General features: G+C 37.8%; 29 protein-coding genes and 2 tRNA genes. 18 read left to right on the top strand and 13 right to left on the bottom strand.

Annotated elements, in window-relative coordinates; translation table 11 throughout:
* A partial coding sequence (locus AC4MRQ_RS07265; protein WP_491196996.1) for a twin-arginine translocation signal domain-containing protein occupies positions 1–443 on the bottom strand: 443 nt, incomplete at its 3' end.
* Between the two features lie 413 nt (positions 444–856).
* Between AC4MRQ_RS07265 and AC4MRQ_RS07260 the strand changes: the two genes are divergently transcribed.
* The 4 genes from AC4MRQ_RS07260 to AC4MRQ_RS07245 all read left to right on the top strand — a co-directional run bounded on the left by AC4MRQ_RS07260 (position 857) and on the right by AC4MRQ_RS07245 (position 10,937).
* The gene (locus tag AC4MRQ_RS07260) at positions 857–2,203 is read left to right on the top strand and encodes a GH1 family beta-glucosidase (protein ID WP_491196995.1); all 1,347 of its coding nucleotides are present in this window, start codon (positions 857–859) and stop codon (positions 2,201–2,203) included.
* A gap of 340 nt (positions 2,204–2,543) precedes the next feature.
* Positions 2,544–4,499, top strand: a complete 1,956-nt coding sequence (locus tag AC4MRQ_RS07255; RefSeq protein WP_491196994.1) for a DUF4091 domain-containing protein — start codon at positions 2,544–2,546, stop codon at positions 4,497–4,499.
* Positions 4,496–6,484, top strand: coding sequence for a glycoside hydrolase domain-containing protein (locus AC4MRQ_RS07250; protein WP_491196993.1), 1,989 nt, complete (start codon positions 4,496–4,498; stop codon positions 6,482–6,484). Before AC4MRQ_RS07255 ends, AC4MRQ_RS07250 begins: the two co-directional genes overlap by 4 nt.
* Before the next feature lie 397 nt (positions 6,485–6,881).
* Positions 6,882–10,937: a hybrid sensor histidine kinase/response regulator transcription factor gene (locus AC4MRQ_RS07245; RefSeq protein ID WP_491196992.1), complete on the top strand. Its 4,056-nt coding sequence runs from the start codon at positions 6,882–6,884 to the stop codon at positions 10,935–10,937.
* A gap of 217 nt (positions 10,938–11,154) precedes the next feature.
* Here the strand turns inward: AC4MRQ_RS07245 and AC4MRQ_RS07240 are convergent, their stop codons facing one another.
* Positions 11,155–17,193: a LamG-like jellyroll fold domain-containing protein gene (locus AC4MRQ_RS07240; protein WP_491196991.1), complete on the bottom strand. Its 6,039-nt coding sequence runs from the start codon at positions 17,191–17,193 to the stop codon at positions 11,155–11,157.
* A gap of 293 nt (positions 17,194–17,486) precedes the next feature.
* Between AC4MRQ_RS07240 and AC4MRQ_RS07235 the strand changes: the two genes are divergently transcribed.
* From AC4MRQ_RS07235 to AC4MRQ_RS07215, 5 genes are all read left to right on the top strand, one after another.
* Entirely contained in the window at positions 17,487–19,148 is a 1,662-nt protein-coding gene (locus AC4MRQ_RS07235; protein WP_491196990.1) for a tetratricopeptide repeat protein, read from the top strand.
* Positions 19,149–19,667: 519 nt separating this feature from the next.
* Positions 19,668–21,176, top strand: coding sequence for a GEVED domain-containing protein (locus tag AC4MRQ_RS07230; RefSeq protein ID WP_491196989.1), 1,509 nt, complete (start codon positions 19,668–19,670; stop codon positions 21,174–21,176).
* Positions 21,177–21,201: 25 nt separating this feature from the next.
* Positions 21,202–24,222 (top strand): SusC/RagA family TonB-linked outer membrane protein, encoded by a 3,021-nt coding sequence (locus AC4MRQ_RS07225; protein ID WP_491196988.1) that lies wholly within the window; start codon positions 21,202–21,204, stop codon positions 24,220–24,222.
* Between the two features lie 4 nt (positions 24,223–24,226).
* Positions 24,227–25,699, top strand: a complete 1,473-nt coding sequence (locus tag AC4MRQ_RS07220) for a RagB/SusD family nutrient uptake outer membrane protein (RefSeq protein ID WP_491196987.1) — start codon at positions 24,227–24,229, stop codon at positions 25,697–25,699.
* Between the two features lie 167 nt (positions 25,700–25,866).
* Complete coding sequence (locus AC4MRQ_RS07215) at positions 25,867–27,384, top strand: family 20 glycosylhydrolase (RefSeq protein ID WP_491196986.1); 1,518 nt, start codon at positions 25,867–25,869, stop codon at positions 27,382–27,384.
* Between the two features lie 379 nt (positions 27,385–27,763).
* Here AC4MRQ_RS07215 and AC4MRQ_RS07210 read toward each other — a convergent pair whose 3' ends face one another.
* On the bottom strand, positions 27,764–29,188 hold the full coding sequence (locus AC4MRQ_RS07210; protein ID WP_491196985.1) for a DUF1254 domain-containing protein: 1,425 nt from the start codon (positions 29,186–29,188) through the stop codon (positions 27,764–27,766).
* A 237-nt stretch (positions 29,189–29,425) separates the two neighbouring features.
* On the opposite strand from AC4MRQ_RS07210, the gene AC4MRQ_RS07205 reads away from it, so the two are divergent.
* Positions 29,426–30,400, top strand: a complete 975-nt coding sequence (locus tag AC4MRQ_RS07205; RefSeq protein WP_491196984.1) for a helix-turn-helix transcriptional regulator — start codon at positions 29,426–29,428, stop codon at positions 30,398–30,400.
* 154 nt (positions 30,401–30,554) lie between these two features.
* Here AC4MRQ_RS07205 and AC4MRQ_RS07200 read toward each other — a convergent pair whose 3' ends face one another.
* Positions 30,555–32,030, bottom strand: coding sequence for an arylsulfatase (locus AC4MRQ_RS07200; RefSeq protein WP_491196983.1), 1,476 nt, complete (start codon positions 32,028–32,030; stop codon positions 30,555–30,557).
* A gap of 143 nt (positions 32,031–32,173) precedes the next feature.
* Here AC4MRQ_RS07200 and AC4MRQ_RS07195 point away from each other — a divergent pair, with 143 nt between their 5' ends.
* Positions 32,174–33,124 carry a helix-turn-helix domain-containing protein gene (locus tag AC4MRQ_RS07195; RefSeq protein ID WP_491196982.1) on the top strand — a complete coding sequence of 317 codons (951 nt, stop codon included), beginning with the start codon at positions 32,174–32,176 and terminating at the stop codon, positions 33,122–33,124.
* A 332-nt stretch (positions 33,125–33,456) separates the two neighbouring features.
* Here the strand turns inward: AC4MRQ_RS07195 and AC4MRQ_RS07190 are convergent, their stop codons facing one another.
* The 4 genes from AC4MRQ_RS07190 to AC4MRQ_RS07175 all read right to left on the bottom strand — a co-directional run bounded on the left by AC4MRQ_RS07190 (position 33,457) and on the right by AC4MRQ_RS07175 (position 37,943).
* A complete protein-coding gene (locus AC4MRQ_RS07190) occupies positions 33,457–34,263 on the bottom strand; it encodes a hypothetical protein (RefSeq protein WP_491196981.1) in 807 nt (268 codons plus the stop codon).
* A gap of 108 nt (positions 34,264–34,371) precedes the next feature.
* Positions 34,372–35,010 carry a DUF2490 domain-containing protein gene (locus tag AC4MRQ_RS07185; RefSeq protein ID WP_491196980.1) on the bottom strand — a complete coding sequence of 213 codons (639 nt, stop codon included), beginning with the start codon at positions 35,008–35,010 and terminating at the stop codon, positions 34,372–34,374.
* Between the two features lie 282 nt (positions 35,011–35,292).
* Positions 35,293–36,834: an arylsulfatase gene (locus tag AC4MRQ_RS07180; RefSeq protein ID WP_491196979.1), complete on the bottom strand. Its 1,542-nt coding sequence runs from the start codon at positions 36,832–36,834 to the stop codon at positions 35,293–35,295.
* Positions 36,835–36,959: 125 nt separating this feature from the next.
* Positions 36,960–37,943, bottom strand: coding sequence for a helix-turn-helix transcriptional regulator (locus AC4MRQ_RS07175; protein ID WP_491196978.1), 984 nt, complete (start codon positions 37,941–37,943; stop codon positions 36,960–36,962).
* A 238-nt stretch (positions 37,944–38,181) separates the two neighbouring features.
* Between AC4MRQ_RS07175 and AC4MRQ_RS07170 the strand changes: the two genes are divergently transcribed.
* Genes AC4MRQ_RS07170 through AC4MRQ_RS07145 form a run of 6 tightly spaced genes read left to right on the top strand, consistent with a single transcriptional unit; the run spans position 38,182 to position 44,438 of the window.
* The gene (locus AC4MRQ_RS07170) at positions 38,182–39,141 is read left to right on the top strand and encodes an AAA family ATPase (protein ID WP_491196977.1); all 960 of its coding nucleotides are present in this window, start codon (positions 38,182–38,184) and stop codon (positions 39,139–39,141) included.
* A gap of 9 nt (positions 39,142–39,150) precedes the next feature.
* Complete coding sequence (locus AC4MRQ_RS07165) at positions 39,151–40,074, top strand: DUF58 domain-containing protein (protein WP_491196976.1); 924 nt, start codon at positions 39,151–39,153, stop codon at positions 40,072–40,074.
* On the top strand, positions 40,074–40,541 hold the full coding sequence (locus AC4MRQ_RS07160) for a DUF4381 domain-containing protein (RefSeq protein ID WP_491196975.1): 468 nt from the start codon (positions 40,074–40,076) through the stop codon (positions 40,539–40,541). The genes AC4MRQ_RS07165 and AC4MRQ_RS07160 overlap by 1 nt, the downstream gene beginning before the upstream one ends.
* Positions 40,534–41,523 carry a VWA domain-containing protein gene (locus AC4MRQ_RS07155; RefSeq protein WP_491196974.1) on the top strand — a complete coding sequence of 330 codons (990 nt, stop codon included), beginning with the start codon at positions 40,534–40,536 and terminating at the stop codon, positions 41,521–41,523. The genes AC4MRQ_RS07160 and AC4MRQ_RS07155 overlap by 8 nt, the downstream gene beginning before the upstream one ends.
* A gap of 1 nt (position 41,524) precedes the next feature.
* A complete protein-coding gene (locus AC4MRQ_RS07150; RefSeq protein WP_491196973.1) occupies positions 41,525–43,141 on the top strand; it encodes a vWA domain-containing protein in 1,617 nt (538 codons plus the stop codon).
* Positions 43,134–44,438, top strand: coding sequence for a BatD family protein (locus tag AC4MRQ_RS07145; protein ID WP_491196972.1), 1,305 nt, complete (start codon positions 43,134–43,136; stop codon positions 44,436–44,438). The genes AC4MRQ_RS07150 and AC4MRQ_RS07145 overlap by 8 nt, the downstream gene beginning before the upstream one ends.
* Before the next feature lie 118 nt (positions 44,439–44,556).
* On the opposite strand, the gene AC4MRQ_RS07140 is transcribed toward AC4MRQ_RS07145, so the two are convergent.
* The 5 genes from AC4MRQ_RS07140 to AC4MRQ_RS07120 all read right to left on the bottom strand — a co-directional run bounded on the left by AC4MRQ_RS07140 (position 44,557) and on the right by AC4MRQ_RS07120 (position 49,114).
* Positions 44,557–44,647: transfer RNA gene (locus AC4MRQ_RS07140), tRNA-Ser, on the bottom strand.
* A gap of 84 nt (positions 44,648–44,731) precedes the next feature.
* Positions 44,732–44,804 (bottom strand) — tRNA-Trp (locus tag AC4MRQ_RS07135).
* A 983-nt stretch (positions 44,805–45,787) separates the two neighbouring features.
* Positions 45,788–47,122, bottom strand: coding sequence for a sensor histidine kinase (locus AC4MRQ_RS07130; RefSeq protein ID WP_491196971.1), 1,335 nt, complete (start codon positions 47,120–47,122; stop codon positions 45,788–45,790).
* Entirely contained in the window at positions 47,112–48,479 is a 1,368-nt protein-coding gene (locus tag AC4MRQ_RS07125; protein WP_491196970.1) for a sigma-54-dependent transcriptional regulator, read from the bottom strand. Before AC4MRQ_RS07125 ends, AC4MRQ_RS07130 begins: the two co-directional genes overlap by 11 nt.
* 260 nt (positions 48,480–48,739) lie before the next feature.
* Entirely contained in the window at positions 48,740–49,114 is a 375-nt protein-coding gene (locus AC4MRQ_RS07120) for an endonuclease domain-containing protein (protein ID WP_491196969.1), read from the bottom strand.
* Positions 49,115–49,443: 329 nt separating this feature from the next.
* Here AC4MRQ_RS07120 and AC4MRQ_RS07115 point away from each other — a divergent pair.
* The coding region (locus AC4MRQ_RS07115) for an efflux RND transporter periplasmic adaptor subunit (protein WP_491196968.1) at positions 49,444–50,604 on the top strand (1,161 nt) is incomplete at its 3' end.

The raw sequence follows: 50,604 nt of genomic DNA, 5'->3' as shown, positions 1-50,604 counted from the left end.
CACGAAGGATTATCGCAGTGCTGGCATGGCTTAGGCATATAATAAGTTGAGCCGTTTACCTTATCATCCATTTGAAGCACATTGATATGATGCTGCTCAGGTTTTAACTGATGGGCGTCCTGACAGGCGGTCATGCACTTGCGGGCATTTTTACATTTGCCCAAATCGACTACCATTACAAATTTGCGATTGGGCATACCTTGCCGTCCTTTACTTAGTAAATAGGACTCATCTTCTGCTTTTGATATAGCTTTTAGGCGACTTTTATCTACTTCAACCAATTCGTTATTATGATTGAGTAGTTTAACCTTTTCACCTGAACTTTCTTCTTTAGAGGAGCAGGATGATAAAAGTGCTGCTGACGATACAGCACCAGCCCCTACAGCGCCGAGTTTTTGTAGAAAATCTCTTCTTGATTTGCTTTTGGATTTTTCAGAGCTCATTAAATTACTGACTTTAAAGGTTTCTAGTAACGAGAAAATCAAATTTAGGTAATTGAGTATCTATTTCCTACATATGATAAATGGGATAAAAATATCTTTAAATACAGAAATAAAGTATTATAAGTGTAAGCGATTTATCTGTAAATATTTACAAAAATTAACATCGTTAAAGATTTTTTTAATTTAGAAACATTCAATATAAAAATCTGATAATTGATTGGTTATGAATAGTGTAAGAGAGAAGCAGAGTGCGAGGTGCTGGATGCAGCTATGATAGAGTTATGGGATGAATACCGAGGTCGTATATAATATCATTTGCATTATTGCGGCGTGTATTGTAACAAGTTCTTAATAACTGATACTCTTAACGAAAGCTTAACTTATATGCTCAAATCATCTTCTACTTTTGCGGCATGTTGAAACGCGAAGAATTTGGGAATGATTTTCAATGGGGAGTAACCATCAGTGCCTTTCAAAATGAAGGGTGGGCAGATGCTGATGGCAAAGGACAATCAATCTGGGACACATTTACAAATGCATCATCCAAAGTTAATAATGGCGATAAAATAGGCAATGCCGCTAACTTCTATCAACAATATGAGGATGATATTTTATTAGCCAAACAAATCGGATTGGATGTATTTCGTTTCTCAATTAGTTGGACACGTATCCTTCCCAATGGAGTTGGAGATATTAATCCGGAAGGTATATATTTCTATAACCGTGTGATTGACTGCTGTCTTGCTCATCAAATGAAACCTTACATCACGCTTTATCATTGGGATTTGCCTCAGGCCTTAGAGGATCTGGGCGGTTGGACAAATCGGAAGGTCGTTGATTGGTTTCTTAACTATATCAAGATTTGTGTAGAATATTTTGGCGACCGCATAAAACATTGGGTTGTAATGAATGAACCTATGACCTTTACCGGACTTGGTTATTTTATGGGCTACCATGCTCCGGAAAGCAAAGGCGTCATTAATTTTCTGAAGGCTGCACATCATGTTGTAATCTGTATGGCACAAGGTGGACAAACAATACGAAACATGATACCCGATGCACAAATAGGTGTGGCCTTGTCTTGTTCATATGTCAAGCCGGTTAATCGCTTGCCTAAAAATGTACGTGCGGCTAAGCGAATGGAGGCATTGCTAAATCGGTTCTTTATTGAACCACTGTTAGGTATGGGCTATCCAACCGATGTTATGCCGGCCTTAAAGCTGATCAATATGATCTTCAAAAAAGGTGATGAAGAACTAATGGCATTTGATTTTGATTTTATAGGCTTACAATATTATTTCCGTGTGGTGGCCAAGCATAGTTTAAATCCTCCTGTTTTATATGCTGACGAGGTACCACCAACACAACGAAAAGCCAGGTTGAATACCATGAATCTGGATGTTTATCCAAAAGGTATAAGCAAACTACTGCAGTTTTACGCCGCCTATCCAAAGATAAAATCAATCATAATCACCGAAAGTGGTGTTTGTTATCCCGACTTCCTTGTTAAGGACCATGTTTATGATGCCAGACGTTTAAAGTACCATCAAAAGATGCTTCGGCAAATTAAAAAAGCACTTCAGCAAGGACTTCCTATCAAAGGTTATTTTGTTTGGACGCTGGTAGATAATTTTGAATGGAAAGAAGGGTTTGAACCTCGTTTTGGATTGGTGCACGTTGATTTTAAAACACAACGACGTACAATCAAACACTCGGGCAAATGGTTTCAAAATTTTTTAAACTCAAAGATTAAAAGTTAATTACCAAAAGCGAAAATACCTACCATCCTTTCCGAAAACGCAACCTGTAAAACACCCGATAAAGTAGTTCTTTTGTTATAGAATGAAAATTATAACATATGAAACTATCATGCTTGAGTATTAAACACACAATCTGAAGATTAAATGCGCAGCATTAACTAAAAGCTGCAAATAAGTCTTGTGTCCCGGCCTGCCGGCTGGCAGGTTGATACTTATGTCTTGATACTAATTTTAAGTACATGAAACGACCATGCAAATTCAATCAATTAATTTGCACACAGGGCAATGATTGAATTTATTTGGGAGTTCCATCTGACCATTGAAAAATAAATTTAAACAGATGAAAAGAACTACAATAAAAATAGCAACTGTATTAATCACTGCTATATTATTAATCAATTGCAAGCATAAAGGCATTCATGAATTATCCATGGATGATGAAACTTTCGATCAGATAAAACACATACCCGAATGGTTAAAGCTGAATGTTGAAGAAACCTTGCCCTCTGAAGAATTAAGCGTATGGATACCTACAAATTCATTTAAAACCTCCTCTTTAGTGAGAGTGCCACGGTTTCCACGTAAATACACAGAAGAAGAATTTAAGGCAAACAAAGCATTAAAAAACTTTGAGATTGTTGGTATTGAAACAACGCGTATTTTAAAAACAGAAGCAGTACAAAACGAACAAGTATCAGGCCAGATAGCAGTAGCAGCAAAAACAGAGCTGACAAACCTGAACGTTAAAGTAAGTCCGCTTAGTTCTGCCAACGATAACACAATTGATACCGGCAATATCCAGGTTCGCTATGTCAAGTATGTACCCGTACAACGAGCTCGTAGTGAATATGTATGGTCTCCTAAGATGGAGGAAGTTATTGGAGAGGCAGTATCAGGAACGCAATCACCTAATGTAGTAGCCGATCCATTGATAGAAACTAACAATATTGGAGTTCCGGCTTTTAGAGCGCAGCCGGTTTGGTTTACTATTCGTATACCAAAAACGGCTAAACCTGATCTGTACAGAGGAGAGGTTACCGTTTCCTGCGATCAGTTTGCGGAAAAGACATATGCATTAGAGGTGCAAGTGCATGGTGTAGCTATACCATCTCCACATGATTATAAGTTTCACCTTGATTTATGGATGAACCCAAGTGCCATTTCATCCTACTATAAGTTTGAACCATGGTCTGATGCCCATTGGAGTATGATTGCTACTTATCTTAAAGATTACGCATCACGCGGAGGAAAAAATATTGCAACAACCATAACCCATGAACCTTGGCATAAACCCTGGATTAACAATTCCACACGCTCACAGATTGAGTACGGTTACGAAAGCATGGTCAAATGGTCTAAAGACATAAATGGCGAATGGCAGTTTGATTACTCCATTTTCGACAAATACGTCGATCTGGCCACAGAATATGGAATCAAAGGAGCTATTAACGCATTCTCCATGACGCCATTTCATACCAGTCAAAAAATCCATTATCTTGATGAAAAAGCCAATACTCAAAAAGTGATGGAATTGGAGATAGAAGATGAGATGTATAAAGAAGTGTGGAGTGCGTTTCTTTTGAACTTTAAAAAGCATCTGAAAGAAAAAGGTTACTTTGAAAGAACCTATTTAGGCTTTGACGAAAAACCGGATGAGGTTTTAAAATCGTTACAAGACCTGATTAAGAATGTAACACCTGAATTTTCAGAAAGAATTGTAATTGCAGGACATCCCGAAGCAGGCGTTTATGCCGATAACCTTTCAATCTCGTACATGTTTTTCCCGGGACAGCTTTTAGAGGAAAGAGCAGTTGTACCCGTTCTTCCAACCATTGAAGAAAGAAATAAGAATGAGCAGCTAACCACCTTTTATTTATGCGCTGAGCCAAGTCATCCGAATACATTAACCTATTCACCTGCCATTGAAGGACAAATGATAGCCTGGCTCGCCTTAAAGTACAATGCCGATGGTTACTTGCGTTGGGCCTATAATAACTGGCCGGAAGCACCCTTTAAGAATCCGGTTTTTATTCATAGCCAGGGAGACGATTATTACGTGTACCCGGGAGAAGATGGCCCAATATCTTCTATCAGATGGGAATTGCTAAAAGAAGGTATTGAAGACTACGAACTATACCGTGTAATTGAAGATAAAGGAGAAGTAGAACAGGAAATATTGGATAAGGCGGTTCAGATAGCTACCCGAAGTCAGGATGGCAGGTATAAACCGGCACAAGATATGCACGAAGCAAGAAATTTGATTTTAAGAGAGCAAATTAAACAATCAAAGAGATGAAAAGATTAACTACAAATTACCTACTATATTTTATGTTCGTGTGCAGTATTGGTTTGCCACTAAAAGCTCAACAATTACAGGGATCATTCGAGAGTAAATTCAAACGATACCAAAAAGCAGAACAATTTCAGGGTACCGAAACCAATGAATGGGATGCAACGGCTTGGAAAGGAGAGCGTATCAGCAAACAAATTGTTCTTTGGAGCAATACTGATCTGAATAATTTGGATTACCGGGTAAACGATCTGGAAAGTGACAACGGGACAATACCGGCCTCTGCAATAAAACTAATGTTTGGGAATTACGTGAAAGGAGACCCCGAAGCAAGAAGCTGCTCAGAATATCCCTCTCATCCAACTTATGTGGAGATCATAGATGCATTGTCAAATGATCAAGTAACCACATTGTCATCTGCCGACCCCATTAAACTTTGGGTGACTATTGATATACCTGAAGCAACAGAACCCGGAATATACAATGGGGTAATATCCGTAAACAGCGGTAGCGAAACAATAGAATTTTCAATAACTATCAAAGTGGTGGATTACACCTTACCAACAGCAGCAAATTGGAACTTTCATTTAGATTTATGGCAGTTTCCGGTAAATACCTTAAATCGCCACAATGACGCTAATTGGAGTAATAGAATCACTGTATGGTCTGACGAGCATTTTGATCTGATAGAACCGGCCTACAGACTGTTATCAAATGTGGGGCAAAAAGCGATCACAGCCTATATAAAAGACGGTGCCTTAGGAGCAGAATCAATGGTAAAGTGGATAAAAAAGGCAGATGGAACCTGGGAATATGACTTTGCAGTGTTTGATAAATATGTTACAAAAATGATGTCGTGGGGAATAACCAAGCAAATAAGTTGTTTTTCACCCGTTGGATGGAATGAAAGCCAAATACCTTATTGGAATGAAGCCACCAATCGAACGTCAACCTTAAATGCACCTTTAAGTACAAGCACATACCGAACCAGGTGGGATCATTTTCTCACAGCATTTAAAATACATCTGGATGAGAAAGGGTGGTTCGATAAAACAGTGCTGTATCTGGATGAGGTTTCAGAAGAAAAATTAAATAACGTGATATCTGTTGTTCATGGCAATGATCCCGACTGGAAATTAGGTATCGCATACTCTCATGGTTTAAGCGATGAATCTAAATCTCATTTTTACGATCTGTCAGGAATTCTTGAAGATGCCTCCAATCAAGGTATTACAGAGGAAAAAATATCAACCTTTTATACCAGTTGCACACAGAAAATACCAAACAACTATGTTACCCCCGAAAATAATACGGCAGAGATGACATGGATGTGTTGGCATGCATTGAGTCAAGGGTACGATGGCTATTTAAGATGGGCCTATGACTATTGGATTTTATCAGACCCGTTTGATGCACGTAATGGAGCACATACAGCAGGCGACTTTTCAATGATCTACCGAAGCTCAAATACAAAGCCAATCAACTTTCTGACTAGTCTGAGATTGGAAATGCTTCGTGAAGGCATACAAGATTACGAGAAAGTTAAAATTCTAAAAGATATTTTAGCAGGTTCTTTAAATTCTGAAGATCAGGCAAAACTCCAATTGTTAGAGAACGTAATCAGTAAGTTTAACAAAACAAGCGGAATAAATGCTGAAGCTTTAGTAAGAGAGGCACAAAGTGTACTTAAAGAGATTACAGGCGGTGCTGCGGATACAAGTATATCCGGCGATATTAGTGAAGGAAATTTAAAAGTATATCCCAATCCGGTAACAGGAAATACAATTACAATAGAACTACCGGAAATATACAACAAAAGTGTAAATGTAAAGTTAATATGCTCAAATGGACGTATAGTGCGAGAAGTTGATTTTCCATCATTTTTCCACTCCGGCGAAATGTCCTATCCCGGTAATATGTCAAAAGGACTATATTTTGTGAGTGTATCCACAGATGACATTAAACTGGTAAGAAAAGTTGTTATGTTGTAAAAGAAGGTATTAGTACAAAATAAGTCACAACTCTGCTATTATTTTAATGGCGGAGTTTACGCTTTTATATAGAAAGATTATATCTTAATTTAGAGATTGTAGATAGAATGGCAAATGCCTTAAGAAATACATTTGTTCCGGGTTGCGCAACCGACATCACCAATGTAGCTTGGGACCCACTTTTCTTTAATTTTGAAAAGACAGAAAGCTGTTTGAGCAAAGCGAGTTCTTTCTGTCTCAAAATAAAGAAAATAGTGGGTAAGCGAGTGGTGCAGTAGGCGGGCTTCTTTGTTTACTTTCTTCGGCTGTAGGAAGAAAGTAAAAGCCTTGCGGCTTGAGCAAAAAAGATGTTTCAATTTGAGAAAGTTGCATTTACCTAATTATAGAAAAAATTAGAATGACACAGCTTAAGTATCTTGTTTTATATATACTTCTTATTCACGTTATAAGTGCCCGGGCACAAAATAACACTACATTCGAACACCTTAATGTAAGCAACGGACTATCTAACGGAAGAGTCACGAGCGTTGTTCAGGATGCAACCGGATTTATCTGGATAGGAACCAAAAACGGGCTTAACAGGTACGATGGAAACCAATTCAAAATATATCATCAAAGAAACAGCAATATCAGTTCCAACGATATATGGGAATTACTGATAGATAGTCAATCGAGAATGTGGATTACAACCAGTGGAGGAGGAGTAAACCTTTACAATAACTTGCTGAATACCTTTATCTCCTATAAGAACAGTGATAAACAACAAAACGTAATCAGTTCCAATGAAGTACACACCGTTTATGAAGATAAAAAAGGAACCATCTGGATAGGAACAGACAAAGGTCTGGACAAGTACAACGAGAAAGAAGATAAGTTTACAGCCGTTTTAGCCAATTTTAGAGGTAATCACTCCGAAACATTAAGTATTTGGAGTATTTACGAAGATGAGGAAGGAATGCTATGGTTAGGAACGTATGGTCATGGTTTGTTAAAATATGATCCCGAAAAAGATAAGGCAGAAGTAATTAAATGCAAGAAACAAAACCTCCAACAATATTCGTTGGATTACATAAATGATGTAGCCTATTACGAAGATGATAAATTGTTAATCGGAACCAACGACCAAGGCTTATTATTACTGGATACAACATCCAAAATAATTACCCGGCTTTTTGAAAACACTCCCTATAAAGATGTTTTGGTCATCCGTACCATTTGGGACAACAACAAAGGAAATATTTGGATAGGAACCGATGGACAAGGTATATTCAACATTGAAAAACAAGATGAACAGGTAAAAATTAAGCAGCTACTTCACGACAAACAAATCCCGTCTTCATTATCAAGTAATACGGTAAATACTTTTTTTGAAGATAACCAATCTAACTTATGGATTGGAACCGCCTGGAAAGGACTTAATATACTTACTTCAACCGGCAACGAAATAACAAGCTATTACAGTAGTCCGCAAACCAGAAATGCATCGCCCGTACTGGCCGTTTTCGGAGAAGAAGATCACTTGTGGTTAGGAACCGACGGAGCCGGATTGAGTAAAGTAAAATTGGATAAAACAAGTATAAAACAATTTGGTAAAAAGTCACTGGGAGGAGAATATATCCAATGTATAAAACCGTCTCTTAATGGAGCTTATTGGTTGGCGACATTCGCCAACGGATTAGTGCTATTTGAACCATATGCAGGCATAAGAAAACACTTTAAGCGAGAACCCGGCAATGCAAACTCCTTAGCCTTTAATGATGTAAGGGATATAGTTGAACTACCGAATGGAAACCTGTGGATTGCCACATGGGGCGGAGGACTTTGCTATCTTGATATAACAAGCGGAAAATTCACAACATTCCGTTCAGAAGACGGAGTTGAGAACACCATTAGCAGTGATAACGTATTAGCCATAGAACCTGCCGGAGACGACCGTTTATGGATAGCCACATACGGAGGAGGCTTAAACCTGTTCGATCCGCAAAAGCAAACCTTTCAAAAAATAGTGGCAAAAGGTGATGATAATGTCCGGGTAAGCAATTATATCTATAGCCTCCAGAAGGGATTAAACGACAAACTTTGGATAGGCACAAAAGAAGGATTAAACTGCCTTGATATCCCAAGCATGCAATTCTCAAGTTACGATGTGGGCAATACACTAAACTCAAACACGGTGGTATCATTGCTTCAGGACGATACCGGATACCTGTGGATGGGAACTAAAGCAGGTATATTTCGCTTCGATATTACAACTAAACAAGTTGAAGCCCTAAATGATATAGATGACGGATTCCATATAAATGCAGCTTATAAAGACAAGAAAGGATTCTTATACTTCGGTGGAGATGAAAGAGTAGTATCATTTGATCCCGGAAAATTTAAAGCAGAAAAAAACACGTCCAAAGTAAGGCTGACAGACTTTAAACTATTTAATAAAAGTGTGGCCATCGGTGATGATAAAATCTTAAAACAACCCATTAACCTCGAAAACAAAATTACCTTAAAGCATAACCAATCAGTCCTTACCTTTGAGTATGCCGTAATGAACTATCCTTTTGCCAATAAAGAGCGCTTTGCCGTTAAAATGGAAGGATTTGAAGAAGAATGGCGAAATGTTGCCACATTGCGTACAGCTACCTATACCAATCTGTCTCCGGGCGATTATACCTTTAAAGTAAGATACCAACTACCCAACGGCGAATGGAACAATCAAAACATGGCAAGCATTGACCTCACGGTATTACCCCCTCTTTGGCAAACTTGGTGGGCCTATATAATTTACCTGATCATTATTACATTAATACTATACATCTATCGCAGGTATACCTATAAGTGGCTGCATATGAAAAATGCGCTGAAAATAGAAAAAATGCAAAGAGAGCAGGAAGATCGTTTGCATCGGATGAAAACTCGTTTTTTTACAAATATATCGCACGAAATAAGAACACCGTTAACCCTGATAGCCGGGCCGCTTAATAAACTACTGCAGCAGGAAAAAGCCGATCTGTCAGAACAAAAACAACTAACCATTATTAAAGGCAACACCAACCGTTTAATGAACCTGGTGAATGAACTGCTTAATTTCCGCAAGCTCGAGGATGGACATGTTAAACTTAAAGTCTGCAAAGGAAACATTGTAAGCTTTGTTAATGAAATATACCTCAGTTATACACAACACGCTCTTAACAAGGGCATAAGATATACATTTCATAAATCGGCAGACGATATACAGGTGTGGTACGATAAAATCCAACTGGAAAAAGCAATATTCAACCTCTTGTCCAATGCCTTTAAATTTACGCAGCAGGAAGACAGTATTACTGTAACAGTGGAGCAACAAAACAATAATGTTATAATAAAAGTAAGCGATACAGGTATTGGGATAGCTTCGGAAAAGTTGCCGCAGATTTTTGAACGCTTTTATCAGAATGATGATGATGGACAGCAGGAGAAAGGTTTTGGAATTGGCTTATCAATAGCAAAAGATATTATAGAGTTGCACGAAGGGCAAATAGAAGTACAAAGTGAATTGCAAAAAGGAAGCAGTTTTACCATAAACCTGCCATTAGGTAAAAACCATCTAAAAAATGCAATAGTCGACGAACAATTAAATGAAGAAAATATTGAAAACTATATTGATGAAGAGTCCGGAGATGAAAATAAAATAACACAGGATAAAGAGTTTAAAGGATCTACCATACTCATAGTCGAAGACAACGATCATATACGTTCATACCTTCACAGCATATTATCCGGCACCTACGTTGTATTTGAAGCATCCAACGGAAAAGAAGGAATGGAAAAATGCATTGAATTGGTACCCGACTTAGTCATAAGCGATATAATGATGCCCGTTATGGATGGCATAAGCATGTGCAGGAAACTAAAATCAGATATACGTATTAGTCATATACCGGTTATTCTTTTAACAGCCCGAACAATGACTGCTAATAAGATTGAAGGGTACGAAACCGGTGCAGATGAATACCTTACCAAACCATTTAATGAGCAAATACTAAAAGTCAGGATAAGGAATTTACTGGAGAACCGTCGTATTCTGTCAGAACGCTACATCAAAGAAGGCATTATCAATCCTAAAGAAGTCACCCTTAATTCACCCGATGAAGAATTTTTAACCAAACTGGTGAATATTGTAGAAGAGCACATTGAAGACGCAGAATTTAATATAGATCAGCTCTCCAAAAGTATTGCAATGAGCCATTCCAATGTATATAAAAAAGTAAAAGCCCTAACAGGAATGACGGTAGTTGGTTTTATAAAAGACTTTAGAATGAAAAGAGCAGCCCAACTGTTTAAAGAAAGTAAACTACCCATTGTTGATGTTTGTTTCAAAGTAGGCTATACTAACCGACGCCACTTTAGCCAGGAATTCAAAAAGAAATACGGAGTTAATCCGTCCGACTACATTAAAGAACATGGTAATCACGGTTAAGATGCATTGTGTTGTAATAGCGTTTACTAATCAAAATGCGCCTTTAATTCGTTTCACTTCTAAAGCCACTTTGATTATGTAACGGCATTTACCATTGTAGTTTTTAGAATGACGATTATGACGCATTTTAAAATACAATTGGTATAATACCTATTGAATAAAAACAAGGGCCTCAATCTCTTGAAGCCCTTGCTAATAAAATTATTACAGGTTTTGATTAATCCTGTTTAAGAACTTTTAAAATTTTTGAATTACTTCCCTCGGAAAGTTTTACCAGATAAACTCCCGGTTCCAAATGCAATATAGATACACGTTCTGATTTATATTCTTTAATTAGTTTAACCGGTTGTCCGGAAACATTATAAATTTCGAGCTGACACTGATTATTTGATAACCCTTTAATTTCAAACCAATCTTGAGTTGGGTTAGGGTATAGGTATACATCACCAAAAATATAATCACTTAAAGTTGTAGCAAGAATTACATTCACAGTTCTGGTCACTTGTGTTGCTGTATTTCCATAAGCATCTGTAGCATTGTAATAAATGGTATAGTTGCCTAACTCATCTACAAATTCTGAACTATCAATAGTTAACTGAGAGCCATCATCTGTAGTTGCTCCTAACTCAACATATCCGGAACCTAGCTGAATCTCTTGTGGATTATCACCGGTTAAAGAAATCACAGGAGCAGTGGTATCCACAACATTAACAGTCCTGGTAATTTGTGCAGCAGTATTTCCATAAGCATCAGTGGCATTATAAGTAATGGTGTAACTACCAACAGCGTCTACAAATGAACTAGCATCAATGACTATATCACTACCGTCATCAGCAATTGCGCCTAATTCAGTATATCCGTCTCCCAGTTCTATAACCTGAGGATTATCTCCGGTTAAAGAAATCACAGGAGCTGTTGTATCCACAACATTAACAGTCCTGGTTACCTGTGTTGCTGTATTACCATAATCATCAGTGGCATTATATGTAATAACATAACTACCTACGACATCTACAAAATCACTAGCATCAATGACTATATCACTACCGTCATCAGCAATTGCACCTAATTCAGTATATCCGTCTCCCAGTTCGATAACCTGAGGATTATCTCCTGTTAAAGAAATCACTGGAGCTGTAGTATCCACTACATTCACAGTTCTGGTTACCTGTGTTGCTGTATTACCATAATCATCAGTGGCATTATATGTAATGGTATAACTACCAACTGCATCTACAAAATCACTAGCATCAATGATTATATCACTACCATCATCAGTGCTTGCACCTAATTCAGTATATCCGTCTCCCAGTTCGATAACTTGAGGATTATTTCCTGTTAAAGTAATCACGGGAGCTATTATATCAACTACATTTACTGTTCTGATTACTTCTACGGCGTTATTTCCGGAAACTCCAACTGCATTATAAGTGATATCGTAACTTCCAATGGCATCTACAAATGCACTTGCATCTATAATTACATCTGAACCATCATTTACCATAGCTCCTAATTCAGTATACCCGTCGCCCTGCACGATATTTTGGGGATTATCTCCTATTAAAGTGATTACAGGCGTACCACAATTATCTAAAATATCCTGAACGCTATCCCAATCGGTAGGGTTTGTGCCTGAAAACGACAGCGTTGTGCTTCCGTTACCATTATGTACATAATTATACAACCCACATAAACCGGTTGTATTAGCCTGGTTCATTATTTGCAATGTATTGGTTACATTTTGTAATCCAAATAAATCGATACTTAGTAATTGTGTATTATTTCTAATGGTTGAAGCATCATCTGTGCTTGTAAGTGCAGTTACATTTTGCAAGGCACTAATATCTGTGAGGTTTTCATTAAAACTAATACCTAATTTACCGATGGAAGTTAACGATTCCAGGAAAGAATTATCTAAGGTAGTTATCCCACTATTACCGTAAAGATTAAGTGATTCTAAGGAAGTAATATTTAACTTTGCAAATCCTTCTAAACTAGTGATATTATCACAATTTGTAATGTTCAGTCGATCTAAACCGGTAAGTTCACCAAAGTCCTGAAGGTTGTTTAATGAAGTTAAATCGGTTATAGACAAGTATACAATACCGGTTAACTGTTGAAGGAAACCTAAGCTTGTCAGGCCGTGTAACTTATTAAACTCAACATTATTGCCAACACTTGTTAATAATGGAGTAGAAACGGCATCTAATACTGTACAATTGTCAATACTCAAATTACCTGTTATACTGCTTAATTCAGGCCAATTAATAGTTGTTAAAGCTTCACAACTACTTATCGACACATTACCTCCACTCGTTTCCAATTCCGGCATATAAACGGTAGTGACACCCGGCATGTCGGCCATAGTAAGATTCCCTGTATTTTTTAACATAGGGAATGTTAAATCAGTGAATCCGGAACCCATATTATTCATTTGAAAGTTTCCGGTTATTTCAGTTAATACCGGAACAGATAATGTATTTAATCCTGAATTAAATGTAATGGTAACATTGCCTGAAATGGTTTGTAGTTGACTATAAGCAATAGTACTTACTGTAGCATTACCGGTAATAGTAATGTTTTGAATAGAAGTAATTTGATCGAAGCTTGAAATTTCAGTTAAGGCATCTAAATTATCGATTTCCATATTTCCACCTATACTAACGATATTTGCAAATGCTGCAATAGAGGTTATATTAGGCATGTCTGTTAGGGTTAAATTACCTCCAACTGTTGTTAAATTAGAGAAGCCCGTTAAATCATCCGAAATATTTCCTTCTAAATGAAGATTACCGGAAATAATATGTACGTTAGAGAACCCGGATAAATCAGTAATTGTTCCGGTAATTGTTACATCTCCTTCAATAATTCCGCAAGTTCCTAAGCTTGCAGTAAAGTTATCTACTTCTGTTTGCGTAGTTAGCATAACGTCACCTGCTACAACGCAATCACAACTACCGGAAACATTGTTGGAAGAAGCATCAATCCAGTTACCGGTACTTCCGGTTAATTCAAAATTAATCAGGGTTCCGTTAAAGTTATTTCCGGAACCATCCGTTAAGGTTGTTAAACCACGGTTATCAGCCTCTGCAATACCTACATTAAAATTATAGCTAGCCAATAAATTATTTTGCGACATGTCTGCAGTACATCCATTTAACTGACTAACTTCATATTCAGTCAATGTTTTAGTCCAAATGCGCAATTCATCTAACTCTCCATCAAAATTTCCTCCTGTATCGCCACTAGGACTATCTACTGCTGCATACCCTATTTGAATATCTGCCGTTGTGGTAGCTGCAGCAGCGGTTCCAACCCATCCCGTTGATCTTGCCAGAACTCCGTCAATATAACACCTGGCGTTTCCATTGTCTAAAGTAACTGCTACATGATGCCAATCTCCATCGTCTACCTTAGTTTCCGGACTTAACAAACGCGTAATATAATTCGAAGCATCCGCATAGTAATAGAATTCTATTCTGCCACCGTCCAAGTTAATACGCCATCCATTGTTTCCGTCGGGCGTAAATTTATTGATGACTCCTCCTAATCCATCTGTGGTTTTAATCCAAAAATCCACAGAAAAATTCAAATTATTTTGTGATGCATTGTGCGGAATGCTTACCATATCATCAGAACCATCAAAATCAAGGCCTGTTCCCGGAGGAATTCCTTCTCCTTGTATGGTAAAAGTATAGGTTGATTCATCACAATCATCGCTATCAATAATTACCGTTGCTGTTTTTGTACCACCTGATGTTGGTGTAAATGCTATTGTTAGTGCAGCAGATTCTGTTGCCGGAATTGGATTATTATTTGGATTCTGAGTAATTTCAAAATCATCTGTATCGCCGGTAAGTATAATGCCACTTACATTTAAAGTAGCGGAACCTTCTGTATTACGAACAAAGAAATTCATTTCGGTAGTGCTTCCGACGTTAACGCTCCCTGCATCTGTATTATCATCAGATTCAGGAGAGGTATCGCCATTTAGAATATCATTGCCGTCTCCTTGTACGTTGATTTCAGGAATAGCAACAGTGCAAGTTCCGGAAATGCCATTTGCTGAAGCATCTATCCAGTTTGATGTACTACCTGTTAACTCAAAGTTCAGTAGAGTACCATCTAAATTGTTAGAAGACGCATCATCGGCAGTTGTTTTACCTGAATTATTAACGTCAACTTTTCCTTCATTTAAATTATAATAAGCAACTAATCCGGATTCATTTCCAGATAATTCACAGCTTTGCTGTGCCGTAATTTCCTCTGAACATAAGGTACGACTCCAAAAACGAATATCATCAAGCTCTCCTGAGAAATAGGTGTTTGTGTAACTGGAATATCCAATAAATGCATTTTCTGAATTGGTGGGGGCATTGGGAGTTGTTTGAAATGTACCACTCCTGTCTAAAGCACCGTCTATGTAAAATATATAAGCATCATTTCCAAAAACTATAGAAAAATAATGCCAGTTCCCATCGTTTAATCCCGAAGTAGTAGAATTCATGGTAGAAGCAATATTCGAACCTTGATAATACAATTGTAACCTTCCGGTAGTAGATAATTGTACTGAAAAACCATTATTGTTAGTAGCATCGAACTTACTAATAATGGGGTTTTCATTTGATGTTGAAGAAGATTTAAAATAGCCTTCAACGGTAAACGTATTTGTATTGAATGCACTGTTATGATTAATGCTAATGTGGTCGTCTGTTCCATCTAAGCTAATTCCTGTTGCCGGTATATAACCGGTTCCTTCTATGGCAAACGAAAACGTAGCATCATCACAATCATCATTTAAAATACTTACAGTAGCACTCTTTGTTCCTATAGTAGATGGGCTAAACAGAATGCGTAAAGTCTCTGAAGCTCCTTCATCTACTGTAGTTGGAGATTCTATAATTGAAAAGTCGGATGATCCTTCTATCGATATATTAGAAATACTTAAGGTAACATTACCCGGATTACCAATTATATAATCTACAGGTTCTGCCTGCCCTAATATAACATCTCCCCAGGAGGTGTTATTATCTGAACTTACTGTTTCATCTCCGTTACTAATGGTATTATCATTTGATATTAGTTCAATTACAGCCTCTTCATAAGTGCTACAAGTTCCGGTAACGCCATTAGCAGTAGCATCTATCCAATTTGAAGTTGTACCTGTTAGATTAAAGTTGTTTAAAGTTCCTTGTGGAGGAATACCGGATGTAATAGTGTGATTTGGATCTAATATACTATACATTGGGAAGTTATTTCCATTTACCTCTCCGCTGTTAAAATTATAATAAGCTATCAAATCATCTTCACTTCCTGTTAATTGGCAGCTGTATTGGTCTGAAATTCTACAAGATGACAATGCGGTATCCCAAACGCGAAATTCATCTATAGCGCCTGCATAATATCCAGTACCTCCTGAGACACTTCCCATGGTCAGGTTATTACTGCTTTCCACAATAGCTTCCGAGAGTGTTAAACTGTTCTCTTCTATACCGTCAATATATATTCTATAATGGGCGCCATTGTAAATTATTGCAACATGCTGCCACTTATCGTTTACTATGGGTGAGGTTGACAGGTAATTAATTCCACCTGAAGTGAAAAAGGCAAAGTTTAATTGCGACATCATATCTATACTTAAACTATACCCTGCACTGCCACTTTTATTATCCAGTATATAATGTTCCTTGGTGCCTGAAATATCCGGTTTTATCCAAAACTCTATTGTAAAATCTTCATTCAGGCTATAATTACCATTGTTAAAAGTGATATTGTCGTTCTCACCATCAAAATGAAGCCCTGTAGCACCTTCAAAGGCAGTCCCTTGTATTGCAAAAGTAAAAGTACCGTTAGTAGCATCATCACTAACTATAGTAACAACAGCATTTTTAGTACCGGTGGTTTGAGGAGCAAATGCTATAAAAATTACCTCGTTACCTCCGGGAGCAATTAATGTAGGTGGTGTATCTTCAATTCTAAAATCACTAGCATTGGTGCCCGTAATTGTGATACTCGAAATATTTAAATTATTAACAAAATCTGTATTTTCAATTGTAAATGGATTAGAAGACGAAGCACCGGTAGCAGTATCAAAAAAAAGTGTACCGTCTAGCTCAGATACATTTGTTTGCCCATTGGTGAACGGACTTCCCATGGGGTCTATTCCGGTTACTTGAATTTGACCGGCTAAAACATTTTCCGGTATCAAAATAATACCGCATAGTAATACCAAAAATTGGAGTACTGTTTTTTTCATCTGATTAGAATTGATTTTTAAAAGGCTATTAAAACTCTCAAAGAACTTAATCTCCTCGTGGGTGTTAGTCTGGATAATTAAACTCTCGTTCGCTTCATATCATAGATTTGAAGACTTTAATAATTTAACGGCAATGGTACGAAATGGATTTAAATAGCGTTGTATTTATATGGTTACAAAAAGTTTCATCCCTTTATTTTTAAAGGATAAAGCGAGTCTTGCTTGAAAAGCAGGCATGGATTGTTTTAACCATTATGTAGTTATATTTGTAGAAAGCTTTTTAATCATCCTATATGAGAATCGTTTTTATTATTGTTTTTTGTTGTTATGTATTTCTTGTTTTCACACAAATTCAACAGGACTCTTTGACTATTGAGCTGAGAGCTAAAATTGCGGCTACTCAAAACGATTCTTTAAAAATTCAATATCTAATCGAACTAACAAATCATGTGCAAGATTATGATATAGATCAAGGAAGAAAGTTAATGCATCAGGCTATGCAACTTATAGATAGTATTAACCCATCTTCGGGATACTTCTTAAAAAAGAAAGCACAGGTAGTGGATCGCTTAGGAAAGTACGAAGCTAAGCAAACGAATTATGAAAAATCTCTTGATCTGCGATTACAAGCTTTAAAAATCAGGGAAGATTTAATGGACTCTGTAGAGATAGCCAAAAGCTATCATAATATAGCAATGCTGTTTAGATATCTAAAAGAGTATGAAAAATCCAAATCATATTTTTTCAAATCCCTTGCAATTCAACTAATAAAACCGGATAGCACACAGTTGGCACGAACTTATAATATGCTGGGAGTAAGTTATTATTACAATCAACAAAATGACTCCGCCTTGTATTATTATAACCTTTCTAAAAGTCATTATTCTGCTCCTGAAGAAAAAGCAAAACCGAATGGAAATATAGCTTCCTTATATTATACGACGGGTAATCATGAAAAAGCAATTGACATCTATAATGAAAATGTTCAAATTTTTAAGGCTACAAAAAATTATAATTTCCTTTTTAATATGCTAATGCATCTTGCTAAAATACATTCAGATTTAGGGAAACATGAGCAAGCTATAGTTTATATAAATGAGACATTAGATTATGCAGAAAAATATGGAAACACTTCTAATCTGCCATTAATCTATCAGCTGCGAAGTCATATTTTTGAAAAAAAAGGAGCTTATAAAGAGGCATTAAGCTATTATAAAACGCATAAACATTATTACGACTCTATTTTTAATGTTGAAAATGCCAGAAAAATCACTGCTTTAGAATTAAATTATCAATTTCAAAAGGAAATACAGGCCGATAGCCTTCAGTTTGTGAATGAAAAAAGGGAATTGCAACTAAAAGCAGAAGTGAAACAAGCCAGGAATAAGCTATACATATCGTTATTATTATTTGTGGCTGTTATTGGTATTACGCTTTTGGTAATTGTAAACAATAGAAGAAAGCTGCACCGTGAACGCTTTAAAAAGGAGCAATTTGAAAAGGAATTATTAGATGAGCAATTAAAACATACGACGTATCAGGCAAAGCAGTTAATAGCCGATAATAAAATGCGATTGCAGTTTAAGCAAGAATTCTTGTCTAAACTAAAAAAAGTAAAGCAACATACAGGTGATGTTGATCCTTCAGATTTTCAGTCGCTTATTGCAGATCTTGCATCGCAAATACAAACGGAAAGTAAATTTGATTCTATTGGAGATAATATAGAACAATTAGACAAAGAGTTTGATGAAAAACTAAGAGTGCTATATCCTGATCTTACCAAATCTGAAAGAGAAATCTGCGCACTAATGCGTATGAATTTAAGCCTTAAAGAAATTATGGTGATTCGCAATGTTACCATGGGTTCCATTAAAGCATCGCGTCATCGTATTAGAAAGAAAATGGGACTGAAACGTGAACAGGAACTGGAACAGGCTATTATAGAATTGGTATAATCGTGTACCTATTCTTTTTGGTAAATGATTTATTATTGATAAAACCTGGCTTTAAATTATAATCCGAAGAATTAAAATATTATACAGGGAAATAACCTCAAAGAGTTAATACTTATTTCATATCAAAGGGGGTTTATAATAATTATGGTTTTACGATTTATGGAGTATAATCCGTTATAAAGCCTTCCCAAGAAAAACCAGAGATTGAGAAGGCTCTCGTGTTAGCTTCCTAAGAAGTAAACGGAAGCTTTAAATGAGAAGTACCAACAGGAGAGGAGGCTGAAATTTCTCTAATACAATTCCCTTCATATTAAAAAGCAAGAAGCGAATAAACCAAAACAACCGTCGAAAAAACTGACCTGCTAAAATTTAATTAAGCGTAACACTATAAAACACAGTATTTTTATAAAATAATTGCTGTTTACGAAAACACCTACCTCTATTGACGAATTTCACTACTCCCTACAGCCCCCATGCCACTTACCTTTATCTTAAAATTTGTGAATAAAATTTAAAATCATGATGAAAGGTAAAACTAATCTATGGATTGTGCTTTTGATATTGTTCGGAACAATATTATCATCCTGTGAAGACAAGGAGGATAATATTACTCTAGAAGAATTTACATTAAGCAATCAATCATTACAACTGGGGGTAGGAGAAATCCGGCCAATTACAGCAAGTGTTATGCCAGATAACACTACTAATCCTAATTTAAATTGGGTATCAAATGATGAAACAATTGCAATAATTCAATATTCAGACAATGGTCTGGTAGCAGGAGTTAAAGGAATTGCATTAGGAAATACGAGCCTAACTGCTACATCAGTTGATGGAGGGAAACAACAAAGCATTAATGTTAGCGTAATTACAAGAGTAGAGAAAATTGAACTGGAAGAAGTAGAATTGGCTGATCCTTCGGAAACATCTTACCGGGTAATTTTCACTCCCGCCGATGCAACCATTCAAACCGTAACCTGGACATCTGCCGATGAAAGTGTAGCAACAGTGGTTGATGGACTTATTAAGGCTGTTGCTCCCGGGGTAACTTTGATAACCGCCACAAGTGATGAAGGAGAAAAAACTGCTAGTGTGGAGATTGTAGTAAGTGGTGATCCTCCAATTTTAGGACTTCAGTACTGTACCGTTACGGGATCAGGAGACTATCATGCAGATGAAGTGATCACAAGTGGGGCAGATGCAGATATTAATTATACCGGTTCATTACCGGCAGGCAACTACGAGTTATATGGTGCAGAAAGTATTATTGTACAGCCCGGAGGTACATTTGATATTACCGTAACTCAATCGAATAATTGGTCGCGTTCGGTTGTTTGGATTGATTGGAATGGAGATAAAGATTTTAGCGATGATAATGAGAGGGTAGCCATTTTAGGCTTGGGAGATCAGTTAAATGATAGTCCGTTAAGCGCAACTATTAACGTGCCGGAAGATGCTAAGCCGGGATTAACACGAGTGAGAATTTTAACCGGAGATGCATGGACAACAGGTGTAGATGCTGATCCTTGTGGTGAAATTGCACACTGCAGCGTAATAGATTTTATTATAGAGTTGGGAGGAGTAGCCTATTGTAGCGTATCAGGAACCGGAGATTATACCACAGCAACCGTGGTAACAACAGGAGGCGATAGTAATATTGATTATACTGGAGGATTGCCTGCCGGTAATTATGAGCACATTAAAAGCGAAACTTTAACCGTTACTAAAGGAAATAGTTTTAATTTGAGTATAACACAATCCAACAACTGGTCTCGTACCTTGGTGTGGATTGACTGGAACATGGACGGTAATTTTGACGACACAGAAAAAGTGCAGGAATTTGGAGCGTTTGAGCAATTGAATGATCCACCGTTTGAAGCAAACATAACAGTTCCGGCAACGGCTGTTATTGGTGAAACACGTATGCGAATACTAACGGGTGACTCATGGACTACAACATCATCGTTAACACCATGTGGTGAAGTAAGCAACAGTTGCACCAAAGATTTTAACGTAGTGATTCAATAAATCAAGGAAATTAATTCAATAAGATATGAGACATTATTTCAAAATATTATTCTTATTACTATTTCTCGGAACTAACTTATCGGCCTTTGCACAGCAAATGGTCACAGGAATAGTAAAATCAGCCACAGATGGTGAAACGTTGCCGGGCGTTTCAGTATTAATTAAAGGAACCACAACAGGTACAGTAACCGACTATGAAGGAAAATTCTCTATAAATGCATCACCGGATGCAACCCTGGTAGTTAGTTTTGTAGGTTTCGAAACACAGGAAGTAGCTATTGGCGGGCGTACCACTGTAAACATTGAACTACAGGAAGATATAGTAACTCTAAACGATGTAGTAGTTGTAGGTTACGGAACGCAAAAGAAAAGTGACATCACCGGTTCTGTAGCATCCGTACAGGTAGCTGACCTGGAGGAACTGCCTGTTGCCAGGGCCGATCAGGCTCTGCAAGGTAGGGTAGCAGGGGTACATATTGTAAACAACGATGCCTCGCCTAATGCAGATGTATCCATCCGTATTCGTGGTGTCAGTTCCATCAATGGAGGAAGCAACCCGTTAGTAATTATCGATGGAGTACAAGGAGCCTCAATCAGTGATGTTCATCCCAACGATATACAGTCGATGGAAGTACTTAAAGATGCCTCGGCAACAGCTATCTATGGTTCAAGAGGAGCCAGTGGAGTAATCCTGATCACCACTAAAAAAGGAGCGAATAAAAAGCCGCAGGTGACCTTTAACTCTTATGTATCCATTAGCAACCTTCGTAAAAAAATGGATTTCATGAATGCGCACCAATACGCTCAATTGGTAAACGAAAACAGAATGGCGCGTGATCTGCCAACCATATTTACCGACGAGGAGATAGCCGGCTTTAAGCAAAACAGAGGAACCGACTGGCAGGATGAAATCTTCAGAACAGGTATTTCGCACAACGAACATTTAACCATTAGCGGAGCAGGCGAAAATGTTAAATATAGTATTGCAGGAGATTTTCTTGATACCAAAGGGATAATCATTAATTCTTCGTTCAGGAAATACTCAATACGACCTAATATATCGGTTGATTTGAGTGATAAAGTAAGAGTTAGCCTCAATTCCTTCTTTTCACTGTCTGAAGATAACCCAACAGTATTAAATTCCAGAGACAGTCAGGGAAGTCCTGTTTATGCAGCATTGGTTTTTGCACCAACCAGACCTGTTTTTATGGAAGATGGAACTTATTCGCAACCCGGTGGAGGATATGGCCCAAATACCGAATATAATCCGGTAGCACTAGCTAACGAACCTATTATAGATGATTTTTATCACAGCATCATAATTAACCCAAGTTTTGAATGGGATATTGTGGATGGATTAAATCTCAATGTGAGTGGATCATACCAGTTATTTGATAACGAAAATAACTATTACTACAACGAAAAAGTGGTTAATGGAGATGAAACAGACCGTGAAGCCTCCATAAGCAATAGTAAGTGGTCAAGGTTCCAGAATACCAATATTTTAACCTACGAAAAATTGTTGAATGAGAAACACAGGTTAAAATTAACCGGAGTGTATGAACAACAGGTATCAAAATTCAACAGCAGTTATGCCAGTGCTCGCGGATTTATTACCAACTCAGTAACCTACAACGATCTTAGCCTGGGAAGCATGCCAGGAACACCTTACTCGTGGCGTTCAGAAGAATCCATGGAGTCGTTTATGGGAAGATTAAATTATGCATTTAACGATACCTATTCATTAACATTAACAGGACGTTCAGATGCAGCATCTGTATTTGCCGAAAACAATAAACGAGCATTCTTCCCGTCAGTAGGTCTGGCCTGGAATATTTCACAAGAAGATTTTGTACAGAGTATAGATAAAATTGATAACCTGAAATTAAGAATGAGTTACGGTTCGGTGGGTAATGCAGCAATTAGCCCATATCAGTCACTATCGCAATTGGTAACAGGTTCTTATTTTTCATTTGACGGTGATAACCTAACCAATGGAGTAAGCCTGTCAACTCAGGCTCCAAATCCCGATTTAAAATGGGAAACAACAAAAACCTTAAATGTGGGTGTTGATTTAATGATGTTTAGAAACCGACTTTCTGTAACAGCTGATTATTACAAAAAGAACACAGAAGACTTGTTGTTAGAGAGAGCACTTTATCACGCAACAGGATTTCAAACACAGTTAGTTAATGCCGGAGAGGTATTAAATGAGGGATTTGAGTTCGCAATATCAGGAACACCAATTAAGACAATTAATTTCTCGTGGAATTCTGATTTTACATTCTCTAGAAATAAAAATGAGGTGTTGGCATTAAATGAAGGAGAGACCGAAATGCGCCTGGGAGGTGCAGGTTTACCGGGATTCTCAGATGCTATATGGCTGGAAGTAGGACAATCCATTGGTTTGATCAGGGGACTGGAATATGACGGAGTTTGGAAAAGTGATGAAGAGATTTTGGCTGCAGTGTATGACGTAACACCGGGATCGCCCAAATATGTAGATCAGAATAATGACGGAGTTATTAATGATGATGATATAGTTAACATTGCCAATGCCCTTCCTGACTTTACTTTTGGGTGGAATAATACATTTGCCTATAAAAATCTGAGCCTTAATGTATTTGTTTTAGGTTCGCAAGGAAATGATATTTATAATATAGGCCGTTCGCAAATGGAATCAATCGATGGTTTAAGTACAGCTTTACTCAATACATGGACTCCTGATAACGAGAATACAGATATACCCGGACATGATCCGTTGGGAACATTCAGAAATTCGAGTCGTTGGGTAGAAGATGGTTCATATATAAGAATTAAGAACATTACTTTAGGGTATGATCTTTCCAAAAAGCTGACGGAAAAACTGCGTATTGGGTCGGCACGTGTTTATGTAACAGGAACCAACTTATTTACCTTCACCAATTATTCAGGGTTTGACCCGGAAGGAAATAACTCTTATGGATCAGACACCTTTGCCGGGGTTGATATGGCTTCTTATCCGTCTCAAAAGACATACACAATTGGTTTAGACATTAAATTTTAAGAAAATGAGAAAAATGACATATTATATAAAACCGGCTGTTGTCCTTGTTTTACTATTAGGTTTTCTTTTAGGAGGATGTTCACAAGTTGAATTGGATGAAAACCCGCCTTCTTTGCTTAATCCGGACAACTTTTTTAAGACCCAAAGCGAGTTTGAAGTAGCCTTGGCGGGCGCGTTCAGGCCACTATACGCTAATTGGGAAGGATTTGATTATGCCTATCCTTTGATTATGACATCAGGGGCTGAAGATGTGCGTTCTGATGCAGGGATTTTTATGGATTTAAACAGACTTTCTGCCAATGGGAACGATCAATCCATTATTGCTGTTTGGAAAAATTTTTACCAAACCATATCAAATGCTAATGCCATTATTGGTAACCTGAAAAATGCAGAAGAAATATCTGAAGAAAAGCTCAATGAAATTGAAGGGCAGGCAAAGTTCATTCGGGCACTATCTTATTTTTATTTGGTTCGATGGTTTGGAGAAGTACAGATAACCACCTTCGAAAACCAAAAAGATGCTGAGAACATCAGGCAATCAAGTGTTGAAGAAGTATATGCCGACATTATCAGCAACCTTAAAGATGCAGAGGAAAAGCTTCCCGTAAGTTTTGAAGAAAAAGGAAGGCCTACACAAGGTGCCGCTAAAGCATTGTTGGCAAAGGTATACCTGACAATGGCAGGATGGCCTCTTGAAAAAACGGAAAACTATGCTTTGGCTAAAGAAAAAGCCGGAGAAGTAATGGGTATGTATAATCTGGAAGCTGATTTTGCCGATTTATGGAAAGCAGATAATAAGCTTACCAACTCAGAATTCATCTTTGCCTTTTATGGTTCAATCATGGATGGAGGCGTTTCAGCAAGTCATTTACATACAGCTTCTCGTCATTGGGGCAATGGCGAAGGCGGTTGGGGCGATTTCTTTAGCGAGGATCGTTTTTACAACATCTTTCCGGACGGGCCACGTAAAGAGGCGTCATTCACGGCCGTATTTGCCGATGGAACAACATGGGAAGAAGCAGGTGTTCAACCGCACATTGCTAAGTATAGAGATGCAGGAGAAACAGTTGCAGGAGGATTAGCAGGAGAAGGTTTCAATGTTATTTTGCGTTATGCAGATGTTTTGCTCATGTATGCTGAGGCAGCCAATATGGCTGATGGAGGACCGTCAGCAGAAGCGTTGGAAGCAATTAATAAGGTGCGCCGTCGAGCTATGGGCTTGGATATTAACACACCTGATGCAAGTGTAGATTTACTTTCAGGTATTTCTTCATTGGAATTTGATAAAGCCGTTATAGAAGAGCGCAACTGGGAGTTAGCATTTGAAATGAACAGATGGTTTGACCTTGTTAGAAAGAAAATGGTAGTAGAAGTCAATAAAGACCTGCACCCTCATGTAACAGAGAATAATCGCTTATTACCCAAGCCATCAGCACAGTTAATACCCGGAATTCTGGAACAAAACCCCGGGTATTAATATTGTACCGATCCCTATCTTTTGTACTTCTACCTGTTATTTGCAGGTAGAAGTTATTTACATTAATCCGATTAAAAGATATACATAGTCTTTGATACATTTCTTGCGGACATGATCTACTTAATTGTATGTAGGACTAGGATTAGCTTTCGAATAATAATTCAAAAATGGATATAAAAATTAATCTAATAAACATTGTTCTTGCTTTTGGAATTTTAACAACAAGCTGCATTGGCGAAGTAAACAAAGAACCAAATATACTTCCGGCAGTTCAAAGTTGGCAGGGAGGAAAAGGCTTTGTTAAAATCAATGAAAAGAGTAAGGTAATTACTAATGCGGATTTAAAAGGTTTTGCCAATAATTATATAGAAAGATTGAGTGAAGTGTCCGGTTTAAATCTGAAAACCGGAACTAAAGGGTCAGAAGGAACCGGAAATATAAAATTTGAAATAGTTAAAGTTGATTCATTAAATAAGGAGGGTTATATAATAACTATAGGGGATAATGTGCTTATCCGGGCCAATACAGAAAAAGGACTTTCTAACGGAGCTCAAACCCTGACACAAATGATGGCTCAGGGAGATATTCCCAAAGGCAAAATAGTTGATTACCCTTTGGTATCCGAAAGAGCCTTTATGATGGATGCCGGGCGTAAATTCTTTAGTGTAGACTATGTAAAAAAGACCATCAGGGAGATGTCAAATTATAAGCTTAACTATCTGCATCTACATTTTACAGATTGGTCAGGATTCAGGCTCAAGAGCGATAAGTTTCCCGGTCTTGCCTCAGACGAAGCATATTCAAAGGAGGATATCCGTTACCTGCAGGACTATGCAAAAAAATACAATGTTGAAATCATACCGGAAATTGACCTGCCTGCACATGCAACAGAAATACTGAGATATGATCCTTCGTTAGGATTCTCTTGTGAATCCATGTTAACAGCCAAGTGGTTACCCGACTCAGTAAATAAGGAGAAAGTAGGATGGATACTGGATGTAACCAGACCAAAAACAAGAGAGTTTATTCATGAACTGCTGACAGAGTTTATTCCTCTTTTCGACAGCAAATATTTTCATATTGGCGGTGACGAGTGGCAGTTTGATAATCAAAAAGATGCCTGTGAGGATTTGGTAAGATATGCCAAAAAGAGAGGGTTTAAGCATACCGGAGATGTATTTGTTGACTGGGTAAATGAAACCAATAAACTGGTAAAATCATATGGTAAAACCACACACATATGGAGCTGGTGGGGATATACCCATAACGGACAACTCTCTAACGAAACAGAATTAAAACCGGATGAGGATATTATTGTAAATGTATGGAATGAAAACAGGTATTACGAAGTTTTAGAAGAGGGCTATAATATTATTGCCACTCCGGAAACAGGCGTAGGAGCACTTTACATTACCCCCGGAGATAAGGGAGTAAAGCCGGGCGATTACGGCTACTTTGACTCCAAAGGGATTTATGAAGACTGGCAACCTGATTTTGAAAATCAACAAATCAATGGCTATAAAGTATGCCTTTGGGCCGACAGGGTTGAACATAAACACGAAAGTTGGTTTGACCAATATACAGAGCTTCCATTAGCTGTATTCTCAGAAAAAATGTGGACAGGAAAATCAAAAGGAAGTTTGGATGATTTTTTAATAAGAAAGAAGCAGGTTGATTTAAAGTAGGTGAATCGTTGGTTCATTTTTTAAAGGAGGATGTTTCTATCATCCTGCAGATACCCAGCTGCTGGCTTTACAACATACAAAAACCGGTGAATACCTTTTCAGACAAAGTGGAACCCAACGGCAAGATAAACATTTTGAATGGCATGGTGACTTTAAAGCAGATGAGGTTTATAAAATATGGGTTATTATCAGGGGTTACAAGGAGCATGGGTATAGTGTGAGCTTATTTTTAGGGAAGATAGTATGTGGATCGGTTTAGAAGAGTGGGGTAGAAGGACTTTGTAGAATGAAAAATACTTTGACTGATTGACCAGTCCATTTAATTAGGACCCTGGTTATATTTTTAACCAGGGTCTTATACTATTAGATGTTCTAAAACTTACTTGATACGGTATAAATCGGGTAATTCAAATTTTCCGTTCACAACATCCTGCTGAGGCTCGTAAAGTCTGCACTGGAGCATAAAGTCTGCATCTGGAGCAGGCAACCAATTTGCTAATTGCTTTTTGTCAGTTGGCCGAACGTTTGAAATGTAAATGGTAATAGAGCCATCGTCGTTAGGAATTAATCCATCGGTAATGGTTCCAACCTTATATCTGTTTATTTCGTTCTCAACCATAAACCTATCTATGGCATCGTACATAGTAATCGACCAAAAGCCTCCGATATCTGTATTCACATGCATATCTGCCGGTACTGTAATTTCGTATTTGTTGACGCCGTTAAGAATGACACCTTCAGAATCAACATACCTTTTAGGGTACATGGCTCTTTCTGGAGAATTAAGCCCAATTGAGTTCATATTTACGGCAGCACGCTGCAGATAGTCAGCACCATATTTTCCGGCGTCATATTCCCAGTTCCATCCATTAACAGCTGTTGAACTGTATTTGGCAGCATCAACAATTATCTGAAATCCATCTTTAAATGCTTCTGTTAATGCTTGCTTTCTAACTTCAGGAAGCTTGTTGGTTCCGCCATTACCTATTCCAATATATGCATACGACTCAAGAATATTACTATCCTTTTTTAAAGGATTCTCAGCAAGTACTTTATCTAGGTGGTTAAACCAATCAAGTCCGTTTGGGAAATTCACAGTTGGTGCATTGTTCTGAACAAGTGGTTCTGGTTGAACGCCACCTTTCGGGTAATTATTCAAAGTCATCATACGGAATTCACTTTGAATTGACCGGGCAATTTTAGCCTCTCTGTCACCTTCGTTATTCACACCAATTCGTCCGGCAATCCACATGTAACGAGTTGGTGTGTAGAATACCGGAACACCAGCTGGTATTTTGCCAGTATAACCTTCTTTAGCTAGCATAAAGTATCCACCTTTATCACCAACGGTAGCATTACACAGGTCGACAACAGACTCCGTGTACATATCTAAAATCTGAATCATCCAATAACGATTCTTAATTACCGGAACATAAATTACAACAGGCTGTTCCTCTACATCAACCCAGCCTTGCAGGTAATAAGTATCGTTGTTTGGCGTTGTGTAGGAGCGGTCTCTGTAATCCCATAAACGAGTGATTGGTCCGAATTGATTAATCGGCGCTTGTCCGTTACTCATTGGCGTTTCAACCGATGTTTGCAATTCAAGTGCTACGTCCATCATTACAGGAGCCCATCCGTAAACTAAAGCCTGCACCCCTAATGAATATGCATAATCGTATTCAGCTTTCTCGCGACCATCAAATTGATTTATTGCTGCCTTCTGTTCAGTGTTTTTTGAGGTGCAGCTACCTAAAAATAAAGACATTATTAAAAATGTGCTAAGGATATTTTTTAAGCTCATAAGACATAAATTTTATAAGTTGATACATTTAAGGGAACTGCCTGTCAGGTAGTTTGTTTTAGACCCTTTTTATTTTTTATAATTACTTTGTAAAGGTCTTGTTTTTCAAAGTGTTGCTTGTTTCAAAAAAAAGGCGATGGGTTTCCAAAAACTGGCATCTTAAAAAATAGTACCAATAATGATTAATCAGGCGTTCAGATATTATCTTTGAAAAAGGCGTATTATAAAAGTTTAGAAATGAGTGATGAATCAATAATAGAATTAGACACAATAGAACAAGAGCCTAATCTGTTTTATCAAAAATTATTAGACACTTTTGGAGGGAAATGGGATGGAACACATTTTACCCTTAACAACACTTTGGGTAAAATTAAAGTGAGCCTCTTTAAATACCCCAACGAATGTATTGTCTCTATTGGTGACTTTAATTTGAATAAAGTTGTAAAGATTATAAATAAGCCGAAAGATAAAGAGCAGATAGTAGCGGTTCGAATAGGATTTCATGGAGGCCTTAGTAAAGATAAAAAGAATGAAGAAGGTTCAGAAGGTATTTTTATATATGATGCCAATAAGCCGTTTCAGCTTAAATTTCCTAAGAACAGAACCATCAGGTGGATGTCGTTTCGTTTCCCGCTTGACGTTATCAACCGTTGGACTCCAAAGGAAAATCGTGATTCAAAATTTCTCACCACATTAAATAGTGAAAGCGACTGGTTCTTTTATTACAGATTACCACCTGAAATTGAATCGTTGGTAAGAGATGCGGTTTTAAATATGCATAGCGAAAAGCTGGTCAGGCCTATAATGTATGCCAGGGCTTATGAGATATTGGCACGAATTATTGTATTAATTGATGAAGATAATAGTGCTAACATTGCTAAAAAAATACATCCCGATGATTTTTCTTTAATGCATGAAATAAAAGAAGAACTTTTGCAGGATTTCTCCAAATTGCCTAACATAGAAGAGTTAAGTACTAGCTATAATATGAGTAGTTCCAAACTGCAACGTTTGTTTAAGGCAGTATTTGGGATGCCCATTAAAAAGTTTTACAACCAACACAGGCTAGAAGAGGTGAATCGTATGATTAAATACACTAATAAAACCATCTTTGAAATTAGCGATGATCTAGGCTTTCACAGTACATCGCACCTAAGCAGAATCTTTAAGGAGCAGTTCGGCTATAGTCCAAGTTCATTAAGGGGTATTTAGTAGTAAAAACAAGCAGTGTTTTGGGAGATAACATAAGAAGCGTAGAGTACGAGTCATCTATTTTCTAAAAAATAAAAGACTATCCCATGTATTAGAGATAGTCTTTTGCGAAAAGAAACATTTATTAAGCACCTGCTTTCAAAGTTTTGTGTTGTTAATTCCAGCTTCCTGGTTTTTGACGTCGAGGAAATTCTTGGAATGTTGACATAAACTGTCTCAATGCATCTACATTGTTGTGCAGGTTAGGCATCACATCGTGCAACCACTGTGTGTAGTGTCCGGCATCAATAGCTTCTTCGAATGGGTCTTGGCGTAAATTAAATATGTAGGCACCGCTTAGTTTCTTCCATGGCTCGTTCCACACATCAATACCTGTTGCTGTTTGTACCATTAGGTGGATTTTATAGTCGCCAACACGAATAGCTGTTACGTCCCCGGCATCGTTCGAGTAAAAGTACTCGTTACGAGGAGCTTTATCTGTCTTTCCAGTTAGATATGGAAGAAAGTTGTACCCATCTAAATGGACTTTATAGTCACGTCCTATATATGAAGCACCTTTTTTAAGATCTTCGTAAATGTTGTCATTCCCTGCTGCAGCTATAAGCGTAGGGAACCAATCGGTATGAGAGATAATTTCATTACAGATTTCCCCGGCTTTGATATGACCAGGCCAACGTACCAGCAGAGGTACACGTACACCACCTTCCCAGGTTGTTGCTTTTTCGTTTCTAAAAGGAGAGTTTCCACCATCAGGCCAATTACACTTCATGGCTCCATTATCAGTAGAATAAATAACAATGGTGTTCTCATCGATACCCAATTCATCAACAAAATTAAGTACTTCTCCAACAAGTGCATCGTGCTCTTCCAGACCATCCTGATATACATAACCTGTTTTTTGCGATTCTGGCTTCAGGTGTGTCCAATTGTGCATACGCGAAGAATTTAGCCACACAAAGAATGGTTGATCATCTTCAACAGACTTTTTCATAAAATCCATTGCGGCCCCTGCGAACTCTTCATCAACAGTTTCCATTCTTTTCTTTGTCAATGGTCCTGTATCTTTTACGCTACCATCAGCCGTAGAGTGAACAACACCCCGAGGTCCGAACTTCTTATTGAACTCTTCACCTTGAGGATAAAATGGTGATTCTGGCTCTTCTTCAGCATTTAGGTGATATAGATTACCAAAGAATTCATCAAAACCATGATTCGTTGGAAGATGTTCGTCACGATCACCCAAGTGATTTTTACCAAACTGCCCTGTAGCATATCCCATATCTTTCAATACAGCAGCAATGGTTGGATCTAGTTCGTTAATTCCTTCCGGTGCACCTGGCATACCTACTTTCGATAACCCGGTACGAACAGGGCTCTGACCCAAAATAAATGCCGAACGTCCTGCCGTACAGCTTTGCTCACCATAAGCATCGGTAAATTTCATGCCCTCTTTCGCAAGGCGATCAATATTAGGTGTTCTCATGCTCATCACACCTTGGTGATAGGTACTTAAATTATACCAACCAATGTCATCGCCCCAAATAACTAAAATATTAGGCTTCTCATTTTTTTTGGCAAATGCACTTATACTAATTAAAAAGGCTATTGCCAGAACTTTTAATTTCTCCATAATGTTTATTTTTACAATAATGATTTATTCAGACCTTGTTAATTAACATTACAAATATCCAACAAACCTTCTCGTTTGACTTTAACCAGACGGTTTGAGGTTTATATGAAACGGTCAAGTTGAGATTTAAACAAAGGCAGTAGATGATATCATACGAATATGGTTCTTTGTCTCCATTGCAAAACCAAAAGAAGCTTAGCGAAAGGTTTAACGGCAACTGGAATGGGGAGGAAATGGATTTTACCTGCGATATGGGTTCAATGGAATTTGTTGGCTTCGAGTATCAGCCGGGTTTTTATGTGGCAACTTGTAAATACACGCTGAATAAAAGTGTGGTATGGGAACGACTTCCTGTTGATGATGACTATATTACTTTGCGAATCGGCTATTTTGGTGATATTAATAAAAAGTCGAAAGGAAATGTATTCACCGAAGGCATTCAAATGTATAATTCACCTCAGAAGTATCGTTTTAGTTCTCCGGCAGGTGAGCCTTTGTATTATATGATTATTCGTTTCCCTTATTCGGTTTATAAAAGCTTTAATCCACGATCAGGAGCAGATAATTTTTTTAGAGAGATCTTCGAACAAAGAACTCCATGGTATTATTATTACCCCATGTATCCCGAAATTGAACGACTGGTTAAAGATGTTTTTGAGATTCGTAAAAACAAAGATTTTAGAAGGGTTGTGTATTTTACCAGGGCGTACGAAATTGTTGCTCGTTTAGGCATGAGGCTAGAAAATAAAGTGAATGAGATAACCTCTGCAGTACACTATGAGGATATTGAGAAAATGTATAAAATAAAATCAGAAATACTTAGCGATTACCAGACATTGCCAAATGTGGAAGCATTGAGTCAAAATGCCGGAATGAGTGTTTCTAAGCTTCAACGAACTTTTAAGGCCGTTTTTAATATGCCGGTACTACGCTTTTTTAACCTGCAACGACTAGAGGAGGCTCATCGTAGAATTCAATATTCCAGTTCCAATCTGTCTGAGATAAGTTATGAATTAGGATTTAGTAACCTGTCACACTTAAGTAAAGCTTTTAAACAACAGTTTGGTTACGCGCCAAGTGAGGTAAAAAAATAAGAATGGTACAAAAGAGGAGAGGATTGATGATTAGTCAATCCTTTCCTAAATGTATATTCAATTGGTTTCTTTGATTAAACTGTTTTGCTTCGAAAACGCAAAAGTTGTCACAAATAAAAATTCTCCTTTTGACGCGTAATCCAGTCTTACGGTATTATAGCGATATTGCACACTGTGAATACTGCTTGTTTGATTTCTCAATATATGAAAGATAGTTGATTTGATTTTCAATCTAACGTTGGGAGAGTAAAAGCAGTCTTGTTGGGGCATTTGCCAATACTGAATGTTGCAATAATCAAGAATTAAATGCTAACATTAGTATATCTACTTAATTATTTCCCAAAAACAAAGGTTGTTAAAAACCTTAATTCGCCTTTAGGAGCATAATCGGGACGAACAGCGTTGTGGTAATACTGCACACCCACATTTAAAGGCAGTTTACCACCTAAAAAAGTTAGCTTACTTACACCACCACCGACAGGAACAGTCCACTGCTGACCTTTTTCTGCCGACCAGTTAGCAGTAATGGTCGGGAATGTATTTATTACCCATCCTTTACCAAGGCCATAAGCAACCAGAGTTTGAGCAACAAAACGGTTCACATTATTCCTTTCTGAATCACCGGCAATTGAATTTGTTTGGCGAACGACCACATCAAGTGTCAGTTTCTTTGTTTGATACACTAAAACTGCAGAGGCACCTACATTCCATTTTCCACTGCCTAACATTGGCTCCGTAGCGGTTGGTAAGTCAAATGAAGGCCCAACACCCCAAGCCAGTTTGCCGGTCTTTTTTGGAGCTATAAAGAAAGAGTAGTTGATGTCTCCAAGAGCAGGTGTATTGCCAGTGCCGTTAACAGTTGTTGGCAGGTATGATAAGTTAATAACACCTCTGTGAATCATATTAAACTTCTCGTACTCCCTGGCTACAATTGGCTGCAAAGACATGGTGTACATGGCTCCTTCATAAGTGGGCGAACCCATACTTATATTGTGCTGTACCGGTAGTGCTACAATTTTAGCCAAAGGATTTTGAAGCTTATTAGCCAATTCATCCGAATTAGATTGTGCTGTTGTTGATAAGGTATTTCCAATAACAACGCTCAACCCGATAAAAAATATTTTTACTAATCTTTTCATATCCTTTAGTTATTATTTGTTAATAATTAATTCATAACCTCTCCATTTCGAATCTCTGTTACTCTGAGAAACGATATACTTTTATTAATGAAAATGTTCTGTTGTACTTTAAAACTTATGTACAAATTGCAACCTGAAACCATTTAATGGTTGATATTCATACATGGTCGATTCGTCACGGTTTAATACATACTCGTAGCGAAACTCGATACTTGCTTTTGAATTAACAGAGTACCCCAAAGCAAGTGTGTTTTTCCATTGAGATAGGTTGTTTTCTGCTTCATTGGCAAACGAGTAAAATATCTCACTCATTGGCCTGATGTAGTATTTGCTGTTATGTTTGAAGTTAATATTACCTTCTACACGATAACGCAATCTTGCATGAAAGGAATTTTTCTCTTCGTAGTTGATAAAAAACCTCTCTTCGACCATTATTCTATGCGATAGAAAAAGGTTCTGATCCAGTGCTTGTTGAAACATCGCCTTTTGAAATGGCCGGAATTCATAAGTTGACAATCCATTTTCAATTAGAGTAACATTACTTCTTTGTCCTAAACCAACATTAAGATTTGATGCTACATTGAAACTATATGTCGATCTTAACTCCAACCTTTTCCAATAATCTTGCGGCATAGAATGAATTCCAGTTCCGAATGAAAAATCTGATTTGTCATTTAACGAAGTGCTGCCAAAGTAGTATAATCTGTATTGATTATTATTTTGCCCTTTTGCTAAATATGAATTCAAAAACAGAATTACTGCCAGGAAAAGCACTTTAGTCTGGAACTTTGTACATTTTATTATTCGCCATATCCATTGCATTACTTCAGTTAAAACCTAATTAATTTCTTATTGAAACTTCATTGGTAAATCTTTTTCATGAGAGCGGACAAAGCCTTGATGGAACTGTGATCTGAATTATTGGATTTGAGTAGTTTTGGTTCCTGATATTCTAATCGAAAAATCAGAATTGTTTATTTAAGGCCCTGGGTGTAAGCGCCAGGGCCTTAGGTTGTATATTCGCGCCGCTTAGTTATTCGAAGGCGTATTCATCATGTTGTTCATTACCTCTTCCAAGTTAAATTTAGCGGGTTTTTGTCGTGGAGGATACTCTTGAAAAGTAGATATCATCTCGCCAACCTTTGCCTGAGCTGGTATAGCTAAGAACTGTAATCCACGCTCCATCCATTCATAGTAACCATTAGCATCGGTTGATGCTCTCTCATACGGGTCCATTCGTAAATCAAATAACAAAGGAACACGCAAAGCGGTGAATGGTTCCATCCAAACTCTAAACTGACTAGCCTTTTGTTCCATAAACACCAGCTTCCATCTGTCATAACGATAAGCTACTAAATCACCATCGTCGCTCCAGTAGAAAAACTCTTGCCTTGGCCATTCTTGCTTATTTTTGTCATCAATAAGGTTCGGAAGCAGATTATAACCATCCACATGCACCTTGTAAGTCATATCACCAACTTTGTGACCTTTTTTAAGCTTCTCTTTAATATCATTCTCGCCAACTGCAGCCATTAAAGTTGGTACCCAATCAGTGTGCGAAGTAATTCCATTTTCTATTTGTCCGGCTTTAATTTTATCTGGCCAGCGCATCGCAAAGGGAACACGGTACCCACCTTCCCAGTTGGTGTTTTTTTCGCCACGGAAAGGTGTAACACCACCATCAGGCCACATATTAAAGTGTACACCATTGTCGGTTGTATAGATTACGATTGTATTCTCTGCAATATCTAATTCATCTAGTTTGTTAAGAAGTTCTCCAATTTGGTCATCATGTTGAATCATACCATCGGCATATACATTTAAGCCCGATTTTCCTTTGTATTCGTCAGGTACATGTGTGTGATAGTGCATACGCGATGGGTTGAACCAGCAAAACCATGGTGTGTCTTCATCTTCTTTTCGCTCAATAAAATCGATTGTAGCGTCTAAGAATTCCTGATCAATGGTTTCCATACGTTTTTTAGTTAACGGACCTGTATCTTCCACTTTGCCATCAGCATTGGACTTTATAACGCCGCGTGGGCCAAACTTCTCCCTGAACTCAGGATTTTTAGGATAGTTTGGATGCTCAGGAGCTTCCTCGGCATTAAGGTGGTAAAGGTTTCCAAAGAACTCATCAAAACCATGTTCTGTAGGTAAGAATTCATCTTTATCACCCAAGTGGTTTTTACCGAATTGTCCCGTAGCATAACCATAAGGCTTTAATAACGTTGCCAGTGTAGGGTCTTCTTTTCGAAGTCCTAAATCAGCTCCAGGTAATCCAACTTTGGTTAAGCCGGTTCTTACAGGCATTTGTCCTGTAATAAAAGCCGAACGACCCGCCGTACATGATTGCTCCGCATAATAATCAGTAAATTGTACGCCTTCATTGGCAATACGGTCGATGTTGGGTGTGGTATAACCCATCATACCTTTGTTATTATAGCTAAGATTGGATATTCCAATATCATCGGCCATAATTACTAAAATGTTTGGTTTTTTGTTTTTTTGCGCAAATGCGACAGAGGAAACAAGCAAACTCATTACCATTAATAATACAATCTTTTTCATATCTATATTTTTAAATTAGAAAAAACATTCTTTGATTAAAATTACATGACAAAGATATGTTGGATTAATACTGCTATTATACAGCAAACGTGACTTTAAATATCGCAAATGCGACAAGCGGATATTTATACCGATTTATTAAGTAAACTGGATGGGTTATATCCAAAATGATCTTTAAATACTTTAGAAAAATGGCTGGTAGAGGTATATCCTATTTTATAGCTAATGTCAGTAATTGAGAATCTTTGTTCAAGAATCATTTGCCTTGCCTGTTCCAATCTGACTTGTTTTCTATAACTGGACATGTCTACCCCATGATATGCTTTAAACAGGCGTTGCAACTTACGGATACCAATAGATAATTTATCGGCCAAATCAGATATTTTAATACCCTCATCATGCGAGTTTAATAGGAATTCTTCAGCCTCATAAACAGCTGTAATGTCATCCTGATGCATGAATCCCTGGTTCTCTTGCTTATCGGTTTGTTCTTTAAATATTTGCTCAAGAGTAAGCATTATTAACTCTTCAGATTTATTAATCATATACCCCCTTGCAAATAAATCATCTATCTTATAACTGGATAGTTGGTGCAGCACTTTTTGAACTTCTGCTGTGAAAGGAAACTTATAGCACCACTGCTCATCTGTCATAAGCAGTTTTGTAACATCTGGTGGTAAATTATAATATTTACATATAGACAATATCTTATCAACGCCCACAAATAAATGAATTTGTTTAAACTTGGTATAAGCAGGGACGAAATTGTTATAGGAGTAATGTTTGTTAAAAAATAAAAGGTAATTCTGAATACCTTCTTCCGCATTAGCGTCTTTCGTATATATATAATTAGGCTGGTTGAATACATAAATTAAAGAGAAATGATGTATGCTTTCATCCTCTTCAACTTTGCGATGAACTGTAAAATCCTGAAACATGTTAAATTCTCCATCCTGAAGAATTATTCCTTTGACCAGCTGATTTCTGGAAATCTGACCTTTCCCCAGGTGTTTAGGAATGTTAAACACACCATTTTCAATCGTACCTCCTAGTTGAGAAGCTAATTCATTAAGTTGTGTTTCTGTCTTGGTTATCTTAATTTGCAACATTCTACTTACCTGTTATAAATTATTTTTGTCTTTTAACACTATTTCATAAAGCATAGCTCATTGTTTCCAATTTACTATTTTAAACAGATAGTTGGCGCTATTGTTAAAACAATTGACGTTTTTGCATAAGCTTAGCAATGACAAACAAAATATCTTTGCTAAACAGACTTACATATTTTAGATAGAATGTAGATAATAACGAATTTATAATAAAGTGTCTATGTAAATTTTTGATGTTATGCTTGATCAAATAAAACAATTACAGCAAAGGTTAAACGAAAATATCGTTGGCCAGAATCATTTGGTTGAAAGAATGCTAATTGTGTTGTTGGCTGATGGCAATTTACTGCTTGAAGGTTTGCCGGGCCTGGCAAAAACCAGAGCCATTAAAAGTTTAGCAGAAAATATAAATTGTGGATTGAGTCGAATTCAGTTTACTCCCGACTTATTACCTTCTGATATCACGGGTACCACTATTTATCAGCCAGAGTTGGAAGAAAAGTTTACTTTTGAAAAAGGACCAATTTTTAATAATCTGATATTGGCCGATGAAATTAATCGATCACCTGCTAAGGTTCAGGCCGCATTGCTCGAAGCTATGGAAGAGCGTCAGGTTTCGGTTGGTGGAACGACCTATCCAATGACTAATCTGTTTATGGTGATGGCTACGCAAAACCCCATTGAGCAGGAAGGTACTTATCCATTGCCAGAGGCACAGATGGATCGTTTCCTGATGAAAGTCGAAATAGGATATCCGGAGAAAGATGCAGAGATGGCTATTTTAGATTTGGTAAGAAGTGAGGTAGGTAAAAATGGCTCAGAGAAAAAGGAAACCATAGAAGAGCAAGTGATATTTGATGCCAGAAAAGCCACCAGGAATGTGCAGGTTAGTGAAGCCATCAAACAATATATAGTTGACTTGATTTTTGCTACACGATTCCCTGAAAAGTATAGCGAAGAGCTTGCTCATTGGATAGAATGCGGGGCTTCTCCGCGTGGAACAATAGCCATAGAGCGATGTGCCAGAGTTCATGCGTGGTTAAACGAAAGAGATTTTGTTTCACCAGATGACGTTCGGGCTATCTTCCATGATGTGTTGAGGCACCGTATTATTCTTTCGTACAGGGCTGAGGCCGAAGGTGTAAATTCCAACCATGCATTAGATGAAATACTTAAACTGGTTGCTGTTCCCGCTTAATTCATGCCTATGGGAAAATTAGATAAAATACGGTCTGAAGTAGTCATTAAGCTGGATGATTTGTTATCGCTGGCGGAGTACACTAATGCTGTTAATTTAAGTAGTAAACAACCTCAAAGGAGTGTATTAACCGGTAAACATGCATCCTTGATTCGTGGACGTGGGCTGGATTTTGACCAGGTACGAAAATATGTCAGGGGTGATGATATCCGTTATATCGATTGGAAAGTTACAGCCAGAACTCAGAAAACATATTTAAAGGAATATACTGAAGAGAGGGAGCGACCAGTTCTGTTAGTGGTTAACCAAAGTCGATCGATGTTTTTTGGATCGAAGAACAAATTAAAATCAGTAGTGGCAGCTGAATTAGCCGGTATTATTTCACATCGTGTTATTAAGGATAAAGACAGAATTGGAGCTATAATCATAGGTGATGATAAGACAGGTCTTATTAAGCCGAAAGGTGGTCATAAGCACTTAGTTCAGCTATTACAAAAGCTTGCAGATGCTAACCAGGAGTTACTCAGGAAAGCAAAAAATACCGATAACGAAACCTTATTGAATAATACCATGATGGCTCTTCGACAGTTGAAACCCGTCAATCATTTAATCATTTTTATAAGTGATTTTTTACACTACATGCCTTCTGTAAAGCAGGAAATGGCAGCACAATCAAGGCACAATGATGTGGTGTTATTCAAGGTAAATGATCCGTTAGAGTTAGCACTAGGTGATGACAAGTGGGTATTATCCGACAGTCAATTACAAATTTCATTCGATGGTAAAAAAGCCGATAATGACAAAAAGTTTACTGAATTTAATGATCAACGAAAGGATCAGTTTAGTCAGGAAATGCTAAATATCGGTATCCCCATTTTACAGTTTAACACCGTTGAACCTATACATAAACAACTAAGCAACTATTTTAGATAATGGAAACCACCGGATTAGATACAATACAACTATATGAGCCAGAGGTAGTAGCTTTTTCTTTTGATGCTATAGGGTGGACTATATTAACGTATGCCATAGTTTTAGCGGTTCTGGTTATCATTGCTCTAAAAGTTAAAGCATTCTATAAAAACAAATATCGAAGAGACGCTGCAAAAGAACTTGACAAGTTGAATGGTAAAGATTTAAAGGCTATTGACTTAATTAAACACCTTGCTGTACTGTTAAAGCATACCGCCATGCGCAGTTTTGGAAGAGAACAGCTGGCATCAGTTTCCGGGAATGATTGGCTTAATTTTTTACAAGGTAAGTGCAAAGGAATTAACACAAACGATTTAAAATTAATTGCAGAAGCAAGTTATAATGAAACATTGGCTGATAGTATTACAAGTAATCAGCAAAAGAAACTAATACAAACAGTTAAATATTGGATTAATCATCATGCCTGATAATTTTCAATTTGCATATATATGGGTCTTCTACCTTTTGCCATTACCCTTATTGGTAATTTGGCTGCTGCCTGCTGTGCGTATTAGTAAAAAATCGCTGTGGGCACCGTTTTTTAAGTATGCGGCCCAAAGTAGCGGAGAAAAACCAATGTCAGGAGTCAAGCAGGTAAAACGCCCATGGCTTAGACAGATAATTTTATGGTTATGCTGGGTGTTGATGCTTTTAGGTTTGGCACGTCCTCAATTGGTTGGAGAGCCCGATTTAGTGGTTAAAACTTCCCGTAACTTTTTACTTGTGGCTGATTTATCCTTTAGTATGGCCCAAAAGGATTGGGATTTGGAAGGGGAGAAGGTAAGTCGCTGGGATGCAGTAAAACATTTAATGGGTGAATTTATAAAGGAGCGCCAGGGAGATAGAATGGGAACCATCTTATTTGGCAGCAATGCGTATACTTTAGCCCCATTTACGAGCGATACTGAAGCTTTGAAACAGCTATTGGACGATACTGATGTTGGAATGGCTGGTCAGCAAACCAATATTGGTAAAGCCATTGGTAAGAGTATAGCCTTATTTGATAACGACACACTTCCTAAAAAAGTCATGCTGTTGTTAACGGATGGGGCAGATAGTGGGATTGGTGTTTCTCCTTTTGATGCTGCCGAACTGGCTCATCAGGATAGTATTGTGATTCATACTATTGGAATTGGAGATCCTACACGACCTGGAGCCGATTTAGATGAAGAGGCTTTAGAACATATCTCAGAACTAACTGGTGGTGAATACTTTTTAGCCAAAGATGTATCGGAAATGGAAAGAGTTTTTGATTTACTGGATGAAATTGAACCTGTAGAATATGAAGAAGAGACATACGTTCCTGTTGAAGAGCTTTTCTACTATCCTGTATTCGCCATTTTTTCATTATCGTTTGTTTTACAGTTTTTTGTGAATCTGTTAAACCTGTTTAAAAGAAAGGAGGCCTGATATGGAAGTATTAAAATTATGGGAACAACTCCACTGGATACGTCCACAGGCTCTATGGTTACTTATACCTGTAGTATTATTCCCGGTTTTGTATTTAATAAGACGGGATAAAAGTGATCAGTGGGTTCAACGAATCGCGTCACATTTGCGTCAATACGTTATTCTTAAAGGAAACTTAAAAGCTTTATACGCCGCTCGTGTATTACTTATTTTTGGATGGATTGTAATTGTAATTTCAGTTAGTGGCCCAAGTTTTGAGCAGGTTGAAAAGCCAGGTGCAAAAGTAGAGTCAACTGGTTTAATTATGTTGCAGTTATCAGAGTCTATGCTTAAAGAAGATTTGCAACCCAACCGCTTAGAAAGAGCAAAATATAAGATCAAAGACCTTTTAAGTGCTAATCCTGGTATAAGAATGGGATTGGTAGCCTATGCAGGAAGTGCACATTTGGTAATTCCGCCTACTACCGATTACGAGACATTGGAGTTACATCTGGAAGCACTAAAGCCGGGAATAATGCCTAAAAAAGGAGTAAATATAGATGAGGCATTGGTGCTGGCTGATACTCTGGTTAGAAAAAATACGGCTCCAAGCCACTTTATTTTTATGAGTGATATGCCCGATGATGCCGATGTTGAAACCATGAAACAATTTGTACAGGGCAAAGAAGATCAGGTTACAATTATGCCTTTTACTGCATTAACAGAGGATGTAAACAACCGGGCTATCATTTTAAATAAAGAATCAAACGTTCAGTTTTTATTACCCACTTTAGATGCCAGTGATGTAGAACTATTAGCCACGACATTAGAAGAAAACAAGCTTTATCAGGATGATCCGGAATTGCAGGAAAGCATGTGGGTAGAACATGGATATTACTTGCTGTGGATATTGGCTTTTATCATTCTGATTTGGTTCAGAAAAGGGTTTATGCCCACATTAATACTGGCTGTATTATTGAGCAGTTGCAGTGGAAATCATAGTGCGAAAGATTTGTTTTTAACTAAGGATTACCAAGGGCAAAAGGCAATGGATGAAGGTAATTATATGGAAGCTGCTAAGTTATTTGAAGATCCTATGCAAAAGGGAACAGCCTATTTTAAAGCAGGAGACTATAAAAAAGCTATTGAGGCTTTCAGGAAGGATACTACCGCTCAAGGATTCTATAATTTGGGATTAAGCTATCTAAAGGAAGAAAACTATAATGCAGCTTACAATGCCTTTTACAGGTCAAAAATGCTGGATAATGCATTTACACAAAGTGATATTGCTATTGACAAAGTGCAACAGTGGTTTTTAAAACAAAACAATGAATTTGAAGCTCTTTCAAATACTGAGGTTGAGGCTTTGTTTGAAAAGATGATAGAAAATACTAATGCTGAAGAGGATTTAGGTGGAGGAGGACAGGAAGCCACAGAAGAACAAATGCAGGATGAGCGATTAATGGAGGAAGTGGAATCGGAAGTTCATGCTGGTGAAGAACAGGAAGAAGTACCCGAGGAATTTGATACTCCTGAAGAAATGGATGCGCGTAAGGTTATTATTCGTGATGTGAAAGAAGATCCTGGTGAGTTTTTAAGAAGGAAATTCGAATACCAATTAAAGAAAAGAAATGAGTAGACGCATTTACATATTATCCCTTTGTTTATGGCTTTCTGTATTTATTTCAATGCATCTGTTCGGTCAAGATGTTTATACGACAGTAAGCGTTAGTCCGCGTAATGTTTATGTAGGACAACCTTGCAAGTATACCGTTAAGGTTTATACAGATACCTGGTTTACTCAGGGGGCTGTTTTTCAGCCATTTTCTTTAAACGATGCTTTCATAGTTCCAGCCAATAACCAGGTTGGAACAGAGCGCATCAATGGCAAGACTTACAGTTTTGTGGCCCACAATTATTGGGTTTATCCATATAATGCCGGTGAATTGCTATTACCTCAACAGAAAATTGTGGTGCATAGTCCGGCACCGGCACAGTACAAAGCTACTGCCAAAACGATTATATCCAAAACAGCAAATTTAAATGTTACTCCTAATCCACCACATATAAGTGCAGATAACTGGATAGTTGCTCAACGCTTAAACAGAACAGAATCCTGGTCTGGTAAAACCACTAACTTGAAAGTTGGAGACGTGATTGAACGATCCGTAAACATAAATGCTTATGGGACTATGGCTTCGTTTATGCCAGAGTTAAACTGGGATAAAATTGATGGGATAAGTGTATATCCTCAATCACCCAAAATAACTACAGAAACACCTGAGCGATCTACCGCTATAAAAAAAAAAAAAAAACAAACCGTTGCCTACCTGTTTGAAAAAGAAGGAACATTTACCATACCAGCTGTAAATATCGGTTATTGGGATGTAAACCAACATCGATGGGTTGATCGATCACTTCCTTCGCTAACTGTTGAGGTGGCACCTAACGATGACTTAAGTGTGTTGGCATCCCATCGAGACTCGCTGATGCAACAGTCGCAGGTTGAAGTTCTGAATCACATTCCGGAAAATCAGGATGACAAATGGAGAGAATGGAGCATTTGGACCGTTTATATTATTGTCGGTGGCGTTGTGATTCTGTTATTGATCTATTTAATCAGAAGGATAAAGGCACAAATAGTGAGGTATAAAAAAACAGAAAAGTATATCTTTAGAAAACTTTTGCGCTCAGATTCAGATAAAGGGTTTTATGCATACTTATACCGTTGGATAAGTTGCGTGTCAGATCAAAATAGTCTCGAAAATCTGGTGAAAACCAAGGCTTCTCTCCAATTACAGGCCGACTTTAATAGCTATTATAAGCTTATGTTCGAAAAAAGTACAAACACCAAAAAGCGGAATACCTTTTTAAGAACCCTTCGCAGAGAACTCCTGCGAAAAGATGACCGAGATAATATGGAACTCAATCCTTAGCAAGATACACAAGTATATTCACTTGCGGATTAATCCACTGTAGCTTGATCGATTACCGTAAAATCAGAAAGAATAAGTAGAAAAAAAAGCCCGCCGACGTTAAAACGATGGAGGGCGGTGGCGGAGAGAGGGGGATTCGAACCCCCGGTACACTTGCGGTGTACACACGCTTTCCAGGCGTGCACAATCGGCCACTCTGTCACCTCTCCAAAATGCGCATCAAATATATGAACTTATTTTAGTTTGCAAAGTTCATCAAACAAAAAATCCCAACCGAAGTCAGGATTCATACGCACGGGAGGAGAGGCTCGAACTCCCGACACCTGGTTTTGGAGACCAGTGCTCTACCAACTGAGCTACACCCGTGTGTTTTGATTGCATTGCCTTTGCTAATGCGGATGCAAAAATAGGAGAATAATCATTAATTCAAATGTTTTTTTGAAGAAAATAATCAGCAAAAGCGCGTAGTGTCTGGCACAGAGCTTCTTTAGTTGTAAAAATAGATTCAATCATTTGTCAATAAATGCTTAGACTTTAGACACAAGACGTAATTGATTTAATTTGTGTAGCTTTTTGATAGAATGGTGAGCCGTTTTGCTTCAAAGTTGATGCTAACAAACCTCTTAGTCGCTGTTACTAAGGCTAAAGTTTGGAGACATTTGCATCTAAGCTGATGCTTTTGAAGACCAAAACTGATGCTCAATAGCATCGAAGGCCAAGCGCCTAGGGTTTGAAATAGTCACAATTTACCTAAAAGGTGCAGCCTTTATGGTTCTATGTCGAAGCTTATTTGAGTCGATGTTGATGTTATTGAGGTTTAACTATGGAATACTTTGCCTGAAAGTTGGTGCTTTAGTGGCTTATGTCAGGCCTTAACCAGCATTAAATACGGTGTTGTTGCAGTGCAAGCTCGTTGCAAAAAGCATGTAAATCGATGCTAAACAGGTTAAAGTTCAAAGCTCGAGAGGTCCAATCATTGAGCAAAAAGCTTAAAAGTTTTGGCTAACGATCTTAATAATTGGAGCAAAAAGCATTGATATCCGAGCCTTCGTGGTTAAAGTTCGAAGCCTAAAGCAGTACGAACAGAACTTTAGGTTTCAAAGTCAATGCTTCAAGGTCCAATGGACGAGCTATTTGGGTAAAGGTTTGTAGCTCAAAGCTTCAAATCCGAAGCTTTAAGGTGCATAATTGTAGCCTAGCAGTGTGTCGGACTTACCTATTAAAGCATCTGAGATTCGAATATTTCAAGACAAGTCTCGAATAGGGGGTCAAGAAAAAAAGCTAAAAAGTGCTTAAGTCCGACAGGCTCCTAGGCCCATAACCGTTTAAAGCTCTTCAACAGGTGTCTATTAAAAAAGCAAGGTAATGGCTGTACCTTTGTGTTCCTTTGATTCAACTTTGAGCTGACCGCCGTGTAGACGCATCACCTGTTTTGACAAAGCTAAGCCAATACCATTGCCGCCCTCACGGGAAGTATAAAACGGGATGCAGACTTTTTCCAGTTCTTCGGCTGGAATTCCCTTGCCATTATCAGTAACCGAGATTTTAAGCTGTTGATTATTCAAGGTTGCTTTGACTTCAACTTTGGCATCAGTTTTATCCATGGCCTCAATACTGTTTTTGACCAGGTTGATCAATACCTGTTCAACCAGCTTTTCATCGATGAGGTAATTTAATTCATCCGGACAAACCATTTGAATTTGGTAAATCTGATTAGATTCTGAGGAGTTGAAAAGTGTTTGTACTCGCGAAAGTAGGTTGTTGATATTACAAATAGAGGTCTGCGCACTTTTTAGTCCTGCCATTCCGCGGTAACTTTCAACAAATTGCGTTAGACCTTTACTGCGACTATGCATGGCATCCAAGGCATCAATCAGCTCATTTTGCTCTTCCGGCTCAATTAGCAAAGGTTGTTCGGCTGTTTCAAAGCGGCTTTTCAGTCCTGCTGAGATGATATTGACCGGGCTTAAAGAGTTAATTACCTCATGGGTCAATACGCGAATCAGTTTTTGCCATGATTCCAATTCCTTCTGCTCAATCTCTCGTCGGATATCCTGAAAAGCAATCAGACGTAATGTTTTAGATTCCTGCTTCATCATCACTGCAGAGAGGGCTATTTGCAACAAGCGTTTGTCAACCGTAAGATCCAATAACTTCTGTTGGTTGGGCTTCAGTTGCATCAAGGTATTTGAAAGATCCTTTTGAAACTGATTAAGCTTTTCAAGACGATGCAGATATTTAATATTAAGCAGTCTTAGTAAGGCATCATTGGTCATCAGTACATTCCCATGTTCATTAACTACAATAATTGCCACACCAATTTTCTTTAAGGCGGTTTCAAAAAAGAGGTATTCTTTTTCCTTCTCCACCTTTAACTGGCGAAAAACTTCCACAACCTGGTTAAAAGACTTGAACAGATCCTGGAAGGTGGCATCGTTATCGCGTGTTCGAAAGTGTATGGTAGTATCACCAAAGCCGAAGGATTGAATAAACTTTGCCAGTTCGCGGTTGGTTTTACGTACTGTATAAATCAGATAACAGACTTGTATAATATATGTCAGAATGAATAAATACCCGAAGAGCATTAGATTTTCATTGGACCACACCAGAAAGAACAGAATTGGAGTGGTTGCTAATAACAGACTCTGTACAATTGTGCTTACTGTAAAGTGTTTATAACTCATACTTTTTAATTTTATCGTACAGAGTCGATCGGTTAATCCCCAGTTTTTTGGCAGCCTTGCTCATGTTACCCTTACATTTTTCAATGGCTTTTTCAATCAGCAAACGTTCATGTTCGTTAAGGTTAAAGCAATCATCATCCAAAACCTTCTGATTGCTAACATTAAGAAATAAATCATCGACATCAATCTTGGGTGTGTCAGAAAGAATGACTGCCTTTTCGATAGTATGTTGTAGTTCCCTGATATTTCCCGGCCATGTTTGTTGCTCTAGGGCTTCAATTGCCGAAGTGCTAAAGTTCAGATGTCCTTTTTGGTATTTATCGGCTTGTTTTAGTAAAAAGAATTCGGCCAGTCCTTTGATGTCCTCTTTTCGTTGACGCAATGCCGGGAGTTCCATTGAGATGGTATTGATACGATATAGCAAATCCTCGCGAAAAGTCCCTTCGGCAACCATTTGCTGTAGTGGCATATTAGTGGCGCAAATCAGGCGGATATCAACTTTTATGGGACGCGAACTGCCAACAGGAGTGATCTCTCTGTTTTGTAAGGCAGCCAGTAACTTGGACTGAGCCGCTAATGACAGGTTGCCAATCTCATCCAGAAAGAGTGTACCACCCGATGCCAACTCAAAACGACCGGTACGATCACTTTTGGCATCAGTAAAGGCTCCTTTCGAATGACCAAACAGTTCACTTTCAAATAAATTCTCATGTATGGCACCCAAATCAACCGAGACGAACATTTCTTCTCTACGTTTGGATTGTTGATGAATCGTGCGTGCCATAACTTCTTTTCCAGTCCCGTTCTCTCCTAATATGAGCACATTAACATCGGTAGGTGCTACCTTCTTCACCATGGTCATAATTTGCATCATGCTATCCGACTGACCGATAAACAAATCTTGCTGATTATCGATCACTTCTTTAAGATGTTTCTGTTTCTTTTTTAAACGGGTGATGTCGCGTTTTGACTTTTGTAGTTCGTATACCGATCGAAGGGTGGAAAGTATTTTACGTTCATCCCATGACTTCTCAATAAAATCTGCTGCTCCTTTTTTAATTGCCTTAACAGCAAGCTCAACATCACTATAGGCAGTAATAAAAACAACTGCCAATTCCGGATCTTGCTGATGTACCTCATGCATCCAATACATCCCTTCATTACCGTTGTTAATGCCAGCTTTAAAATTCATATCCAGCATTATGATATCATAGGCTTCTTTGCTCAGGTGCTCTTTAATCCGATTGGGGTTATGTTCTGTAACAATCCGTTTGAAATAAGGTCCTAAGTAGAGTTTTAAGGCGATCAGCAATTCTTTGTTGTCGTCTACTATTAGTATGTTTCCTTCTTTTAACATGGGCTTTTGGGTTTTATTGGTGGGATTATTCAATCCCCCCAATTGCTATATCTTTAAAGTTTCATCTAAATCAACCCCCTTCGCCAAGGGGGAAATCCATTGAAATATCTATTTTAATATCTTATTATGGATGACCTTTTGTTCAATTGATACTTGTTTTGTTGACTGTTTTAAAAGTTATTTCCCCCTTAGAAAAGGGGGCGGCTTAAAATGTAATTTTTATAAGGGTATTTTGGGGGATTGATAATTATCATTAGGCATTATCCTTTCTTTGATTCTAGTTCGTCTATTGTTGCTTCAATGACTCGAATGACATTATTCAAATTTTTCCTCACTTCATACTCATCTATTCTTAAAACATAATAACCAAGTTCTTCAAGTTTTTTATCCCTTATTCTATCTTCATCGACTTTAAACTGATGTGAGTAGCCATCTAATGCAATAATCAATTTAAGTTTTCGGCAGATAAAATCAACGATATAATTGTCTATAGCAAATTGTCGGTTGAATTGATAACCATACATTTTTTGGGCTCTTAAAGCTTCCTTCCATAAGATGATTTCACCATCTGTTGAGTTGTTTCGTAGCTCCTTGGCATATCCTTTAAGTTGTTTATTATAGTTTGAGTCACTCATGGAAAGGTTTGTTTAATTATGGTCAATCCCCCTGATTGGTTTAAATCATATTCTTGAATTCAGTTTTCTTATACTATTTAAGTTTAAAAATTTTTCCTCCTTGGAGAAGGGGGCAGTAAAATCAATTATCAAGTTAATTGTATCAAGGGATTGACCTTTCTGTTCAATTCCCACCTACAAAATACTCTTTTATTGTTGGAATATCATACAAGAGTGTTGGATATTCCGACATAAAAAATAAATGATTATAAGATTGTATGCAGATAATCAGTTCTTTATGAAAGAGGCATGGCTTTGGCATAGCTTGGAGCAGATGAATAATAAGTAATATGGATCGACAAATTGAGAAAAAGCCTTGGTGGAAAAAGAATATGAAATGGCTGATACTAGCAAGCCTGTTTGTTATTTGGTGTATTTACTTTATTGCTTTTGCCGACCATCGGAGCCAGGTTAAAACCAAGGCCGATCGATTAACTATATCGACGGTGATGGACGATTATTTCCAGGATTATATCAGTGTAACAGCCACGGTAGAGCCCTATCGTACTATTTTTCTGGATGCGATTGAAGGGGGACGAGTGGAGTCGATTCTATTGGAAGAAGGTAGTATGGTGAATGAAGGCGATGCCATTGCTGAACTTAGCAACACTAACCTGATTCTTGAAATTTCAAATAATGAAGCAAATGTAGCAAGAGCTATAAACGAGTTGCGGACTGCTCGTTTACAGATGGAAATGAATGCAATGGAGTTACAAAATCAGATCGTTAAACTTGAGGGAGAGCTGTTTTTGCAGAAACGTCAGTTTATTAATTCTAAATCGTTCTTTAGTGAAGGCCTGATATCAGAAGATGAATTTTTAAGAGATAAAACTAATTACGAAGCTTCTAAACGTCAGATGAACCTGCTTAATGAAAGTTTTCGTCGCGATTCTGTTTATCGTGGAATCCAGATTGAAACTTTAGAGAATTCGGCGACCCGGATGGAGTCAAATCAGTCTATTATTCAAAAGCGTCTGGACAACCTAACCATCAAAGCTCCGGTAACGGGTCAGCTGGCTTCTCTTAATCTTGAAGAAGGTCAGGTGATATCCTATGGTATGCGTGTGGGAAAAGTCAATATTCTGGATCGGTTTAAATTAAAAGCTGAAGTTGATGAGCATTATATTTCTCGCGTACGCACCGGATTAAAGGCTGATTGCCAGTTCCCAAATGGAAACATTAATGCTACTGTGAGTAAAATTTATGCCGAGGTAGAAGATGGTAAATTTACTGTGGATCTCGACTTTGACAGTGAGGAAATACAGGCTTTAAGGATCGGTCAAACCAGTCATATAAAGTTAGAGCTGGGTGATCCTTCACAGGCAAGATTATTACCGCGAGGCAGCTTTTTCCAGAGTACAGGAGGACAATGGGTATTTGTTCTTAATAAAGATCGTACAGCTGCATATAAGCGGGAAGTGTCCATTGGACGTCAGAATCCAAAATATTTT

This window comes from Carboxylicivirga sp., assembly GCF_982718395.1.
This window is presented reverse-complemented; position numbering and strand designations above follow the sequence as displayed.

Bases quoted from the DNA above. Each gene is read 5' to 3' on its own strand.
- AC4MRQ_RS07260 (WP_491196995.1), top strand. From the start codon at position 857: ATGTTGAAACGCGAAGAATTTGGGAATGATTTTCAATGGGGAGTAACC.
- AC4MRQ_RS07255 (WP_491196994.1), top strand. From the start codon at position 2,544: ATGAAAAGAACTACAATAAAAATAGCAACTGTATTAATCACTGCTATA.
- AC4MRQ_RS07250 (WP_491196993.1), top strand. From the start codon at position 4,496: ATGAAAAGATTAACTACAAATTACCTACTATATTTTATGTTCGTGTGC.
- AC4MRQ_RS07245 (WP_491196992.1), top strand. From the start codon at position 6,882: ATGACACAGCTTAAGTATCTTGTTTTATATATACTTCTTATTCACGTT.
- AC4MRQ_RS07240 (WP_491196991.1), bottom strand. From the start codon at position 17,193: ATGAAAAAAACAGTACTCCAATTTTTGGTATTACTATGCGGTATTATT.
- AC4MRQ_RS07235 (WP_491196990.1), top strand. From the start codon at position 17,487: ATGAGAATCGTTTTTATTATTGTTTTTTGTTGTTATGTATTTCTTGTT.
- AC4MRQ_RS07230 (WP_491196989.1), top strand. From the start codon at position 19,668: ATGATGAAAGGTAAAACTAATCTATGGATTGTGCTTTTGATATTGTTC.
- AC4MRQ_RS07225 (WP_491196988.1), top strand. From the start codon at position 21,202: ATGAGACATTATTTCAAAATATTATTCTTATTACTATTTCTCGGAACT.
- AC4MRQ_RS07220 (WP_491196987.1), top strand. From the start codon at position 24,227: ATGAGAAAAATGACATATTATATAAAACCGGCTGTTGTCCTTGTTTTA.
- AC4MRQ_RS07215 (WP_491196986.1), top strand. From the start codon at position 25,867: ATGGATATAAAAATTAATCTAATAAACATTGTTCTTGCTTTTGGAATT.
- AC4MRQ_RS07210 (WP_491196985.1), bottom strand. From the start codon at position 29,188: ATGAGCTTAAAAAATATCCTTAGCACATTTTTAATAATGTCTTTATTT.
- AC4MRQ_RS07205 (WP_491196984.1), top strand. From the start codon at position 29,426: ATGAGTGATGAATCAATAATAGAATTAGACACAATAGAACAAGAGCCT.
- AC4MRQ_RS07200 (WP_491196983.1), bottom strand. From the start codon at position 32,030: ATGGAGAAATTAAAAGTTCTGGCAATAGCCTTTTTAATTAGTATAAGT.
- AC4MRQ_RS07195 (WP_491196982.1), top strand. From the start codon at position 32,174: ATGATATCATACGAATATGGTTCTTTGTCTCCATTGCAAAACCAAAAG.
- AC4MRQ_RS07190 (WP_491196981.1), bottom strand. From the start codon at position 34,263: ATGAAAAGATTAGTAAAAATATTTTTTATCGGGTTGAGCGTTGTTATT.
- AC4MRQ_RS07180 (WP_491196979.1), bottom strand. From the start codon at position 36,834: ATGAAAAAGATTGTATTATTAATGGTAATGAGTTTGCTTGTTTCCTCT.
- AC4MRQ_RS07175 (WP_491196978.1), bottom strand. From the start codon at position 37,943: ATGTTGCAAATTAAGATAACCAAGACAGAAACACAACTTAATGAATTA.
- AC4MRQ_RS07170 (WP_491196977.1), top strand. From the start codon at position 38,182: ATGCTTGATCAAATAAAACAATTACAGCAAAGGTTAAACGAAAATATC.
- AC4MRQ_RS07165 (WP_491196976.1), top strand. From the start codon at position 39,151: ATGGGAAAATTAGATAAAATACGGTCTGAAGTAGTCATTAAGCTGGAT.
- AC4MRQ_RS07160 (WP_491196975.1), top strand. From the start codon at position 40,074: ATGGAAACCACCGGATTAGATACAATACAACTATATGAGCCAGAGGTA.
- AC4MRQ_RS07155 (WP_491196974.1), top strand. From the start codon at position 40,534: ATGCCTGATAATTTTCAATTTGCATATATATGGGTCTTCTACCTTTTG.
- AC4MRQ_RS07150 (WP_491196973.1), top strand. From the start codon at position 41,525: ATGGAAGTATTAAAATTATGGGAACAACTCCACTGGATACGTCCACAG.
- AC4MRQ_RS07145 (WP_491196972.1), top strand. From the start codon at position 43,134: ATGAGTAGACGCATTTACATATTATCCCTTTGTTTATGGCTTTCTGTA.
- AC4MRQ_RS07130 (WP_491196971.1), bottom strand. From the start codon at position 47,122: ATGAGTTATAAACACTTTACAGTAAGCACAATTGTACAGAGTCTGTTA.
- AC4MRQ_RS07125 (WP_491196970.1), bottom strand. From the start codon at position 48,479: ATGTTAAAAGAAGGAAACATACTAATAGTAGACGACAACAAAGAATTG.
- AC4MRQ_RS07120 (WP_491196969.1), bottom strand. From the start codon at position 49,114: ATGAGTGACTCAAACTATAATAAACAACTTAAAGGATATGCCAAGGAG.